The sequence below is a fragment of the Acinetobacter sp. UBA1297 genome, from assembly GCF_002307755.1.
Lineage (GTDB): Bacteria > Pseudomonadota > Gammaproteobacteria > Pseudomonadales > Moraxellaceae > Acinetobacter > Acinetobacter radioresistens.
Genome location: NZ_DBUF01000014.1, coordinates 1 through 57,671, shown reverse-complemented (window position 1 = coordinate 57,671; position 57,671 = coordinate 1). Strand labels below are relative to the sequence as shown.

Genomic DNA, 57,671 nt, shown 5'->3' with positions numbered 1-57,671 from the left:
CGCCCGGACTGGTGTATCTCACGTCAGCGTACCTGGGGTGTGCCAATTCCGTTTTTTGTACATAAAGATACCAATGAGCTGCATCCGCGTACTCCGGAACTGATCGAAGAAGTTGCCAAGCTGATTGAACAGGAAGGTATTGATGCCTGGTTTAACCGTGAAGCGAAAGACTTTATTGGTGATGATGCTGAGCACTATAATGCCGTGCGTGACACGCTGGATGTCTGGTTCGATTCAGGTACAACCCACTATGCTGTACTTGACCAGCGTGAAGATCTGGAAAGCCCGGCTGACCTTTATCTAGAGGGCTCAGACCAGCATCGTGGCTGGTTCCAGTCATCCCTGCTGACGTCTATAGCGATTCATAACCGTGCGCCTTACAAAGCCTTACTGACCCATGGCTTTACAGTAGATGAAAACGGACGCAAGCTATCAAAATCGCTAGGGAATTATATCCCGCTAGATGACATCATCAAGCAGCTGGGAGCTGATGGTCTACGCCTGTATGTTGCTTCAAGCGACTACCGCTATGAAATTGCAGCAAGTAAAGAAGTCTTTAACCGTGTTAGCGACAGTTATCGCCGTATCCGTAATACTCTACGCTTCCTGCTGGCCAATCTAAATGGCTTTAAGCCAAGTACTGATGCACTGCCAGTAGACCAGCTGATTGCATTGGATCAGTATATCTTGCAACGTGCGCATGAGATTCAGCAGAGCATCCTTACTGCTTATGATGAAATGAACTTTCATGTCGTCTGTAGCTCACTAACCAATTTCTGTATTAATGATCTGGGCGGTTTTTATCTGGACATTATTAAAGACCGTCAGTACACCACCAAAACCGACTCTCAGGCACGTCGCTCTGCGCAGACTGCGTTATATCATATCGTACAGGCCTTTATCCGCTGGATGAGCCCAATCCTGAGCTTTACTGCACAAGAGGCTTGGCCACTGATTCCTGAGCAGTCAGAAAAATATGTATTTATGAGTGAGTGGTATCAGATTCCGGTGGCCTCAACAGCCAATCTGATTTCTGAAGAAAACTGGCAAACACTAATTACAGTAAAATCTGCAGTAAATAAACAGATTGAAGCTGCACGTAACGCTAAACTGGTCGGCTCTAACCTCTCTGCCAAGGTTGAACTCTGGGCCAAACCAGCGTTAAAAAGCATTCTGGACCAGCTAGGCAACGAGCTACGCTTTGTCCTGATCACCTCTCAGGTTATTGTTCATGACTTTGAGGAAGCAGGTGAAAGTACCGAGCTCGAAGGTCTGCGTGTCAAAGTTTCAGCGGCAGAAGGTGAAAAATGTGCTCGCTGCTGGCATGTACTGCCTGATGTTAATACACATGCAGGTCATCCAGGTATTTGCGGACGCTGCCTAATTAACCTTCCTTCTGGTCAGGGCGAAGAGAGAAAATATGCCTAATACACCGCAAAGAAAAGGCTGGTTCCGGTTCTATCCACATAATCTGGTGTGGATCGGGCTGGCAATTGTTGCCATTATTCTGGATCAATGGACCAAATGGATTGCAACAAACCATTTGAACTATGCCGATCCGGTAGCCGTACTGCCCTTTTTAAACTGGACGCTGCTACATAATTATGGTGCAGCATTCAGTTTTCTGTCTGATGCCGGTGGCTGGCAGCGTTATTTATTTACCGGACTGGCGGCTGGAGTTTCCTTGCTGTTTGTTTTCTGGCTAATGCGTATGCCAAAACATCTGGTCATTTTACCAATGGCTATTGCCCTGATTCTAGGGGGCGCCATCGGTAACCTGATAGACCGGGTCAGTCTGGGATATGTAGTAGATTTTATTCATATCTACTATCAGAATAGTCACTTTCCTGCATTTAATATTGCTGATAGTGCCATCACTCTTGGAACAATCCTGTTATTAATCGATACTTTCTTTCTGGAAAAACACCGGATTCAACGTGCAGAGGCAACAAAATGACAGAGTTACTCAACCCGAATGAAGATACTCGAATTGAAGAAGGTTCTCAGGTAGAGCTGCACTTTTCAGTTGCCATTGAAGATGGTGTTGAAATAGATAATACCCGCAGCCGTGAGGAGCCGGTGAGTCTGGTGATTGGTGACGGTAATTTACTGCCAGGCTTTGAACAGGCTCTTTTTGGTTTAAGGGCAGGTGACCGCCGTACTGTACATTTACCGGCAGAAGATGCCTTTGGACCGTGGAATCCGGAAAATATTCAACGATTTGATACGGTCAAATTTGAACAACGCCCTGTGGTTGGCCAAATGATCGAGTTTGAAGATAAAGCCAAAAGCAGCCTGTACGGTGTGGTCAGATCAGTGAATGATGATATGACCGAGATAGACTTTAACCATCCGCTAGCAGGTAAAAATATCAGTTTTGAGGTTGAAATCTTCAAGGTTACACCAGCAGGTCAGCAAGGTATTAAACTCATCTAGATGCTGCCTAAAATCAATCATTCTGAAGCCGGTCTGTGTATGTCCGGCTTTTTTTATTATAAGTAAAATATAAACTAAATATTTAAATGTCTAGCCAGTTTACTGATCATTTAAATGATCAGCAGGCAATTTTTCTAAAGGTCTATATAATAAAAAGCGATGAATGCAGCTTCACGCCTGGCTATATATCAGGCTAAAATTCAATCAGCCATAAAGACTGGCAGATATCTAAAAATACACTTTATCCCAGTTTTAATTATAAAAATTATTACTCAGCTTAAGTGCTGTATGATTAAAAACAATGAGTTGTTATGCTGACACTAACTGTTTTATTACGTTGTCTTTCTAGCGCAATACGCGAAGCATTGTTACAAGCCCTGAATGAATGTGCCCAGCACCAGATTGCCCAAGTCCAAATATCTCATCTTTTTTTACAGCTCTTAAAGCAACCCGAACCAAATGAATTAATCTTTTTATTAGACCGTTATGATATTTCTGTCTTGGAGCTCAGCCGGCAGCTGAATACAGCTTTACTTTCAGCACATATTCAAAAAAACAGTACATTGGTGTTAAGTGAAGCTTTAATTATTTTATTGCAACAGGCCTGGCAGTTTTCCCGGACAGAGCAATGTCCGCAGATTAATATATTTCACCTTCTACAGGCATTCATGGATACAGACATTTTATTATGTCAAAAAGCTTATTCTCCAGTCATAGATCAGTTCGAACGACCTGAAATATTGAATAGCCATCTAACGATCATACCTGCTTAAAAATTAAACTGGTTCATAAGTTTTGATGTTTTAAAATAGAGATACAAATTCTGTCTAGGCGCTTTCCAAAAAAATAATTAGTTTAATAAAGATCATGCCCAACCGGAAAATATCATGAAAATCTATATTATTGTAGGCAGCATACGTGAAGGTCGTACTGCTATTAAGGTTGCCAAATGGGTTCTCGAGGCAATTGAGAGTTTTGACTATAACACCCTGGAAACTGAAATCGTTGATTTAAAAGAATGGGATTTGCCTGTTTTTGCCGGAAGCCATCCGCCCATTACAGGTATCTATGACCAGCCAAAACAACAGCAATGGGCAGAAAAAATTTCCGAAGGTGATGGCTTTATTTTTATTAGTCCTGAATATAATCATGGTTATAGTCCAGCCCTGAAAAATGCTCTGGATTACTTAGGTAAAGAATGGCAAGGCAAACCTGCTGCCTATGTGGGTTATGGGGCAACCAATGGTTCACGTTCAATTGACCAGTTACGCCAGGTCGGGACCTATCTGGGTTTAATCGACTCTAACGCTACTCTAGAAATTCGTGATATTTTCAAGCGTAACCAAACTGAGCAGTTTGAAGGTAATGAAGCCGAGATTAAGATCCTAAGATCAGTGATAGAAAAACTGATCAATCACGCTATTTAGCAATATATCCTATAGTTCAAATGATTCTGTCAAATAAAAGTGATAAAAAAGCAGGTCCAGAGACCTGCTTTTTTATTCATCTATTTAGTCAGTAAAGGTAACTTTAGCAATCGCCTTTTTACCTGCCTGAATAATATAAGTTTTATTTTCTTTTACTGAAAAGTCTGCATCTACTACTTCCCAGTCAACTTTAACGGCGCCCCGCGCTACAGCATCCTTAGCCTGCGCTGCATTTTTAGTTAAACCCGCAGTACGCAAAATGGACGCAATAAAGATTTCACCACCAAATTCGGCACGAGAAATAGTTACTTCAGGTGTGCCTTCTGGCAATTCACCTTCAGTAATAATATTTCCTGCACCTTTATGCGCATTGGCCGCTGCTTCACTGCCATGGAAACGCTCAACCAGTTCCAGTGCCAGAATACGCTTGATTTCCTGCGGATTACGGCCTTCTACCATCTCTTTGAGCAGATCTTGAATTTCAGGCATCGATTTAAAGCTGAGCAGTTCAAAGTAACGTTCGATCAGGCTGTCTGGCATCGACAGTACCTTTTGGTACATTGCGCCTGGTGCATCAAATACACCGATGTAATTGCCCAGAGACTTCGACATTTTCTGTACACCATCCAAGCCTTCTAGAATTGGTACGGTAATACAGACTTGAGGCTCTTGATGATAACGGCCTTGCAGGGTACGGCCCATTAACAGGTTAAATGTCTGGTCTGTACCGCCAAGCTCAACATCCGCTTCCAGAGCAATCGAGTCATAACCCTGCACCAGCGGATATAAAAATTCATGAATCGCAATCGGCTGCTGACTACTATAGCGCTTGGTAAAATCATCACGTTCCAGCATACGTGCAACGGTCTGCTGGGAAGCCAGTTGAATCAGATCAGCCGCAGTCTTGCTGGCAAACCATTCTGAGTTGAATACCACCTTGGTTTTATTTGGGTCAAGAATTTTAAAGACCTGTTCCTGATAGGTTTTGGCATTTTCCAAAACCTGCTCACGCGATAATGGCGGACGTGTTGCACTCTTGCCGGTCGGATCACCGATCATGGCAGTATAGTCACCAATCAGGAAATATACATCATGGCCTAAATCCTGAAATACTTTAAGCTTATTAATTAAAACCGTATGACCCAGATGCAGGTCAGGGGCAGTTGGATCAAAACCCGCTTTAACTTTAAGGGGACGGTTTTCTTTTAATTTCTTCAGAAGATCTTCTTCAGAGATAATTTCATGAGTGCCTCGTTGAATGAGGGCAAGTTGTTCTTCAGCCGGCAGGAAATTTGACATCACAAAACCCAAACACATCAGTTATACAATTTGTGAGATATACTAACACTTTTTCAGCACATTGCAGGCTTAAGAATCATCATGACAGCGATCTATATCGGGGTAATGACCGGCACCAGCATGGATGGTGTCGATATCGTTGCTGCTTCTTTTGATCCTCTCCGGCTCCACGCTACCCTGACATTACCATTCGATCCGGAATTACGTGACGAGCTGATGGCATTAACCCTGCCAGATGATAATGAAATTGACCGGATGGGAGCTGCTGATGTTGCTCTGGGCCAAATGATCGGTCATGGTATTAACCAGATGATTGAAAAAAATGCTCTTGACCGTAGCCAGATCAGGGCCATCGGTTCACATGGCCAAACTATTCGTCATCGTCCTGAACATCATTTTACCCTACAGATTGGTGACCCTCATATTATTGCCGAACTGACTGGTATTGCAGTGGTATCTGATTTTCGTCGTCGTGATATGGCAGCCGGTGGCCAAGGTGCACCGCTCGTGCCGGCTTTTCATCAGGCCCTATTTCAGCATCCTGAAATTCACCGGGTGATTTTAAATCTGGGAGGTATTGCCAATGTCAGCCTGTTACCCGCTGGTCAGCCCGAGAAAGTCTATGGGTTTGATACCGGTCCGGCCAATATCCTGATGGATGGCTGGTGTCAGCGTTATACAGGCCATCCTTATGATGAAAATGGCAGTTGGGCTGCTTATGGCCAGCCAATTCGTGCTTTACTGGAACGCCTGCAAGCGCATGAGTATTTCTCGAAAGAACCTCCAAAAAGTACCGGACGTGAAGACTTTAATCTGGACTGGCTGGATGAGCAGATACAGGACTGGCGTAATGACGATCTGGGGTATGATGAGCTGGAAGATACACCCGAAAATGTACAGGCTACTTTATTAAAGCTGACCACAAGGGCAATTAAAAAAGCCATTTACCGTTCAGGACTGGATACAGGTGAAGTATATGTATGTGGCGGCGGTGCTTACAATGCACATTTATTAGACCAGTTACGCTGGCGCCTGCGCAAGCATCAGTGGAGTGTGCAGACTACTGACAGTCTGGGCCTTAGTCCAACCTGGGTAGAAGCAACAGCATTTGCTTGGCTTGCTATGCGGTTTGTACAGCAGCAAAGTGGTAACCTGCCTGCTGTTACCGGTGCACAAGGCTTTCGCATTTTAGGCAGTATGACTGCAGCCTGATTAGACTGGCTATAAGTGAGCTACAGCATACTTTCTGGTGAAGATACACCGCAGTAATTTTTACTAAAATATATGACTAAACAAAAATTCAAAGTAACAATAAGAGAAAAAAGATGATTGATTTAAGTAAACAGCGCCTTGAGCGTTATCATCGTGGTGAACTGAGCTTTGACCTGATCGATAGCGGTCCGCTAGAAGGTGAAGCTGTGGTACTGCTCCATGGCTTTCCCGAAACGGCACAGTGCTGGGATCAGGTCCGGGTTCAGCTCAATGCAGCAGGTTTTCGTACCTTTGCACCGAACCAGCGTGGCTATAGCCTTGATGCACGCCCTGAAGGACGTCAGGCTTATCGGATGCAGGAGCTACTTCAAGATCTGGATCTGCTGATTGACCAGATTAACCAGCCAGTCCATTTGGTTGGCCATGACTGGGGAGCAATTGTGGCATGGGAATACGCTATGCATTACCCTAAAAAATTAAAAAATCTGGTGGTATTATCTGTACCTCATCCAGGCGCTTTCCTGCGTGCCCTGCTTGCCTCGGACCAGCTATTTAAATCTTATTATATCGGGTTATTTCAGCTGCCTAAATTGCCAGAATTATTATTTGAAAAATTTCCAAAAATAGGTCTGGGTTTACTTAAAAATTCAGGGATGACCAAGCAGCAACTGGAAATTTTCAAAACAGAAATGCTGGAACAGGGCCGTTTAAGTTATAGCCTGAACTGGTATCGGGCACTACCTTTCAATGCCCGTTTCCAGCGATTCGATCCGGTCACTGTCCCTACTCTGTTTATCGGCGGTACCCAGGATGTGGCTATTAGTGATGCTGGCGTTAAACTAAACCAGCGTTATGTACAGGCGCCATACCGTGAAGTCATGTTAGAGGCCAATCACTGGCTTCCTGTGCAGCAAGCTGCTGTAGTCAGCCAGCTTATCCTGGAGCAGATTCAGGCTTAACTAAAGTGATAAAAAAACCCATCTCAGGATGGGTTTTTTAAACAGTTATCTTCTAGATTGAAAATGAAGATCCGCAACCGCAGGTCGTAGTAGCATTCGGATTCTCAACGATAAAACGTGATCCTTCCAGTCCCTGAATATAATCAACCACTGAACCTACCAAATACTGGTAACTTAGTGAATCTACCAGCATGGTCACATCGCCATTGGTAAATTCAGCATCATCTTCATTCATGCTTTCAGCAAAGTTAAAACCGTAAGAGAATCCTGAGCAGCCGCCTCCTGTTACATAGACACGTAACATTAAATCCTGATTCCCTTCGCTTTCACGGAGTTGGCGTACTTTATTTGCAGCATTATCTGACAACACAAGAGCTGGGGCATTCATACTGGGCGTTCCTCAACAAATTCATCTGCCTTAAAAGGCAAAGGCCATATATTTAAAGTATAACATACTCAATATATGGCCAGCGCCTGAACTTTAAAGTTTATCCTGAGTTATTTTATCAGGTTTATTTATAGTTCTCATCCTGTAGGCTGCATTCAAAATTACTGCGGTCTTCTTTACAGCGGAATTGCCATAACAGCTTCATCATGCGCTTGTCATAAATACCACGTCTGGTCAGGTCAATCCGTGATTCACGCATCAGTTTCTGGTAACCCGGCTTATCTGCTGCTGGTATATTCATCCAGTATTTCTGTGGAATATCCGCCTTCATTTTTCCAAGAATGCTAAATGCACGTGGTAACTGGGTTTTGACCCATTCCCGCGATTTTTGTCCATAGCCTGCGGGGAACTTGTCTGGGCGAATAATCAGGTTTCCTGTTACCTGCAGAATTGGATAATTAACAATAGCGCCTTTGGTACCGAGACCTTTATGTAATTCCAGCGGTTTAAACACGGCTGCCGGCGCGCCGATAATATCTACCTGGCGGTTATTGAACTTGCTGCCAAAATTAGTTACATCGGCACTAACTGCCTGCGCCCCGATTTGCTGAACCATAATCTTCTGGGCTTCATCATAATCAAGAACTGCAATTTTTTTGCCAGCTGCTTTAGCAACTGTATTAATACTACGGTCATTTACCATCAAGAATGCATCGCCGATCGGAATCACTCCTGCAACTTCATATTTACTATTGGTCATATATTTGGCAAAAGTCGGGCTGGCTAAGCCCTGCATGACCTTAACAGCCAACTTAAGGTCCGGAATAGCTCCGATTGCATCCAGGGAACCGGTAAATTTATTAAACTGTCGGCCACGCATACCGGTAACACTAATTCCGTCACATTTCCCGGCTTTAAAATCTTCAGCAATCACTGCCTCATTCTGGCCTACACGCAGTTCGATATCTGCTCCCCAGTTTTTAGCAGCAAGCTGATAGTCTTTCATTAAAGCATATACATCGCCATTTTTACCGACCAGATCAAAAACACAAAAAACCTGTTTTGCCTGAGCTGCTTCTGCTGCCATTAATATTCCTGCACCCAGCACAAGTGCTTTAGTCCATTGCATAATTTTATCCTTTTAATTTTATTTTTTCTTATTTTCTGTTTTCTATCCGGCAGCTGAGTACTGACCTTACATACCTATAAAAATACAGACAAAAAAGCCCGGTTTATAGCCAGGCTTTTTAACTTCCATAATTTATTCGCCTGCCATAGAGCATTCGAAGTTGGCTTTATCGACTGCACAGCGAGCTTTCTTCAATACTGCCATCATATTTTTGTCATAAATACCCTGTCTGGTTAAATCCATACGGCCATCACGTAACATCTTCTGGTATTTAAGCTTGTCTTCAGCACTTAGATTCATTTTATATTTGCCCGGAATACCGGCTTCTAAACGCTGAATCATTGAAAAGCTTTTTGGCAGCTGTTTGGCAAACCAGGTACGTGATTGCTGACCAAAACCAGCCGGGAATTTATCGGCTCGCAAGACCAAGTCAGCGGTTACCTGTAATACCGGGAAATTCATCATCGCGCCATTACTGCCCAGACCTTTATAAATTTCCAAAGGTTTATAGGCATAAGCCGGCGCACCGACCATATCGACCTGGCCATTATTAAATTTGGCCACAAAGTTAGATACATCAGACAGGACTGCCTGTGCTCCAATACGCTGTACCATAATTTTCTGGGCATTGTCATAGCCCAGTACTGCAAACTTCTTACCTGCTGCTTTCTCAACAGAATTAATATTTTTATCACGTACAAAGATATAAGCTGAACCTAAAGGTGATACACCGGCAACTTCATATTTATTGCCACCCAGAGTTGTAGTCATTTTGCCGGCATTACGGGCATCCAGTACATAAGAGATTGCACGTTGGGCCACAGCATTACTTGGCACAGCACCCAAGGCATCAATAGAACCCACGAATTTGTTATACGGACGGGCGCGCATTGAAGTCATAAAAACTGCATCACATTTACCTGCCTTGAAATCACTGTCCGCTACAGCTTCATCCTGACGTGGAACCAGGTTAATATCTGCTTTCCAGGATTTTGCAGCCAATGCCCACTCTTCCATCATTTTGTAGGATTCACCAGATTTACCCAGTAAATCGAAGACACAAACATCTACTTTGGCCTGAGCAGTGCCTGCTAGACCTAAAAGTGCAGTGGTAACAGCAGTCAGTACTATTCTTTTCATTGTTTTCTTCCTTTTTTGAGACTTTATTCTCGAACTTCCCTTACATTGCAAGATATTACCCAGCTTTATTTAAAAAAAATAGAGTATTTGCTCCATTTTTTTAAATTGTGATCTATCTCTGCATTTTTTAAGTAATTAAAATTTTCTATCTATACTTATATTCAGGAAATCAATAGCTATAAAACTGTCATTTTGTATTATTCGCCCGAAAGTGAACACTCAAAGTTAGTCCGCTCTACTGTGCAGCGCGCCCTTTTTAACACACGCATCATGGTCTCATCATAAATGCCCTGACGGGTCAAATCGATACGGCCTTCACGTAATAAACGTTGATAAGCAGTACGGTCTTCACTGGACAGCTGAATTCGTAATTTTGCAGGAATGCCTGCTTCAAGGCGTTGTACCATAGCTATGCTGCGAGGCAACTGTTTTAAAAACCATTGACGTGACTTGGCAGCAAAGTCCTGTGGAAATTTATCTGGCCGGATAATTAGGTCTGCAGTAACATTGACTACCGGGAAATTGATCATGGCGCCATTTGGACCCATACCTTTATAAATTTCCAGAGGCCGGTAAGCATACGCAGGCGCTGCAACAATATCCGCCTGTCCATTATTGAATTTACTGACAAAATTCGAAATTTCCGAGGCCACTGGCTTGGCATTAATACGCTGTACCATGATCCGTTGAGCAGCATCATGCCCAAGAACTGCAAATTTTTTCTTGGCGATTTTTTCAACTGTATTAATATTACGGTCTTTTACAAAAATATAAGCTGCGCCGAGCTGACCGATTCCGGCAACTTCATATACCTGTCCCTCCAGTCTGCTCACCAGACGTTTACTATTACGCTGATCCAGAGCATAGCTGATGGCCTTTTGGGCTATTGCATTACTAGGTACCCCACCTAGGGCATCAATTGAACCAGCAAATTTGTTAAAAGCACGAGCACGAATAGAAGTCATATACACACCATCACAATTTCCAGCTCGAAACTCACGCTCTGCCTGTGCCTCATCTGCTACAATTTTTAGTCCGATATCAGCATTCCAGTTCTTGGAAGCCAGCAGCCAGTCTTCCATCAGTTTATAGGACTCGCCAGCTTTGCCCAGCAAATCAAAAACACAGATATCTATTTTGGCTTGGGCTGAATGAGCAAATAAAAAAAGTGAAGCAGCAGCTAACAGAATTTTTCCCTTATTCATCCTGAGTCTTATTGTTTAAATGAGGGCTCTATCACTATAAACAGCTTAACTGTACAAAAATAGAGCATTCACTCTAATTTCCGATAAAGTGTTTTTGTGTTGAGTCAAATTATTAGATGAAATTCACATTCTTTTGCAGAGGCAGGTGATTTTTTGTTTTTCCTGGCAGATATCCTTTAAAATGGCCTACCTCTGATAATAGATTTGCGTATTCATGATTCAGCTTGACCAACTTTCGATTCGCCGCGGTGGCCGTATACTCTTTAAAAAAGCGAGCATGCAACTGCATCCAGGCTGGAAGATTGGTCTGACCGGAGTTAACGGCGCCGGTAAATCCACTCTGTTTTCGGCATTGCTCGGCAATATGTCGGCCGATGAAGGTTCTCTAAGCCGTCCTGCAGTATGGACAGTTGCCCATATGGCACAGGAAGTCGAAGCACTGGATATGGCAGCACTGGATTTTGTATTATCAGGTGATGAAGAATATTGGGAAATTCAGGCAAAACTGGAACAGTCCGACCAGCTATCTGATCATGATATTGCCCATTTACATGGCCGCTTTGACGAGATTAATGGTTATTCGGCTCCTGCCAAGGCAGCACAGCTTATGGCAGGTCTGGGCTTTTTCGAATATCAGCTAAAACTAGCAGTATCCAGTTTTTCTGGAGGATGGCGTATGCGTCTGAATCTGGCCCGTACCCTGATGAGCCGCTCAGACCTGCTTTTGCTGGATGAACCGACTAACCACTTGGACCTTGATGCCATTTTATGGCTGGAAGACTGGTTAAATGCCTATGAAGGCACTTTGGTTCTAATCTCACACGACCGTGATTTTCTTGATGCTGTCACTGATCATATCCTGCATATTGAAAATCAGGAGCTTACTTTATATACCGGAAATTATTCCACTTTTGAACGGACCCGTAGTGAACGTCTGGCCCAGCAGCAGCAGGCTTATGAAAAACAGCTAGAAACCCGCGCACACCTGCAAAAATACATTGACCGTTTTAAGGCACAGGCCACCAAAGCACGTCAGGCACAGAGTCGAATCAAGCAACTGGAGCGAATGCAGGAACTTTCGGCTGCCCATGTTGATACTCCCTTTACGTTCAGTTTCCGTGAACCTAGCAAAATGAGTTCACCCCTACTGACATTAGAACATGCGGATATTGGTTATGGGGAAAAACTGATTGCCACCAATATCCAGATTCAGATTACGCCTTCAAGCCGTATTGGCCTGCTGGGAATGAACGGAGCAGGTAAATCTACTCTGATTAAATCACTCGTAGGTGATCTGCCCCTGCTTAAAGGTTTACGTCATCCTTCAGAACTGCTCAATATTGGCTATTTTGCCCAGCACCAGATGGATGCCCTAGATGGTCAGGCCAGCCCTATGCTGCAACTGGCACGAATTGCCGACAAGAAAGTCAGTGAGGCCAGCCTGCGCTCTTTTTTAGGTAGCTTTGGTTTTAGTGGCGAACGCATGGATACACCCAGTGAAAGTTTTTCGGGTGGAGAACGGGCCCGCTTGGCTCTGGCCCTGATTGTCTGGCAGCGTCCAAATGTCCTGATCCTTGACGAACCAACCAACCATCTAGACCTAGATATGCGTCACGCATTAACTATGGCTTTACAGGACTTTCAGGGTGCGGTAGTTCTGGTATCACATGAGCGACAGCTGATTGCCAGTGTTTGTGACGAGTTATTACTGGTACATGACGGTCGTATGACCGAGTTTGAAGGAGACCTTCAGGATTATGCTAACTGGCTACGTCAGGCCCGTACACAAATCATGAAACAGGGCCAGCAGCCTGCTGCGCCAATCCAATCTGTAGTTGTTGATGTACCTGCTATTTCCAAAGTTGATAAAGAAGCACAGCGTAAAGAAGCTGCACGCCGTCGTGATATAACTCGCCCGGTCCGCAAGAAAATCGAACAATGCGAAGCCCGTATTGAAAAATTACAGCCGCGTCTTGAGACACTTGAAACCGAACTAGGTGATTCATCGCTCTATGATAATGACCGCAAGAATGACCTGCTTAAACTGATGAATGAACAGACAGAACTCAAGCTCGCTTTAGCCGAGGCAGAAGAACAGCTTCTGGAACTAATGATGGAGCTTGAAGAGTTGGAACAATCATTTCAGTAATCTAATTCCATATAACCTGATTTTAATTAAAATCAGGTTATATGCTTAAAAAATAATTTCAAAATCATTTTTGCTACAGTTTTATAATAATTTTATATTTTATTAATAAACCTTACATAAGTATTACCTAAAAAGATTTCTTTATTATTTTTAATTCTCTAAATTATTTAAATTAATTATTCATATCTGAATAATACTAGAGATAGAGATTATTCATAAATATTTTTTATTTTTGAATGATCTAAATGACTTAAACTATATAAGTAAAGGAGAAAGAAGCATGGCAACAGGTATCGATCTCAGTCAAATTACTCAACATGCAGAAGTTTTGGGTTCAGATAACGAACATGTAGGCCGTGTTGACCACCTAGAAGATGAAGATCAACTAAAACTTATCAAGAATGATGAAGACAGTGATGGAAAACATCATTTAATTCCTCTGACTTGGGTACAGGAAGTCAGCAATAATCAGGTAATTTTAAACCTGACAGCCAGTGAAGCAAAACAGCAATGGCAAGCTGTATAATATAATTTAAAATTATATTAATAAAAGGATTACCCTATTTAAAGGTAATCCTTTTATTTCATTTAAAAATATATTTTTTAAAATAAAAATAATTAATTTTAAAATGTAAAGAATCATTTCAGTTAGTTGCTACTTTAAATCAACATTATTTTACCTAAGCCTTGTATATGTACATTTTTTCAACAGGCTAAATTGTTTTTTTATACATAAGCTTACCTCATGACGCTGCATTATGAATGGCAGGTCAGTTTTCTTACTCAACAAAATTTTTACATGATTCTGCTGACTCTAAAAATAAACCAGAGAGGAAATAAGAATGCGCGCTCTTACATATCATGGTGCTCGGGATGTCCGGGTAGAATCTGTTCCTGATCCGATTATTCAAGAACCGGATGATGTTATTTTGCGAGTTACTGCAACTGCAATTTGTGGTTCTGACCTGCATTTATATCGAGGTAAAATTCCGGCCACTAAAGATGGTGATATCTTTGGCCACGAGTTTATGGGTGTAGTAGAGGAAGTTGGTCCGGCAGTCACTGAAGTAAAAAAAGGCGACCGGGTAATTATTCCTTTTGTAATTGCCTGTGGTAGCTGCTTCTTTTGTGAGCATGATCTGACTGCAGCCTGTGAGAATACCAATACGGGTCGGGGTGCTATCTTAAATAAAAAGCAGATTCCGCCAGGTGCTGCACTGTTCGGCTATAGCCATTTATATGGTGGAGTTCCAGGTGGACAAGCTGAATATGTACGTATTCCTAAAGGAAACGTAGGACCATTTAAAGTACCAGGTTCTTTATCTGATGAAAAAGTTTTATTCCTGACTGATATTTTGCCTACTGCCTGGCAAGCAGTCACCAATGCCAAGATTGGTAAGGGATCAAGTGTTGCAATTTATGGTGCAGGACCGGTAGGCCTGCTCTCGGCCGCCTGTGCACGTATGCTGGGTGCCGAACTTATCTTTATGGTAGACCACCATAATTATCGTCTACAGTATGCACGAGACACCTATGGTGCCATTCCGGTTAATTTTGATGAAGTCGATGCAGCTGAATTTATTATTAGCAATACGCCGGGCTACCGTGGTGTAGATGGAGTAATTGATGCTATCGGTTTTGAAGCCAAGGGCAGCATGCTAGAAACCGTCATGACCAACTTGAAGCTTGAAGGTTCGAGTGGCGCTGCATTACGTCAATGTATTGCAGCTGTACGTCGTGGCGGCGTAGTAAGCGTACCGGGTGTTTATGCAGGACCAATTCATGGCTTCCTGTTCGGTGATGCATTCGATAAAGGCTTAACCTTTAAGATGGGACAAACCCATGTACATAAGTTCCTGCCACAATTACTGGAATTTATTGAAAATGGTGACCTTTCCCCAGAGGTAATTATTACCCACCGTATGAACCTGTCTGAAGCCGCTGAAGGCTATCGTATCTTTGATAAACGTGAAGAAGACTGTCGTAAGGTAATCCTTACCCCTTAATAATAAGATATAAAAAAGCGCCTTCTGGCGCTTTTTTATTGAGCAGTGATGAGATTAAGCATCAATATCAGCATTCAATGCATTTTCTTCAATAAATGCACGACGTGGCTCAACATCGTCTCCCATCAGGCAAGAGAACATACGGTCTGCTTCAATTGCATCATCAATAGTTACTTGCAGCATATTGCGATTTTCCGGGTCCATCGTGGTTTCCCAGAGCTGCTCGGCATTCATCTCACCCAGACCTTTATAACGCTGAATCATCATACCACGGCGTGAGTCCTGCAAGATGAACTGCCAGACCTGATGGAAATTACTGACCTGTACACGACGCTCACCTTTTTCAAGATAAGCACCCTCTTCAATCAGGCTGAACCAGCTTCTTGAATTCTTGAGCAATCGGGCATATTCGGCAGAGCCCAGCAATCCGGCATCAAGCAGATAATGATGTGGCAAGTTATGCACATAAACAGTGATCCGTGGCCAGTAAAGCGCCGAGGACTGACCATCTGTATCAATGCGTTCAAATTTTTCAAGACTCAATTCAGGACGCAAGCTAGACTGCATGTCTGCAATACGTGAACGTAACTGTTCACCCCATTGCTGGACATAACTTTCATCATGGTTCTGGTCCATTTTAAAAGCTTCTAGCGCCAAGAGACCATCAAGCAGGGTCGCAGGATAACGCAAGGTTAATCGGTGCAGACTTTTTTGTGAAACCTGGTAATCCTGAATCACCTGAGCCAATGCCTGTCCATTAATTGCTGGCGCATCGGCACTGACATGCAGAGACAGATCATCAATTGCATTGGAAATCAGATAGGTTTCCAGAGCATCATTATCTTTAATATACTGTTCCTGCTTGCCTTTTTTCAGTTTATATAAAGGCGGCTGAGCAATATAAATATGACCCCGTTCTACCAGTTCAGGCATTTGACGGAAGAAGAATGTCAACAGTAACGTACGAATATGTGAACCGTCGACATCAGCATCTGTCATGATCACAATCTTATGATAACGCAGCTTGTCCGGATTATATTCCTCACGTCCAATACCACAGCCTAATGCCGTAATCAGTGTACCGACCTCAGCAGAAGAAATCATCCGGTCAAAACGGGCCCGTTCTACATTTAGAATTTTACCCTTTAACGGTAAAATCGCCTGCATTTTACGGTTACGGCCTTGCTTGGCAGAACCGCCTGCCGAATCACCCTCGACTAGAAACAGCTCAGACAAGGCGGGATCTTTTTCCTGACAATCAGCCAGTTTTCCAGGTAAGCCGGCAATATCCAGTGCACTTTTACGGCGTGTCATTTCACGGGCTTTACGTGCTGCATCACGGGCACGTGCTGCATCAATAATTTTACCTGCAATAGACTTGGCCGCTGCCGGGTTCTCAAGCAGATATTCAGAGAATGCCTTATTCATCGCCTGTTCGACTGCCGGTTTAACTTCACTGGACACCAGTTTTTCTTTGGTTTGCGAAGAAAACTTAGGATCTGGAACTTTAACTGACACGATAGCAGTCAGTCCCTCACGTGCATCATCCCCTGTTACTGCAACTTTTTCTTTCTTAAGAATATTCTCATTCTCAAGATAGCTGTTCAGGCCACGGGTTAATGCTGCGCGGAAACCGGCCAGATGGGTACCACCATCTTTTTGCGGAATATTATTGGTAAAGCAGCGTACATTTTCCTGATAAGAATCATTCCACTGCAATGCCACTTCAACACCTATTCCATTTTCAGCCTGAGTGGTGAAATGGAAAATTTCATTCAGGTGATTTTTACCTTCATTGATATATTTAACAAATTCGGACAGACCACCTTCATAGTCAAATACATGTTCAAGGTTAATGCGCTCATCGCGCAGAACAATACGGACACCGGCATTTAGAAAGGACAGCTCACGCAGACGGCGTGCCAGAATATCGACGTTAAAAATAGTCTGGCTAAAGGTTTCAGCACTTGGCCAGAAACGGACTTTAGTACCTGTACGTTCAGTTTGTCCCACGACACGTAACGGGTACTGGGGTACACCGTGCTGGTATTCCTGCTCATGTATCTGTCCTGCACGCTGTACAGTCAGCTCAAGCTTGCTCGATAAAGCATTAACAACCGATACACCTACACCGTGCAGGCCACCAGAGACTTTGTAACTGTTATCATCAAACTTGCCGCCCGCATGCAAAATTGTCAGGATTACCTCTGCAGCAGAGACACCCTCTTCCGGATGGATATCGGTTGGAATACCCCGGCCATTGTCAGATACGCTCACAGATTCATCTTCATGAATGGTCACCAGGATTTCATCACAGTGTCCAGCCAGTGCTTCATCAATCGAGTTATCGACCACCTCGAATACCATATGGTGCAGACCTGTCCCATCGTCTGTATCACCAATATACATACCAGGACGTTTACGCACTGCGTCTAGGCCACGTAATACCTTGATACTAGAGGAATCATAAGCCTTTTCTTGGGTGTGTTCTGTTGGAGAGGCAGATTGAGATTCTGAACTCATGGTTTCTCCCTAGTGTAAAATGGATCAATCCAAAGATGGGTTAAATCATTGCTGAACGACACTGACTTGACCGTGTTCAACGTGGAATAATTGATAGGAAATAGACAAATCATGCAAATGTTGCTGTACCGATTCATGCTCTAGAGTGGTAATAAAAACTTGACTACCAAGTTGGCTCAATCGCTCAATTAAACGTTGTTGTGCGGTTAAATCTAATTCTGCCGTCAGATCATCTAATAATACCACAGTTTCCTTATTGCTCGCATGCAACATTGCAATCTGAGAGAGTTTTAAGGCCATAATTAATAGTTTTTTTTGTCCTCTTGAAAGAATGTTATCCGCATCTCCAAGTGGTGTTTTCAAGCGTAGGTCTGCCCGGTGTGGTCCATACTCGGTATAGCGTCTATCCAGGTCTTTCTGATGATATAACGTCAGGTCCTGATAAAGCCCCTGCTCACTATGAAAACCGGATACATAGTCTAGCTCAATCTCCAGATCAGGTAAAAGCTGGCTTAAATCCTGTTTAAAATAAATCTTCCATTGCTCCATCACCTGTGAACGTTGAGCATGGAGCAATTCACCATAACTGGCCAACATCTTGTTCCATGGATCAAGCTCATCCACACTTAGATTTTGGCGGGATTTAAGCAGACTGTTACGCTGCTTGAGTGCGCGAGAATAATATTGCCATGTCTGATAAAATTCAGGTTCCACGTGGAACATCAGCCAGTCCAGTAACTGTCGCCGCGGTTTGGCTCCATGGTCAATGATATCCGTACTGAGTGGGTCGATATATTGTAATGCCAGCATTTTAGCAAGCTGACCCTGAGTTGCGACCGTATCGCCATTCACTTTAATTATCTGCTCACCCGAGAGCATTTTTTGCATGCCAATTTTCTCGGTAGCAGACTGTGCAAATACAATCGCGTCTGAAGCACCACTCTGAATGTAGTGTTTGGGAATATAAGTTCGAAAAGAGCGGCCTGTGGCCAGCAAATGAATCGCCTCAAGAATCGAGGTTTTGCCTGAACCATTGGCGCCATAAAAAACATTAAACGGCTGCAACTCAGAGAGTGCAACCGCTGAAAGGTTCCGGACACGTTCGATATTTAAACGCGTAATATACATAAAATAGCTTTAAGTCTAGACACGCATTGGCATGACAACATAAGTCTGGTCCTGCTGGGCAGGGTCTTGCACCAGCACTGACTGATTGGCTTCAGTCATAGTCATAACAACATCGTCACCATCCAGCACGTTTAGCACTTCAAGCAGATATTGTGCATTAAAAGACATTTCTAGCGGAGAGTTATTATATTGAATAGCCAGATCCTCAATCGCTTCATCCTGCTCCGGGTTATTGGCTCGAAGCTGTAATGAATCTGCATTAAAATTGAGGAATACACCACGCAATTTTTCATTACTAAGAATCGCCACCCGTTGCAATGACTGTTTAAATACATCATGCGCGATCTGGACAGTTTTATCACCACCACGTGGAATAACGCGACGATAATCAGGGAATTTCCCGTCAATCAGTTTAGTCGTGAAACGTACTGTAATCTCGCCCTGTTCCTTGTCACGGCTTGGGGTTTGAATTGTAACATTTAACAGTTCACGGCCAATCAGTAACGTAAGCTGTTCATCTTCAATGCTGAGCAGGCGTTGCAGTTCTGCTACTGCCTTACGTGGAACAATTGCCTGCACTGGCTGGGAAGCGGTAGAAGATGCCAAGGTTTCACACAATGCCAGACGGTGACCATCGGTAGTTACAGCACGCAATTGAGTTTCATCAATTTCCAGTAAGGTGCCGGTTAGGTAAAAACGGACATCCTGCACTGCCATTGCAAAAGCAGTTTTTTCAAACAGACGCTTGAGTTCACGCTGGGTGACTTGAACCTGAGTACCTTGACTATTGTCATGATTAAGTAAAGGATAATCTTCAGCAGGTAAGGTTCCCAGTACAAAACGGCTATTTCCAGACTTTAAAATGCAGCGCTGGTCTTCAGTGATTTGTAAATCGATCAAAGCAGCACTCGGTAGTGACTTACAGATATCCATGAGTTTACGCGCAGGCACAGTAGTTTCACCCGGCTGTAAACAGGCTCCCTCACTTAGGCCGGTACTGGCCACCAGCTCAACTTCCAGGTCAGACCCAGTAATCGTCAGAGCCTGCGGACTCGCCTGAATTTTAACGTTTGAAAGAATGTTCAGGGTATGACGACGTTCGACCGCCCCTACCACATGTGATAGAACATTGAGTAAGCTCTCTTTAGCGATTTTCAAACGCACGATTCATTCCTCTAACAACTGAAGACAGATAAAAAATAATTTTTAGCAGTGTACTATGCGGCAGTTTCAAGCACTTTGCAAGAATCCGGATTGATCAACTCTGCAACAGGCGCAGCAGGTTTTTATAATCCTCATTAAAGATCGGATCTTCAGCACGGAGGCTCTGGACTTTTTCGCAGGCATGCATGACTGTACTATGATCTCGCCCGCCAAAAGCCATGCCAATTTCTGGAAAACTGTCACCAGTTAATTCACGCGCCAAACCCATTGCCAATTGACGAGGACGTGCATAAATTCGGGTTCTTTTAGGCCCGACCAGCTCTTTGAGGGGAATACGAAAATACTCACTCACCACACGCTGAATATTTTCTACACTAATAGTTCGAGCCCTAATCGCCAAAACATCTTTTAAGGATTCTCGTACCACGTCCAGATCAATTGCGGTTCCCTTAAACCGGGAAATAGCGACAACCTTGTTTAACGCGCCTTCAAGTTCACGAACATTGGCAACCACCTGCTGTGCAATAAATAAAGCACAGTTACGGGGCAAATCAATCTCATTGCTTTCAGCTTTTTTCAGCAGGATTTCTATCCGTGTTTCAATGTCTGGTGGCTCGACTCCAACAGATAAGCCCCAGGAAAAACGAGAAACCAAACGTGGATCCAGTTCAGTCAATTCTTTCGGATAGCGGTCTGAAGTTAAAATAATCTGCTTGGATTCATCCAATAAAGCATTAAAGGTATAGAAAAACTCGACCAGACTTGCCTCTTTACCCGCTAAAAGATGAATGTCATCGACCAATAATAAATCCAAGGAACGACAATTTTTTTTGAATTCTTCAACCTTGCCACGCTGTAAAGAACTGACAAAATCCTGTACAAAACTTTCCGCAGTCATATACATGACACGTGCATTAGGTTTGGCCTGTAATAGCGCATTACCGACAGCCTGCATCAGGTGTGTTTTACCCAAACCGGTAGGTCCATACAGAAATAAGGGATTATGCTGGGATGCACCAAGCTGTGTCAGTACTTTGCGGCACGTTTCTGCTGCCATCTGGTTAGAGCGCCCTTCTACAAAAAGTGCGAAAGTGAAAAGTGGATTTAAAAGACGTTTCTTATTCTGTTTAGCCGGTTCAGCTTCTTTTTCCTTTTTAGGTCGCGATACCGGCATAGAAGCCGGGTGCTCTAATGCAGCCGTGGTGGTGGCTGGCTGCTCCGCTGCTGATAAAATAGCGCCGGGCCGGGAATCTACTAAAATCTCAACCTTACGTACACGGCCTTCCGACATTTGTTCAGCCAGAATTGTGATTAATTCCAGATGATGCTCTTGAATATATCGGGTCCAATAAGGATTAGGCGCATATAAACGTAAAGTATCCTCCAGTTCTTCAGCCACCAGAGGACGAATCCACATCGCAAAGATATTATCAGAGAGCTCTTGTCGCAAGCGAGTTAAGCAGTCCGTCCAAAGCATGTGAATCCCCTATCTTCATGTTTTAAATTTAAATTGAACTACAGCACCCCTTGCGAGGGGTGGCCATTCTAACCAAGTTATCCACATCTGTCATGGGTCATTTCTAAAGTTTTGGCCAAAAAAGAAACTTTCTGTTTTAAATTTGAATTTAAACCACATGTGGATAAAGTTTTCCATAACCTGTGGATAAAATATATCATAAAGTTATCCACAATTCATATAAATTATAAAAACATAGTTATCCACAATTTAATCATCTGATATTAGAATATAAAAGTATCATTTCCACAGAAAAAAGCCGCTCTAATAATAATAAATTTAAATTTTAAAATTTGAATTTAATAATAACGATGCAATCTGGTGTGGATAACTTAACTTACAATGAATTTAAATTCAAAACCAGAAGCCTAACTCAGAAATACAATATATTGTTTATAAAACTGTGGATATTTTTGGTTTTTACATAAATATATTTTAAAATAAAAGGTTTATATTGTGTATAAGTTTCAAATTTTATCTCTCTCCTTTTTATATTTGTATATTTCTCTCTTCTTGGAATTACAATCAAAATTGAACAAAAGACGGGTTTTCATTGACAGCGTAAAGATTGCACAATACAATCGCGAACCTTTATAGAAAGATCATTTTGGAGTTTCGACATGAAACGTACATTCCAACCATCTGAATTAAAGCGTAAGCGCGTTCATGGTTTCCGTGCTCGTATGGCTACTAAAGCTGGTCGTCAAGTATTAGCTCGCCGTCGTGCCAAAGGTCGTCACAGCTTAACTGTTTAATTTCAGTTTAAGTTTAAACGACTTGGGTGTCATGACACTTTATAGCTTCAGCACAGCTGTACGTATCCGCTGTGCTGCAGATTACAAAAGTGTGTTTGATGGTGCGCTTTTTAAAGTGCATCAACCCCACTTCTTATTTCTTGCCAGACCGACCGAATTGCATTATAGCCGTTTGGGTATTGTTGTGGCCAAGAAAAAAGTGCGTCGTGCACATGAAAGAAATCGAATAAAACGACTTGCTCGCGAAAGTTTTCGCCTGCATCAGCAGCAACTGGAATTATTAGATATCGTAGTAATGCCTAAAATAGGTATAGAAGATATTTCTAATGCCGAGTTGCACCAGCAATTACAGATAGCTTGGCAAAAGTTACAACGCCAGGTTAAAAAACACCGAAAAATAGCTGTTTCTTCCTCACAAAACTAGAGATACCAATGAGACGTTTATTGCATTGGTTGATACGTTTCTATCAAATTGCGATTAGTCCGCTGCTTGGACCTCGTTGTCGTTATATTCCAACTTGTTCTCAATATTCGTTAGAAGCCATTCATGCGCATGGCGCGATGCGTGGCGTGTGGTTGGCCGGTAAACGTATCTGTCGCTGTCATCCGTGGGGTGGTTCTGGCTATGATCCTGTTCCCCCAAAAGCAATTCGTTTTATTTCATTTCAGCAAATAGATTCTCAAACCTTTCACGTTGCTGTACCCTTTCGTGATCGTTTTTTGAATCAAAATCACTCTAACCACTTGGGGTAATAGATATGCAACAATGGGCCAGGTTTGCAATTCTCGGGGCCATGTTTGTCGTCGCATATTTGCTCATTTTGGCGTGGCAAAAAGATTATGGTCATGCAGAGACAGCGCCGCAGCAACAGGCAGTCGTTTCGCATGAAGTATCTGCAGATTTGCCAAATAGCCAAGCGGCATCAGCTTCTTCTGATGTACCGCAAGCAAATATTGCAACGCCACAAGCAACAGATGTAACTGCACCTGTAAATCAGCAGCTGATTTCAGTACAGACTGACCTCTATCATCTTTTGATCAATCCAAAAGGTGGGGATATTGTACGAATTGAATTACTGAATCATGACAAGAATAAAGACAGCGATCAGCCGTTTGTCATGCTGGAAAGTGATGCCAAGCGTACCTATGTCGCACAATCTGGTCTGATTGGACTCAATGGTCCAGACAGTAACCGTAGCGGCCGCCCGGTATATGAGGTTGAAAAAACTTCTTATGACTTGCTTAAAGATGCTCAGACTGTCAGTAAAGATAATGGTAAAGCAGTAAAAGTACTGACTATACCAATGGTATACAAGACTGCCGATGGTGTAGAGATCATTAAGACCTTTACCTTTAAGCAGGGCGAATACCCGATCGTGGTCAACCATAAAGTGGTGAACCGTAGTCAGCAAAACTGGCAGGGTCAGATGTTTGGCCAGATCAAACGTGATAATTCTGAAGATCCTGGTAAGTCTGATCAGGGGATCTTTACGCTGGGTACCTTCCTGGGCGGTGCCTGGGGCACACCAGAAGAGCATTACAACAAGCTCAAGTTTGATAATTTTAATGATGAAAAACTGAATGTTGATGCAAAGGGTGGCTGGATTGCTGTAGTACAGCATTATTTTGTGAGTGCCTGGATTCCGGGTCAGCTTAAACTGACTCAAGCTAATGGACAGCCATATGCTGCCAAGCTCGAATCACGCAAATCAGCTGATGATATGAATATCATTAGTTTTACTTCGCCAACTATCAATGTGCCAGCCGGTACGGTTGCTGAAGTAGATGCAACCTTCTACTCAGGTCCAAAGATTCAGTCCGAGCTTAAAGATCTGGCAGTAGGTTTGAACCAGACTGTAGATTATGGCTGGTTATGGCCAATTGCTAAATTATTGTTCCTGGGTCTGCAATTCTTCCATAACATTGTCGGTAACTGGGGTTGGTCAATTATCCTGCTGACTATACTGGTTAAACTTATTCTTTGGCCACTGTCGTCCAAGAGCTATCGCTCTATGGCGAAAATGCGGGTAATTGCGCCAGAAATGCAGCGCATGAAAGAAGAGTTTGGTGAAGACCGTATGCGTTTCTCTCAGGAAATGATGGCACTCTACAAGCGTGAGCAGGTTAATCCTCTCTCAGGCTGTTTGCCGCTCTTGCTGCAAATGCCGATTTTCCTTGCCCTATACTGGGTATTGATGGAAAGTGTAGAACTGCGTCATGCGCCATGGTTCGGCTGGATTCAGGATTTGTCGGCGATGGATCCGTGGTTTATTCTGCCGTTAGTCATGGGTCTGACCATGTTTACTCAGCAATCACTGAATCCGCAGCCAGCTGATCCAATGCAGGCAAAAGTCTTTAAGATCATGCCGATCATTTTTACTGTATTTATGTTGTTCTTCCCAGCAGGACTAGTACTGTACTGGATTGTCAATAACAGTATTACTATCTTGCAGCAATGGTTTATTAACCGGAGCGTGAAGAAAGAACGCGAAAATGGTGTTGAAGTGATTTAATAATCCATTCAGCTCACTTGATCGATGCTGAATAAATCCGTCCAAGATGATAATCTTGGACGGATTTTCTTTTGCTGTTTTTAAAATTTTTAGGTGATCAATATGCTCAACTCCACCACAATTGCTGCGATAGCGACTCCACCTGGCCGTGGTGGTGTTGGGGTAATTCGCCTCTCAGGTCCGAAAGCCTATATGATTGCCGAACAGTTAACCCAGCGGTCTTTACCAAAAGCCCGCATGGCAGCTTTTCGGCAGTTTTATGATGCGGAGCAGCAGGTAATGGATGAGGGATTGGTTATCTGTTTTCCAAATCCCTATTCATTTACGGGAGAAGATGTTGTTGAGCTACAGGGTCATGGTGGACCGGTAATTCAAAATGCCCTGCTCTCCCGACTATTCGAGCTGGGTGCCATAGCGGCCAAGGCTGGCGAATTTTCTATGCGTGCCTTTGAAAATGGCAAACTTGATCTGGTACAGGCCGAAGCCATTGCTGATCTGATTGATGCCACGTCACAGGCAGCTGCACGCTCGGCAGTACGTTCTTTACAAGGTGCTTTTTCTGTTAAGGTGAATTCTGTATTAGAGAAGCTTATTCATTTACGTTTACATGTAGAAGCGGCGATTGATTTTCCTGAAGAAGAAATTAATTTTCTCGCTGACGGAAAAATTCTCAAGCTGCTGGATGATGTTGCCAGTTCAGTCACGCTAGTACAACAATCTGCACGTCAGGGCCAGTTACTGCGAGAAGGATTACAGGTGGTCATTGCCGGAAAACCAAATGCTGGTAAGTCTTCGCTCTTAAATGCATTGGCAGGCAATGACCGCGCTATTGTTACTGATATTGCTGGAACAACCCGTGATGTACTGCATGAAAAGATTAGTCTGAACGGTCTACCCATTACGCTCACAGATACAGCAGGTTTACGTGAAACCGGTGATATTGTAGAACAAGAAGGGATACGTCGCGCAATTAAGGAAATTGAACAGGCTGATTTACTGTTACTGGTCTATGATTTGAGCCAAGGTGAAGATCCTTTAAAATTAGCCCAGAATTATTTTGCTGAACATCTGGAGCCTAAGCGGCTTATGTTAATTGGAAATAAGTGTGACCTCATTGGGGTCCAGCCAGAAGCAGGACAATATCAGGGTTTTCGTCATATCAGTATATCTGCAAAAATGGAAACCGGTGTCCAGACACTCATAGAAGCGATTACAGACCATGCCGGCTTCCAGCCAGAAGAAGATACCTTTATTGCCCGAACACGGCATCTGGACGCAATGAAGCGTACCCAGGCATATCTGGCTGAGGCACGTGAGCAGCTTACAGATTTTCATGCAGGTGAGCTGGTAGCCGAATCATTACGGCTGGCCCAAAATGCTTTAAGTGAAATTACTGGTGAATTTAGCGCCGATGACCTGCTTGGGAAAATTTTCGGGTCTTTCTGTATCGGGAAATAGTTCAAAAGCAAGTGAACTCATTATCAATAAATTGATAAGTTATTTAAGCCGGTCTTAGGACTCTTTATAGAGAATTAAAACCCTACCTTCATCAGAGTTGGCCGGCTTTTAATCTCTATTAATAATTTGCCAGAATTTTTATAAAAAGTATAAGCAATGAGCTAAATTTTAATATTAGTAACTCCAAGACTTAATAGAAAATTTTACCTGAATCAGGTTTAGATAAAATTTATGGAATTCCAAATATCTAAATAATATTTCCAGTGAAAATGATTAAAATATAATAAATTAAGCTGATTTAGGATTTGATGACTGCTCCATTCTGCTAAGCCATAAAGTTCAGGTAATTATGATGAAACTATTTTTTTAGGCCAGAGTAATAAGGCCAGACAGAGCAGCGCTATGCTTGCACAGAAACTCAGTACCCCGAATGTTAATCCAAAATGATCAGCCAGATAGCCTACGGCAATAATTGGTACAATTGTGCCTAGATAACCGATAAAAAGATAAGTTGACATAACCGCAGCACGATTACGTTCATGAGTCATGCTGTGAATCAGACCAAATGCACCCATTAACCCTAACCCATGTCCTGCGCCGACCAGAAGGTCACTGATGAAAAATAGCGGGCTCCATTGCGAAATCATACACAAGGCCAGTAAGATCAGACTGAACATTAATGTACCCACACCCAGATTCAGGCTTTTAATGGGTGACAGTGAGCGTGCAAAAAACTGTACAACAGCAGAGGTAAGTAAAATACTGGCAATTGCACTGCCACTTACCAGCGGGCCATGCCATGGAATTAAATCTTTCACAAAAGAAGGTGACAGTGAAGCAAATAAACTGAAAGCACCAAAAGCAATAAAGGCAGTCAGACCGGCAATAAAAAACAGGGTCTTGTAATGTGACTCAGGAATTTCCAGATGTGGCGCTATAGAAAAATTCTGCCGTTCGAATTGAGGTGATTCAAGGCGGGCCAAACCTAACAGGCAAAGGAAAGCTACCGCAATCACTGGCAAATAAGGACTTATAAGAGGCTGATCAGAAAACTGGGCAATCAGTCCTCCAATAAAGGGTCCAAGCCCGAAACCAATCACAGTAATCACTGAACTGAGTTGCGGTGCATAAAGTTTATGTTGATCAGGAATCGTCGTAATCAGGCCAAGCATGGCTGAGGTACTAATCAGTCCAGAAGCAATCCCGATCACAAATCGTCCTGCCATCAACCAGTAAATATCAATGGCAACCGCAGAAAGTGTTAATCCACAAATCACGATGACTAAACCGATTTGCAGTGTACGGAGAAAACCCAAACTGTTACTGGTACGACCAAAGAACAGTAAAGTAGCAAGACAGCCAAACATATAGGCGACAAAAATATAAGTAATGTGACTTGGCAGTAAATACCATAATTGCTGGTAAATCGGATAGAGCGGGCTAGCGAGCGCTGTTCCGATAGTACCAGTACATAAGGCAAGGCTTACCATAAGAAATGGATGCCAAGATTGTTGTTTCATAAATGAAAAGATCAGGTCGTAAGCAGGAATAAAGCTGATAGTAGCCTGAAGCCTTCGAAAAATCGAAAGTAAATAAGTAACCTGAATTAGTGCCTGTCATAAATCTAGAACCTTACTAGTTAGGTAGCCAGGATCTATGGCCAAATCAGGTATAACGCTTAAGCAACTTGAGAAACTCGGCCAGTTCCTTTTCATTATCATCATTTTGTTTGATTACATGTTCACGTAGATGAGATTCAATCAGCTCATTCATCAGGCCATTTACTGCACCTTTTATAGCTGCCACTTGCTGTAATACTTCAATGCAGCTTTTATCTTCTTGCTGCAACGCAGTTTCTACAGCTTGTAGCTGTCCTTGAAGCCGCTTGACCCGATTTAAAATTTTCTTGTCCTGATGTAAATGACCCATGCATGACCTCTAAAAATAATTATACTAGGGGGGAGTATATGGAATAAACTGTTATGCAAAATTTTAACCTATCCCGACACCATAAACACCAGTTTGATCAGGGGAATCCACTCGCCCAGAAACGAATCCTGTGGGCTACACTGTTAACCGGTTTCATGATGCTACTCGAAATAAGTGGTGGCTGGTTATTTAACTCTATGGCTTTACTGGCTGATGGCTGGCATATGAGTTCACATATGTTGGCTTTGGGGCTCGCTTATCTGGCTTACCGCGCGGCGCGCCACTATGCAAATGACCAGCGTTTCAGTTTTGGAACCTGGAAAATCGAAATTCTGGCAGGCTACAGTAGCGCCATTTTATTGATTGTTGTAGCTTTATATATGGCGGTTCATTCAGTTGAACGTCTGATTTTTCCGGTTGCTATTCACTATAATGAAGCAATTCCGATCGCAGTACTCGGCCTGTTGGTAAATCTGCTTTGTGCCTGGCTCTTGCATGATCATACTGACTATCACCATCACCATCACCATCANNACATGAACATGAACATGAACATCGTAAGCATAGTCATGATTTAAATCAAAAAGCTGCTTTCTTGCATGTGGTTGCTGATGCGGTGACATCGGTTTTCGCTATTATTGCGCTTCTGGCTGGAAAATATTTCGGCTGGGCCTTTCTGGATGCCGTCTTGGGAGTTGCTGGTGCTGTATTGGTAGCGCGCTGGGCCTGGGGACTTATAAGAGATACAGGCCGAACCTTGCTGGATGCAGAAATGGATCATCCGGTAGTCGCTGAGATTCGTGAGGTTATTGTCGGTTTACCAGTACAAGTAGAAATTACTGATCTGCATGTGTGGAAAGTAGGCCGTGGAAAATTTGCCTGTATTTTGGCTTTGGAAACCCAAGATGACTTGAATGCTGATCAGGTTCGTGATGCATTAAGTATTCATGAGGAAGTGGTGCATATTTCGGTTGAAATCAATATGCCATTGTAGATGTTCCACGTGAAACCTTCCTTAGTTAGTTAAAATATTTTGTTAAAAATATGTTTAAAAAGAGCCAAAAGATTAGAATCAGGCAGGATTAACCTAAAATGAGCCATCCACGCATGAAAAAGTTATTAATGCTAGCGCTAGCTGGAATACTCAGTAGTAGCTGCTTTGCCAATGTAGAGTCAGTACAGAATAATTTAAAGCAGCATTATCCTAACCTGAAATTTGAGCAGATTCAGTCTACTGAGATGAATGGAATCTATAGTGCAGTGCTAGATGGCCAAGTAGTTTACGTGGGTGAAGAAGCCAATCATATTCTGGTTGGTTCCATGATACGTCTTAAGGATCAGCAGAATCTAACCAAAGATCTGGTGCTTAAGCAAAATAGTATTGACTGGAAACAGCTGCCTTTACAGGATGCGATTAAAACAGTGCGAGGCAGCGGCAAGCGTCAACTTGCTGTTTTTTCTGACCCAAATTGTCCATATTGCAAAAAGCTTGAGACTGAGCTTGCCAAACTTAATAATGTGACGATTTATAGTTTTATTTATCCGATCAAACCACAGTCGGTAAAACCGGCTAAACAGGTATGGTGTTCGGATAGTCGTACAGTGGCTTGGCAAAACCTGTTAGTTAAAGGAATACAGCCCACTGCCAATACCAATTGCACTAATCCGATTGAGCGGAATTTGAGTCTGGGAAAATCACTGGGCTTGCAAGGTACTCCGGCAATCATTTTCTCAAACGGTTTTAAACTGATGGGGGCTTATCCGGCGGAACAGATTGAACAGGCTTGGCAGGAATTTGGCTTATAAGCTATAGCCATAAAAAAGCACCGGAAACGGTGCTTTTTTATTTTAATTTTTAAATTATTTAAGGATGATGATTTACACGTGAACGCTTGGTAATCATGTTATAAATAAACAGGATGATCAATGCACCCACGACTGATGCAATAAAGCCTGCAGCCGAGTTTTCATCATAAAGGCCGAGCATACGGCCACCATAGGTAGCCACTAGTGCACCAGCGATCCCTAATAAAGTGGTAACGATAAAGCCTGCCTTGTCATTACCTGGGTGAATTGCCCGTGCAATTAGCCCTGCAATGAAACCGACGATAATAGCAACGATAAGTGACCACATACGCGTTCTCCTTCTTATCTTTTCTGATGTGATGTCTGGAACATGTACGCTTATTATCATTGAGCACGTATCAAATTTTAAAAAGTGCCATAATGCTACTTCCTGTTGAGTTTTTGTGCCGCTAGGGCATCAATACGATAAAACTGCTAAAGAACGTATAAAAAAAGTGGCCATAGGCCACTTTTAAGTATCAGGAATTTAGAAAACTAAAGACCAATTTCCCCAATAAAAGGAATGTGTCGATACTTCTGGTCATAATCCAGACCATAGCCAACAATAAATTTATCTTCTACTTCAAAGCCTAAAAATTTAACTTCAAGTTCAATTTCACGGCGTGATGGTTTGCTTACCAGGGTGCAGAGTTCGATTGAATTAGGATTACGGGTTTGCAGAATTTCCAGAACTTTACTTAGGGTATTGCCTGAGTCGATGATATCCTCGACTACCAGAACATCTTTACCCCGGATTTCCCCGTCCAGATCTTTCAGGATTTTTACATCACGACTTGAAGTAGTGCCTCCCCCATAACTGGAGACGGTCATAAAGTCCAGTTCATGTGGTTTATGAATGGCACGGCATAAATCTGCCATGAAAATGACCGAGCCACGTAACAGTCCGATCAGAACCAGTTCCCGGTCACTTTGTGCATAGTGAGCATCAATTTTTGCACCAAGCTCTTTGACTTTTGCCTGAATCTCTTCAGCAGAAATCAATACGCTCATTTCAATGGTCATGGGCAGATCCCTAAAAACGAGTAAAATGAAAAAATAAAAAAGGTGTTGACCTGCAACACCTCGAATAGGGAAATTTTAATGCAATTTTTCATTCTGTGCATCCTTTTCAGAAGCCAGAATGTGAATTATCTGTTAGTTGAGGGACGATCAGACTTGAGCAGAACTGCACAGGCTAAAGCCAATACTCCCCATTTAAAAAGACTGCTACCAGGAACTCTAGACTGGTTCTGCTTTGCTGTAGGCCTTTTGTCCATAGATATAGGTTGCTTCAACATTACGATCATCTCCTAATGTAAACAGGGCAAATAGGCTGTCTTCTAGTCCCTTGCTATGTTCCTGACGCAGTTTCTGTAAAGCTGTTGCCTTCAGGTCGAGTACTATAAAGTCAGCTTCTTTACCTAAATCGAAATTGCCCAGCTTGTCCTCTAGGTTCAATGCACGTGCGCCCCCCAGTGTAGCGTGGTAGAAGGCCTCAAGCGCAGAGAGCTTGTTGCCCTGTAACTGCTGGACTTTATATGCTTCATTGGCTGTCTGTAACAGGCTGAATGATGTACCTGCACCAATATCAGTCCCGAGGCCAACCTTTACCTGTTTTTGCCAGGTTTTAGACAATGGAAACAGCCCGCTTCCTAAAAACAGGTTCGATGTTGGGCAGAATGCGATTGCAGATTTACTCTGGTGCAGACAGTCCCATTCCTGCTCCTGCAGATGAACACAATGTGCAAATACACTGCGTTCTCCAGTCAGCCCGTAATGGTGATAAACCTCCAGGTAACCCTGCTGCTCAGGGAACAATTCTTTTACCCAGGCAATTTCATCCAGATTTTCACTCAAATGGGTATGTATATAGACATCCGGAAATTCTGTTTTTAATTTTCCCGCCAGCTGCAATTGTTCCGGTGTAGAGGTAGGCGCAAAACGTGGTGTAATAGCATAGAGTGCCCGGCCCTTGCCATGCCATTTTTCAATGAGTGCCCTGCTATCTTCATAGCTGCTCTGGGCCGTGTCACAAAGTGCCTCGGGCGCATTACGGTCCATCATGACCTTACCTGCAATGAGCCGCATCTGGTACTGTGCTGCCTGCTCAAATAATGCATCTACTGATTGTGGATGCACCGTACAGAAAACCAATGCAGTGGTGGTTCCATTTCTAAGCAGTTCTTCTACAAAAAAATGAGCAATCTTGCTGGCATGTTCAGGATTTTCAAACTGCATTTCAGTCGGAAACGTATAAGTATTAAGCCAGCTCAGCAGTTGCTCGCCATATGCACCGACCATTTCACTTTGTGGATAATGTATATGCGTGTCAATAAAACCAGGAACAATCAACTGCTCAGGATAATGTTCTACCAGAATACCGGCAGGTAATTGGGTCTGGCCCTCCTGCCACGGGCCAAACCAGACTATTTTCCCCTGTTCTGTAATCAGCAGGCCATCTTCTAAATAACGGACCTGATGAGCCAGATCAGTAGGCTGAGCAACAATCTGCCGAATATCTAGAAAACGCCCGCGAATGGCTGTGGAAATGGGAAGTGAAGACATGGTTAAAACCTGCAAGTTATACTTTTTTCAACCGATTTTAACCGTAACTTTCAGCGACTGTATACCGTTATAATGCGTAAAACGGTTAAGTCAGAGCCTTAACCGTTTAAGCTATCTGTGGACTATTGTGGTAGCTGCTTTTGGTTATAACGGTATGACATCCAGCCGGTAATGGTGAGCACAACTGCAATAAAGCCTAGAGAAATCCAGATTGGCATATGGAATACGTCAAGCAGAAGCATTTTTGCGCCAATAAACAGCAGGATTACACCTAAACCATAAGGAAGGTAATGCATTTTTACTGCAGCACCAGATAGCAGAAAGAACATGGCACGTAAACCGAGAATCGCCATCAGGTTTGCTGTAAGAACAATAAACGGATCACTGGTGACTGCGAAGATTGCCGGAATAGAATCTACTGCAAAAATTACATCAGAGAATTCAACCAGAATCAGTACTATGAAGAGCGGCGTTAACCATAACTGGCCCTGTTTACGTACCCAGAATTTATGACCTTCGAGCTGCGGGGTAATACGAAAATGCTTACGCAGCCATTTCAGTAAGGCCATCTCTTCAATATTGGGGTTATCATCTTGCCCTTTCAGGAATTTATAGCCGGTATATACCAGGAAGGCACCGAAGATATAAAGTACCCAGGAAAACTCCTGTACCATCCATGCCCCAATAAAGATAAAAATGGTCCGCAGGATAATTGCACCCAGAACCCCGTAAAGCAGAACCTGTTTCTGCAAAGCAGGTGGAATGGCAAATGCCGAGAAAATCATCAGCCAGACAAACACATTATCAATAGCCAATGATTTTTCCAGTAGATAACCGGTAAAGTATTCCATGGTTTTCTGGTTGGCAATTTCAATTCCGCTGTTCTGTTGCAGATAAAACCAGAGACCTGCACCAAAAATCACTGAAACGGTTACCCAGGCTGCACTCCACCACGCAGCCTGCTTCATAGGAACAGGCTGATCCTGATGCTGTCTGAAACCTAAAAAATCTACCAAAAGCATGACTGCAATTATGGCAAAAAATACCAGATACAATCCCATACTGCCGATTGATTCCATCACTATCTCCTCATCCGGCATACGGGCACAAAAAAACCTTGACCTGCTGCCAGATGTGTTTATTCATCTGTGTCAACATGATCAAGGTCTTGCCTACACCAGGGTTAGAACATCCTGATGCTCAGATACCGACTTTTTGCAAAGTGTATTGACGATATCTGACACGCAACCGAACGCGATAAAAAACTATCGGCTACGCTTGGAGGAGGCTACTCCCCTTGTCAAACTAAAATTCTGTCTCAAATAGAATGCTCTATTTGAATATGTGTAGAGTTGCACATTTTTTAACAAAGTGCAATTTAAAAAAATAACTCAAATCAACGGTAATTGTTGTCTGGATGTGGCATGTTAAAACAAATTGACAAGATTCATGAAGGAGAAAAGTATGGAAGTTCAGCATCATGAAAATGACCAGCGCGGTGCCTTTATTATTCCTGAAAATGGTGAACGCTTGGGCGAGCTGACTTATGTGTGGCAGGGTGAGGACAAATTTGCTATTGACCATACCTGGGTCAGTCCGGCAGCACGTGGCCGAGGCGTGGCACGCGAACTGCTTGATGCCGCAGTTGCTTATGCACGTGAGAAACAGGTCAAGATTATTCCAGTCTGCTCTTACGTGGCCACCATGTTTCAGCGTGAGAAAAGTTTTGCTGATGTGGCTGTCTGAGTCTTGTATCTGAACAGGTACTGCTGCTACAAGCAGTACCTGAGAGACTTTAAAGGATTATACAGTCGTGACCAATGGCAGTTTTAACTGAACACGACGGCGTAACCATGCACTCGGACGATAACGTGGATCACGGCTAATTGCAGACATACGGTCCAGAATAAGCAGAATTTTATCTGCTCCCAACTTGTCACCCCATTCAATCGGGCCATAAGGATAGCCCAGACCCAGACGTACTGCAGCGTTAATATCCTCAACACTGGCCACACCCTGCTGGGCAATGTCACAGCCCAGATTGACGATCATGGCCAGTACACGCTGTGCTACGAAGCCGGTACTTTCCTGAATCATGCTAAGTGAAGTGCCATCCAGATTAAAAATGGAATGTGCTGCTGTCTTATGTTTTGAGTCAGTGATGAGGGTTGGCATAAGACTACGATGTTTATTAAAACCGTATAGCAGGTCAATACACACTACCTGTTTCGGATTTACCTGATAGCGTAAGGCCGCAGTCGTTGCGTCTTCACCATAGCTGGCAATGAGCACTAAAGCCTGTTCAGAAGGCTCTGGACCTGTTTCTAGCGTTATGCCCTGCTGTTCCAGATAATCTTTTAAAATACTCTGGTCTTTTTCAAGGTCTGCTGCAATCCAGACGGTTGGATAATGATCCAGCTTTTCTACAAAAACTGCCGAGTCTTCACCCTGCTTTTCACCAGTCGTATAGTCATAAAAACCTTTACCGGTCTTTCTGCCCAGCTGTTTGGCTATATATCGCTGCCGGGTAATAACACTTGGACGATAACGGGCTTCTTCATAGTACTGATGATAAATTGACTCACTCACCGGATGGGAGACATCCATCCCGGTCAGGTCTACCAGTTCAAATGGACCCATTTTAAAACCGATACTATCACGGTAAATCCGGTCAAGCTCGGACACTGAAGCCACATTTTCAATCAGCATGGCATAGGCCTCACTGCCAAAGGCTCGGCCCGCATGATTAATGATAAAACCCGGGGTATCCTGTGCTTTAACCGGATGATGACCCATTTTGACAGAAAGCTGCATGAGTGCATCTACAATATCCTCACGGGTATTGAAGCCCTGAATGACTTCGACAACTTTCATCAGCGGTACAGGGTTGAAGAAATGGTAACCCACGATCTGTTCAGGACGCTTACAGCCAGCAGCAATTGCAGTAATAGATAAAGAAGAGGTGTTGGAAGCCAGAATAGTTTGTGTACCCACCAGGCTTTCCAGCTGCTGCATGAGCTGCTGCTTGACCTCAAGATTTTCAACAATTGCTTCAACAATCAGGTCACAGTTTTTGAGCTGTTCCAATTCGGTCGCTATACTAAGATGGCTCAAATCCTGATCGGCTTTTTCCTGACTGAATTTTCCTTTACTGGCCAGTGTATTTAAAGTCTTGCCGAGTTTTTCTCTGGCTTGCTCTGCAGCCCCCGCCTTGGCATCAAACAGTATTACATCGTGTCCAGATTGGATTGCAATCTGGGCAATACCTGCGCCCATAGTGCCTGTGCCAATAATTCCGATCTGCTGAATCTGAATACTCATGTTTCTATCCCTGAATTATTTACCCTGATAATTTGGTTTTCGTTTTTCAATAAAAGCCTGCATGCCTTCTTTCTGGTCTTCGGTATCAAAGAGTAACTGGAAGGATTTACGCTCTAGCGCCAGGCCCGCATGAAGAGGTACATCTTCGGCCATCAGCGCAACTTCTTTAATCTGTTCCAGCGCGACAGGAGGCAATTTAGCTATGGATTCAGCCATTTTGAGGGCAGCTGGAATCGCATTGTCTTCTTCAACTAACTGGGACACCAAGCCCATTTGTAAGGCTTCTTGAGCTGGAACCAGACAGCCAGTCAATATCATGCGCATGGCTTGGAATTTGCCTACCGCACGGAACAGACGCTGGGTACCACCTGCCCCTGGCATTACACCAACTTTTACCTCTGGTTGTCCAAATACCGCTGTCTGGCTGGCAATAATAATATCTGCATGCATGGCCAGCTCACAGCCTCCACCCAAAGCATAGCCATTGACTGCAGCAATGACCGGTTTTGGACAGCTGGCAATTGCATGCCAGTAACGCTCACTGCGACGTTGCATCATCTGAACTGCATGAGCATTTGCCAACTCTTTTAAATCTGCGCCTGCTGCAAAGTCCTGTTCTCCGCCTGTCAATACAATGGCACGAATTTCCGGGTCATCGCTGAGTTGATTAAAGATTTGTGCCAGCTGAATCCTCACTTGGGTATTTAAGGCATTTTTTGCTTCTGGACGGTGAATTTTAACTACAGCTACATAGGATTTTAAATATTCAACCTGAACGACCTGTTCCATTTTATCTCCATTGTTTCGTTATGCGGAAATATGTTTTATTAAAAATAAGTTTATTCTATAGCCAATGCAATGCTTTTTTAATAAAAACTTAGCTTAATAGGCATTCTTGGCTTCTTTGTAGTGTTTTAGGAAAAACACTTGAGCAGTTTATGGGAATATGATTTTATATTTCGTATTATGAAATAAAATTTTGGATTCATCTGAAGCTGGTTTATTTCATTAATATCCGACTCATATAAAAACTTAATTCAAGACAAAAGCTGCTGCAGTGACGCAATAGCAGAAACCATAAAGATAAGCCTCTACAGCCCAGGAGGAAAACTAGAAAAAATATTAGGAATTTGATGAGCCTGTTCTATCACCGGTATATCTAACTATATGACATCACTTCTAATCGCTGTTTAATACCCAAAACAATAATTTGCTGTAAGCAATAAAGATAATAAGGAAAATTTAATATGGAAAAGGTTTCACCTTTAATAATAGAAGAGGTTTCAGTACCACCTGCTAAAAAGGTCTGGATGACCGCATTTATATTTTCATTTCTGGTTTTACTGGTCGATGGCGCTGATATTGCATTTTTAGCCTATAGCCTGACCAGTCTTAAAGCCGAATTCGGATTGACCTCGATTCAGGTAGGTGCCTTGGGCAGCTGGTCATTGATTGGCAGTGCAGTAGGTGGCCTGATTGGCGGCTGGGCCTGTGACCGTTTTGGCCGGGTACGTATTATTGTGATTTATCTGGTAATTTCATCTGTTCTATCCTGTGCATTAGGTTTTGCAGACTCCTATTATCAGTTTGTTATTTTAAGAACGCTGGCTGCGGTCGGACTGGGTTCATTATACATTGCCTGTAATACCTTAATGTCAGAATATGTGCCTACCAAATACCGGACTACGGTACTTGCGGCGCTAATGACCGGTTTCACTATGGGATCTCTGGTGGCCACACTGTTAGCCGGCTGGATTATTCCGGCTTATGGCTGGCGAATGCTGTACTGGATTACTATCGTTCCCATCTTTCTCTCGGTTCTGATTCATTTTATGGTACCAGAGCCGGAATCCTGGAAAAAATCCATTGCCTTAAAGCTGAAGAAAGCCGAACAGCTGGCACAAACTATAAAAACCACCAATCCATATAAAGATATATTTAAAGAGAGAAAACACCGCAAGATGTTTTTACTCTGGTCATTAAGCGCGGGTGCATTACAGTTTGGTTATTACGGTATGAGTAACTGGTTACCATCTTATCTTGAGGCCGAAGTCGGCATCAAGTTTAAAGAGATGACCATGTATATGATCGGTACATTCCTGATCATGATCTTTGCCAAGGTTGTAGCAGGGATGGTCGCCGACCGTTGGGGACGCCGTGCAGTTTTTGCTTTTGGAACCATGGGTACGGCGCTGTTTATTCCTGTTCTGGTCTACCTTAATACACCTGCCAATATTTTATGGCTGATGTTGCTGTTCGGTTTTCTGTACGGTATGCCATTTGCTATTAATGCTACTTACATGACCGAAAGTTTTCCAACATCTATTCGTGGAACAGCGGTTGGCGGTGCATTTAATGTCGGGCGAATTGGAGCAATTTTTGCGCCTGTTACAATTGGTATTTTTGCTCAGAATGGCTCTATTGGAACCGGCCTTCTGGTAATGGGGGCTGCTTATTTTCTATGTGGCCTGATTCCGCTGTTATTTATTAAAGACCGCTTATATGATCCGCAAAAAGCTGATTAAAAAAGAATTCACAAAGCAAAAATCTACTTTTAATTAGATTTTTTATTAAAAATGCAAGACAAATTAACAGATTAAAAAGAATTTTTATAAATAAAAAACCATGATCAATAACCGATCAGATTCCATATAAGAAAAGGATCACAAGAATGAGAAAGACAGTAATCGCTACAGTAATTGGAACATTATTTAGTCCAACACTTCATGCGGCAGCATTTGACCGTACTGGCCAATCAATCTCCAGTTTTTTACAGCCGGGCAATTACTTTGAAGCCACTTTAACAGTCAGTGATACTACACTCAAGGGCCAGGAGGCTGGCACGACAAATACTGACCGTATGATTGATGATATTGCCAATACTGACTATCGGCCGGCGGCTGCATTCAAATTGCAGCTTGCACCACAATTTTCATTTGGCCTGATTTATGATCAGCCTTTTGCTTCAGACAGTGAATACTCAGGAAATAACAGTTTCACTGCTACTCCGCAGGATCAGGTGGTACTACCAGGAATTACAACTGGCAGTCTGGCTGAGGCTACAGATGGTCAGATACCTGAGGGGCAAACCCTGTCACAGGTAGATACACAGAATTTGAGCTGGATCATGGGCTATCAGCCCAATAAAAACTGGAATATTTATGCAGGGCCGGTTTATCAGACTTTTAAAAGCGATATTCAACTGCGGGGAGCCACTTACAGCTTATATAACGGTTATAACTTTCAGGCCAAGGAAACAGGAGATTGGGGCTGGCTTGCCGGCTTCGCCTACCAGATTCCTGAAAAGGCTATCAGGACTTCCTTAACTTACCGTTCTGCAATCACCCACAAGATTAATGCCAGCGAAGAAGCACCATTGATTGATATGCTGAGTACCCGGTCCGGACGAGATTATGTGGGCAATTATCTGCAACAGCTGGTAGCTCTTGGCCAGATTTCTCCAGAGCAGCAGGCTGCTATTAATGGTATCGTTGCCCGTTTACCTTCTGCAGGGAAATCTGGAACCACCAAATTTGAATCACCGGCTTCGCTTAATCTTGAGTTCCAGACTGGTTTACGGCCGGGCACTCTTCTGTTTGGTAATGTGCGCTGGGTAAACTGGGATGACTTCGCATTTCAACCTTACCGCTTTGGCGCAATATCTGAAATAGTTGGTGTGCTTTCTACGCCGAGCCGGCCGGAGGGATTTAATCTGGTGCGCTATTTTCATGACCAGTGGTCAGCGAATTTAGGTATTGGACAGCGTTTTAGCTCCAAATGGAATGGTTCTGCTTCTATAGGGTGGGATTCCGGTGCTGGAGAATATGTATCTACGGGCGGTCCAATAAAAGGTTATTACAATATTGGACTGGGCTTTCAATATAGCCCTGCCACGTCATATTTTATTTCTGGAGGAATGAAATATACCTGGCTTGGAGACGCCAAGGGGCAAGTCGGTGCACAGGCAGGAAGTCAATACTATGTCAGCGAATTTAAAGATAACCATTCTATCGGCTATGGATTGAAGATTGGTTATCGTTTCTAGTCAGCTAATGGCACAGCCGGTCTCATCCAATAGAACCAATAAGATGTACAGCTTATTTAAAGTAAATCCTAAGCCACTTGATTAGTAAAAATAAGACGACTGCTTTTCTGGGTATATTTAAAAATTTTAGCTAAAATTTAATTTCTTGATATGAAATTTTTTGTAATAGCTATTCTTATGCTTCACTGGATTTTCAAGATTTCTTAAATTATGATGGAATAAAACATAACTGAATTTCACAGTGCGAAATATTATTTACAAATAGATTGAGCCGTACAGATAGAAATTCAGACTACAAACCCGATAAGGATATGGCCGATGCCGAATTATATTGCACCGCTACGCGACATGAAATTTGTTCTCAATGATTTTTTAAACTTTGAACAGAGCTATCAACAATATCCGGCTGCCCAAGATAACTTTAGTGCAGAGATATTAGAGCAGTACTTGGAAGCTGCAGCAGATTTTTGCCAGAACGAACTTTTACCACTTAACCGTATTGGTGACCAGCAGGGCTGCAAGCTGGAAAATGGTGTAGTAACCACGCCAGACGGTTTTAAAGATGCCTATAAAAAATATGTCGAGCTGGGTTTTACTTCACTCACTGGCGATGAGCAGTATGGTGGGCAGGGCTTTCCTACCCTATTCCGTATTGCAATTTCAGAAATCATTACTTCAACCAACTGGGCTTGGGGCATGTACCCTGGACTCTCACATGGAGCCATGCGCACTATTGAACATCATGGTTCCGAACAGCAGAAGCAGCACTACCTTACCCGGCTGATTTCGGGGGAATGGACAGGTACTATGTGCCTGACCGAATCCCATGCGGGTTCTGATCTGGGTCTGATCCGGACCAAAGCAGTGCCCAATGCGGATGGCAGTTATGCTATCAGTGGTGAAAAAATCTTTATTTCTGCTGGGGAACATGACCTGGCTGAAAATATTATTCATATTGTACTGGCACGTTTACCAGATGCTCCTGCGGGTACCAAAGGAATCTCCCTGTTTATCGTACCTAAGTTTAATTTGGATTCGGACGGGAATATTGCCGAACGTAATGGCGTGGTGTGTAGTGCACTTGAACATAAAATGGGTATTCATGGAAATGCGACTTGTGTACTGAATTTTGATCAGGCTAAAGGCTTTCTGATTGGTCCGGAAAACCGGGGCCTAAACTGCATGTTTACCTTTATGAATTCGGCACGGATCGGCACTGCAATTCAGGGACTGGCTGCTTCTGAAGCTTCTTATCAGGGCGCACTGGCATATGCCAGAGAACGCCTGGCAATGCGCTCTCTGGCTGGACCCCAGCACCCAGAACTGCCGGCTGACCCGATAATTGTGCACCCGGCAGTACGCCAAATGCTATTAACTCAAAAAGTCTTTGCAGAAGGCTCGCGTGCCCTTGCCTATTACTTATCTACTTATGTCGATATGGCCGAGTTTTCAAATGATGAAGATGAAAAGAAACAGGCAGAAAACAAACTTGCCCTTTTAACCCCAATCGCCAAAGCATTCATGACCGAAATGGGGGTAGAGTCGGCCAAGTATGGGATGCAGATTTTTGGCGGACATGGTTATATCGCTGAACATGGAATGGAACAAATTGCTCGTGATGCACGGATCGCCTGTCTTTATGAAGGAACAACCGAAATTCAGGCAATTGACCTGCTGGCACGTAAGGTAATTGGTTCTAAAGGTAACCTGCTCAAAGCCCTGACCGATGAAATTCAGGAGTTTACTGCGCAGCATCAGCAGCACGATAAGTTCTCTGCTCAGGTGCAGCAGCTTGAGCAGCTAGTCAAGGAATGGTTAGAACTGACCAGAGACGTGGTGGATAAAATGCAGCAGAGACCAGAAGAAATTGGTGCCGCAGCAGTCGATTATCTTTATTTCTCCGGATACACCGTATTTGCCTATTTGTGGGCAAAAATGGCGATTGTAGCGGAAGATAAAATTGCTCAGGGCGATACAGATCCTTACTATCCGGCCAAGGTAGCTACGGCGCAGTTTTATTATAGCCGCATTCTAAACCGTACCTTAACCCATGCGGCAATGATCCGTTCTGGAATGGATACCCTATTTAAACTTAATCCGGAACAGTTCAAGTTTGATTAATGACTTTGACTCGACAGGTGTGTAATTCACACCTGTTTTTAAAATTCAAATATAAAGATCATTTTGAAGCTGCTCGCAATGAGCAGTAACCAGCTCCATGATAAGAGAGTGATTTAAAAATAATAATTCTGAATAGAAAACTGCTTTGATCTAAAGCGCACAATAAAGGATAGAGCAATGACAGAGAATGTCTGGTCAAATGAATATAAACAATGGAATATTGCCCCAACTATTCAACTACCTGCACGACATGTGACTTTACTGGATTTCTGGGAAAATAGTTTTCAAAAATTTAGCTCGCGTACTGCATTTATTTTTAAAGATAAAAAATTCTCTTTCGACGAGATTGAGCAATATAGCCGTAAATTTGCCAGCTTTTTACAACATCTTCAACTACCTCAAGGTAGCCGCATAGCAGTGATGATGCCGAATATCATTCAGTATCCGATTGTGTCACTGGCTGTCATCCGGGCCGGTTATATACTGGTCAATATCAATCCACTTTATACCGCACGTGAACTACAGCATCAGCTTCATGACGCAGGTGCCTCTGTACTGGTACTGCTCGACCAGTTTATGCCTGTCTACCAGCAGGTCAAAGATCAGCTTGCTATACAGCATGTAGTTATTACAGCTGCGCCAGATTTGCTGATTGATCCTACTGAAAAACCTGAAAGCCAGCAGGAAGCACAAATATTCAGTTTAAAAGATATTCTCTCTGAAACTTTACCGGAGGCCTATCTTCGTCCCAAGCTTGATCAAGAGGATACTGTAGTACTGCAATATACAGGTGGAACGACTGGAGTTTCTAAAGGTGCAGAGCTGACACATCGTAATATTATTGCCAATCTACTGCAAAATAATGCAGTATTTTGCAGTTATTTCGGTGACCGGGATGCCTATGCAGATGAAGTCACGATCTGTGCCCTTCCGCTGTATCATATTTTTGCCTTTACCGTGTGTTTATTGCACAGTACATTAAATAAAGGCTATGCCACGGTGCTGGTAGCCAATCCGCGCGATCTGTCTGATCTGGTGCATTGTTTTAAAACATATCAGCCTGCAGTTTTTCCAGCAGTAAATACCCTGTTCAATGCGCTTATTAATCATCAGGAGTTTAAAACACTCGACCATAGCCAGCTGCGCATCACTACAGGTGGCGGCATGACTGTACTCAAATCTACTGCGGATGCCTGGCAGAGAATTACCGGCTGCATGATCCGTGAAGGCTATGGTCTGTCTGAAACATCACCAGTGGCTACATTTAACCCTCCAGCATCCACTACATTCAGTGGTTCAATTGGCATTCCACTCCCGGCAACAGAAATCAAAATTCTGGATGATAGAGGCCAGGAAGTGGTACAAGGTGAAAAAGGCGAGATCGCTATACGGGGACCGCAAGTAATGAAAGGTTACTGGAATCTACCTGAAGAAACAGCAAAAGTTATGACAGTAGACGGGTTTTTCCGCAGTGGCGATATTGGCGTCATGGATGCAAAAGGCTATGTACGAATTATTGACCGTAAAAAAGATATGATTCTGGTTTCAGGTTTTAATGTCTTTCCCAATGAAATCGAGGCTGTATTATCACAGCATCCCAAAGTGCTGGAAGTTGCAGTGATTGGGGTAGCAGATGAAAAATCTGGGGAAGTACCAAAAGCTTTTATTGTCAAAAAAGAACAGTCTTTAACAGCAGAGGAAATCCAGTCTTATGCCCGAGAAAATTTAACCGGCTACAAACAGCCACGCTATATCGAATTTCTGCATGAACTGCCTAAATCAACGGTGGGCAAAATTCTGCGTAAGGCACTCAGGCAGGATACATCACTACAGTAGAGAGTCATAAAAAAGCGGGCGTTAACCCGCTTTTTCGATTTAGCTTTGTAATGCTGCCAGCAGTTTCTGATGCAGTCCGCCAAACCCGCCATTCGACATAATCACCACAGCATCACCCTCACCTGCTTCCTGAACTATACGCTGGATAATTTCATCCAGAGAGTGGCTCACCTGTGACTTATTCGGAGCAGCCTCGACTACAGGTTGCAGATCCCAGTCTAGGCCTTCTGGCTGATACCAGATTACCTCATCTGCCAGGCGGGCCGAGTGGGCCAGTCCGTCTTTATGGCTACCCATACGCATAGTATTTGAACGCGGTTCAATAACCGCCCAAAGGCGCCGTTCACCCAGACGTTTACGGGCACCATCCAGTGTCGTTTCAATTGCAGTGGGATGATGTGCAAAGTCATCATAAACTTCGATACCCCTGAGCGTACCCAGCAGCTCCATACGGCGTTTGACACCCCCAAAACTGGACAGTGCTTCACATGCCTGAACAATACTGACACCCACATGCTGTGCAGCAGCAATGGTAGCCAAAGCATTGGCAACACTATGCTGGCCTGTCATGGACCATTGAACTTCAGCAATAACCTTACCCTGCTCCAGCACCTTAAAATGGCTGCCATCTGCTTGAATTAGTTCTGCATAGAGTTCGGCTTGGGTATCGGTATCCAAACCGGTACGTATAACAGGTGTCCAGCAGCCCATTTCCAGTACTTCATCAATATGGGTTTCAGTAATAGGCGCAATAATCCGGCCAGTGCTTGGAATGGTGCGCACCAGATGATGAAACTGTTTTTGAATGGCAGCCAGATCATCAAAAATATCGGCATGGTCAAATTCGAGGTTATTCAGGATTGCTGTTTTAGGATGATAATGAACGAACTTGGAGCGTTTATCGAAGAAAGCTGAATCATATTCATCTGCCTCGACTACAAAGTACTTGCCCCCGCCCAGCCGTGCGCTCTGGCTAAATCCAAGGGGCACACCGCCAATTAGAAAACCGGGATTTAAACCGGCCTGATCCAGTACCCAGGCCAGCATGGTGGTGGTGGTGGTTTTACCATGAGTACCCGCGACACCGAGTACATGTTTACCCTGTAATACATGATCAGCCAGAAACTGTGGTCCCGAAATATAAGGAAGACCGGCATCTAGCATATATTCAACAGCATCAATTCCACGCTTCATGGCGTTGCCCACAATGACCAGATCAGGATGTGGCTGTAAATGGCTACGATCATAGCCCTGCATTAAGGTAATGCCCGCATTCTCAAGCTGTGTAGACATTGGCGGGTAGACACTCTGGTCTGAACCGGTCACAGTATGCCCAAGATCACGTGCCAGAAGTGCCAGTGATCCCATAAATGTGCCGCAAATACCTAAAATATGCAGATGCATAACTCACCCTCTCTACTACTTTTGACACATCACTTGATCTTATCGTGTTGTTGTCGTGATCGATTAAAATTGTCAGCAACGATAGCAAGGCTATTCATGAAAAGATAGTTGTTCTTGTAGTCGTTATAAGGCTTTCAGGGATTTTTTATCAGATCTGATTACTGTTGCCCCGCTATTAAATTATTACGATAAAAAATCTGGTTAAAATATTTGTCGAATTTTTCAAATAGATTAAAGTCTTTACTCTCCTGTACCGTCTTGTATAAATACCCATGAACCCAAACCTGTACCTGCCCTTGCTGTTATTGATTATTTCGAACTGCTTTATGACTCTGGCCTGGTATGGGCATTTAAAATTTTTACATGGTGTACCGTTATGGCAGGCTATTTTATTTGGCTGGCTGATTGCACTGCTTGAATACAGTTTTATGATTCCAGCAACCCGTCTTTTATCCCAGTGTGGATGGAGCCTGGGCCAAATGAAGATTACCCAAGAAGTGGTCACCTTACTGGTATTTGTTCCTTTCATGATTTTTCTGTTTAAGCAGCCGTTTAAGCTGGACTATTTATGGGCAGGTTTATGTCTGTTGGGCTGTGCTTATTTTGTCTTTCGCAGCCAGTAAGAATTTTTTAACTATTTTAATAAAGTTTCTCGGTTGCTTCCTGAAAAATCATAAAAAACAGCCAGCAGCTATAAGCTTAAATGGTCGTGAGCGCAAAAATCAGTCTATAATAGAGGGCTACTTATTCATTTAAAGCTTGGCTCTGGTCGAGATCTCTTTTTACCTAGTCTCTGGAACATTAGCAATGAATGCGGTCGCAACTGACGCTCAACCCCTAGTCGGAATTATCATGGGCTCCCAATCGGATTGGGCTACCCTCGAACATACTGCCAATATGCTCAAGCAGCTTGGTGTCCCTTTTGAAGCTGAAGTCGTCTCTGCACACCGTACTCCAGACCGTCTGTTTGAATACGCTGAAACAGCTCGCGATCGTGGGATTCAGGTCATTATTGCAGGAGCTGGTGGAGCTGCACATTTACCTGGAATGTGTGCAGCCAAAACCGATCTGCCTGTACTGGGTGTTCCGGTTAAGTCCTCAATTCTAAATGGTGTAGATTCCCTGTTGTCTATTGTACAAATGCCGGCAGGTATTGCAGTCGGTACCTTGGCCATTGGCCCTGCAGGTGCTGCCAATGCCGCTATTATGGCCGCCCAGATTCTGGGTTTGACCCGTCCCGAAATTGCAAAAAATGTAGCAGGCTTCCGTGAAGCGCAGACTGCAAAAGTTGCGGGTAATAATATTCCAGGTCAGGGTTAAGACAGGATCGATATCATGAATAAGACTATCGGTATTTTTGGTGGCGGCCAGCTCGGCCGCATGATGGCCCAAGCTGCCTTACCACTCAACATTCAATGTACGTTTTTTGAAGCCAACCATAACTGCCCTTCAGCAATATTGGGTCAGGTCTTTTCTGAGCATGACGCGCAGGGTCTGGAAAAATTTATTGAAAGTGCAGATGTATTTTCCCTCGAATTTGAAAATACGCCTCTCGCGGATGTTGATACTCTTTTGCAGAGCAAACAGCTTTATCCACCACGTCAAGCATTGGCTACTGCTCAGAACCGTCTGCTGGAGAAGGCACTGTTTGACCAGCTGGATATACCAGTAGCGCCGTATCGTGCAGTAGATTCTTTGTCGAGCCTACAGCAGGCTGTAACCGAGTTGGGTCTACCGATTGTACTGAAAACGGCAACTGGAGGTTATGATGGTAAAGGGCAATTTATACTGCGCGAGCAAGATCAGATTGAACAGGCTTGGGCTGAACTGGGTCCGGCCACATCTCTAATTGCAGAAAGCTTTGTAAAATTTTCCCGTGAAGTTTCAATTATTGCGGTACGTGGACAGAATGGTGAAGTTAAGAGCTGGCCATTAGCTGAAAATCATCATCATCATGGTATTTTGTCACATTCGATTATACCTGCACCGAATAGTGAGCAGTTACAGCCGGTTGCTCAGGATTATATTACCCGGCTGCTGAATCATCTGAACTATGTAGGTGTACTGACACTTGAGTTATTTGTGACAGAAGCCGGTCTGTATGCCAATGAAATGGCGCCAAGGGTACATAACTCGGGGCATTGGTCAATTGAAGGTGCAGTCTGTTCACAGTTTGAAAACCATATACGTGCTGTTGCAGGCCTACCGCTCGGTTCTACAGAAGTGCTTCGCCCTACGGTGATGGTCAATATTATTGGGCGATATCCTGATGCCGCACAGGTACTGGCTTTAAATGGTGCGCATCTGCATATGTATAACAAGGAAGAACGGCCGGGGCGTAAACTCGGTCATATTACCTTAATGCCAGTTAATCATGCAGAGCTGACAGAGCTATGCCGTCAGCTGACGAAAATATTGCCAGAGCCATTAGCCTTGACTCAAGATATGAACATTTAAACCTTAAACTGTTGCTAAAAAAAGCGGTCATTTTAGTGACCGCTTTTTTTATAGCTGTCATTACGGCATGATTGCGCCTCTTTTTTATTAGCTATGAATATCTTTAATTTTTTAAGTTTTATTTAATATCTGAATCGCGTCAGATTCTTCAATAGTTACTGAATTTATCAACTCAATATTCGACTGAAAAAAGTAGCTTCACATATAGAGTTTATGAAATTGGGAAATAATATTTAAATTTAGATTTATGAATTCATTTTATTGAATTTAAATTTTCTATTTTAAGTTTGAATTTAAAGTTTCATGCCGGTTGGCTTGTGGACAAATTTAAAATTAGAAAATAAATTTTGAATTTAAAACTAAAAAAATAGATTCAAAATTCATCTTGTTGAGCGTAACCATTCTTTAGCCAGTGCATTCGTATTGATAATTATCTATAAATTTAAAAGAGATTATTTGAATTCAAATTAATTTAAGATGGATTTTTAATTTGAATTTAAAACTATCTTTATAAATTTAAATGCTGAAGGGTTGTGGATAAAATTTTTAAATTTAAAATGAATTTAAAACAGGAAATTTTGAATTTAAATTTACGTTTCAAAACTTCCATTTTGACTTCAGAATGCTATGGTAAAAACAATAATTTAAATTCAAAGTGATAAGGATCTTATGCGCCACTTTGCTCTAATTTTTTCTACCGCTTTTTTGAGCGTGTCTCAGGTTAATGCTGAATTAATTATTAATGGTCAATCGAGTTCTACTTCGGTAACAGCAACATCTGCTATTTCAAATGCCTATAGTCCACAAAATAATTTTCAGGCATGTCTGGGCAACTTGCGTTCACAGGCTATATCTGCTGGAGTAAACGGAAGTACTTATGACCGTTATACCCAATCTTTAACACCTGATTATTCAGTAATCGACAAGCTAAATTATCAGCCAGAGTTTTCTACACCAATCTGGGATTATCTGTCGGGTCTGGTGGATGAAGAGCGAGTACAGGCAGGCCGAACAAAACTGGCACAGCATGCAGAGGTACTCAAGCGTGTTGAGGCAGCTTATGGTGTACCAGCCGAAACAGTAGTGGCAGTATGGGGGGTAGAGAGCAACTTCGGTGATATTTCAGGAAGTTATCCCTTGTTACAAGCGCTTGGAACATTAAGCTGTGAAGGCCGGCGCCAAAGTTATTTTCGTGGCGAGTTTTTTGCAGCCATGCGAATTTTACAACGTGGAGATTTACGTGAAGAGCAGTTAAAAGGTTCATGGGCAGGCGCTTTTGGCCATACCCAATTTATGCCTTCGACCTATGAGGAACTGGCGGTCGATTTCGATGGAGATGGCCGGCGTGATTTAGTCTCAAGTACTACAGATGCCTTAGCTTCTACAGCAAACTTTCTAAAAAAACGCGGCTGGCAAACCGGTATGCCTTGGGGATTTGAAGTCAAACTTCCTTCAGGTTTTTCTGCACAGGGAGAAGGGCGGCGTAATAAAAAAGCTTTAAACAGCTGGGTAAATCGCGGATTAACTCGTGCTGATGGTACTGCACTGGTTCAGGGAAATCTTTCAGGTTCTACACCAGCAGGTTTAATGATGCCGGCAGGTGAAAATGGACCGGCTTTTCTAGTATTTAAAAATTTTGATGCGATTTATAGTTATAACGCGGCAGAAAGTTATGGGTTGGCGATTGCCCATTTGTCGGACCGTTTACAAGGACAGGGACCTTTTTTGACGGCCTGGCCAACCGATGATGCCGGGACATCACGTGCGGAGCGGCGTGAAATTCAACAGTTTTTATTAAAAAAGGGTTATGACATCGGGGCAGTAGATGGACTGATCGGTGATAAAACCCGGCAGGCCATTCGTCAGGAACAGCAGCGTTTAGGATTAAATCCAACCGGACGGGCAGGGCAGCAAATTTTACGCGCTCTTCGTGCTGAATATATTATGCAGTAAAATCTAAAATTAAAGCAGCGAAGTATTTCGCTGCTTTTCATGAATATAAAAGTCGGAAAGTAATTTAAATTATTTCATCATCTTCGTCTGGTGTAATCATCGCCTCTAGCAAGTCCATAATAACGGCGGTAACATCTTGGCAAACTTCATGGTCATTTAAAATTTCAGATGCAGTGATGGTAATTTCAGTATCACTTGGTAAAAGTTTTTGTTCTTCTTCAATGAGCTGTTCAATAGGTAACAAGGTCTGCTTGATAGAGAAATGTAAAATATCATTAAATTCAATATTTTCATCTTCAAGTTCAATCGCACAATCATTTAAGTAGGGGAGCAGTACTGAATAAAGATAGGGCTTTAAGTCTGTAATATTAAATAGCTCAATATCGCGTGATTGCTCAATAGTGCTGATATGATCATTTGCTTCAATCAGAATATGATAGTAACTCACCTGAATATCCATCTTTGTTCCCCTCTAGCTGTCTTAACCATATCATGAAAATGATCTGTAACTAGACAGGGTAATATCCATACATAATATTGCAAGGCTTTTTACCGGAAAACCCTAAAACTATAAACAAGAAAAAACCGCGCCTGAGCGCGGTTTTTTTGAAAGTTAAAGTGAAAAATTATTTTTTATCATCTTTAACTTCAGTAAATTCAGCATCAACGACACCGTCATCAGCTTTTTGTTGCTGACCAGCATCACCACCCTGGAAAGCATTCGGATCAAAGCCTTGCGCACCACCCTGAGCACCTTGAGCGGCTTCATAAGCACGCTGGGTGATTGGCATAATGGTGTTTTGTAATGCTTCAGTTTTTGCCTTAATAGCGTCAACATCATTTTCTTTAGTTGCAGCTTCAAGTTCAGAAACTGCTGTTTCAACGGCAGTTTTTTCATCAGCAGTTACTTGCTCGCCCAGATCTTTTACTGCTTTTTGTGCAGAAGAGATCAGTGCATCCGCTTCATTACGTGCTTTCGCCAGTTCTTCAAACTTGCGATCTTCTTCCGCATTCGCTTCCGCATCTTTAATCATTGCTTCAATTTCAGCATCAGACAAACCTGAGTTTGCTTTAATCTGGATCGATTGCTCTTTACCAGTACTCTTGTCTTTTGCAGAAACTTTCAGGATACCGTCAGCGTTAATGTCAAATGACACTTCAATTTGCGGTACGCCACGTGGAGCAGGTGGGATATCGCCTAACTGGAAGTTACCCAACAATTTATTTTGTTGAGCCATTTTTCGTTCACCTTGGTAAACCGAAATATCTACTGCAGGCTGGTTATCTGCCGCTGTAGAGAACACTTGTGATTTCTTCGCAGGAATCGTCGTGTTTTTCTCGATAATTGGAGTCAACACGCCGCCCATAGTTTCAATACCCAGTGTTAACGGGGTTACATCCAGCAGTAGTACGTCGTTCTTGTCACCAGACAATACAGCACCTTGAATCGCAGCACCAATTGCAACTGCTTCATCCGGGTTTACGTCTTTACGTGGCTCTTTACCAAAGAATTCTTGTACCTTTTGTTGTACAAGCGGCATACGAGACTGACCACCAACCAAAATGACGTCAGAGATGTCAGAAGTTGAAAGCCCAGCATCTTTAAGCGCAATACGGCAAGGCTCAATGGTACGCGCCACTAAATCAGCAACCAAACCTTCAAGTTTCGCACGTGTTACATTGATCACTAAGTGTTTAGGACCAGTTGCATCAGCGGTGATATATGGAAGGTTGATTTCAGTTGCATTTGATGAAGAAAGCTCGATTTTTGCTTTTTCAGCAGCTTCTTTCAAACGTTGTAACGCAAGTGGATCATTTTTCAAGTTCACACTTTGTTCTTTCTTGAATTCTTCAACCAGAAATTCAATTAACGCGTTATCAAAGTCTTCACCACCAAGGAAAGTATCACCATTGGTTGATAACACTTCGATTTGCTGGTCGCCATCAAGGTCTGCGATTTCAATGATTGATACGTCAAAAGTACCACCACCTAAGTCATAAACTGCAACTTTACGGTCGCCTTCTTTTTTATCCATACCGAACGCAAGTGCAGCAGCAGTAGGTTCGTTAATGATACGTTTAACGTCTAGACCAGCGATTTTACCCGCATCTTTAGTTGCCTGACGCTGTGCATCGTTAAAATAAGCAGGCACAGTAATAACCGCTTCAGTTACGGTTTCACCTAAATAGTCTTCTGCAGTTTTCTTCATCTTTTTCAAGATTTCAGCAGAGATCTGTTGAGGTGCCAATTTTTTATCGTTAACTTCAACCCAAGCATCGCCATTGTCTGCTTTGATGATTTTGTAAGGTACAAGACCGATGTCTTTTTGTACCGCTTGATCTTCATAACGACGACCGATCAAACGCTTGATTGCGAATAATGTATTTTTCGGGTTGGTTACTGCTTGGCGTTTCGCGCTTTGACCAACCAGAATTTCGCCATCTTTATAGGCAATAATGGATGGGGTAGTGCGTGCGCCTTCCGCATTTTCGATTACTTTAACTTTATCGCCTTCAAGTACAGCAACACATGAGTTGGTTGTACCCAAGTCAATACCAATAATTTTAGCCATCTGACATATTCCTCAGTAATTTTTACAATCTTATGTTTGTTATCCGATATGAGAGTCTTTCAAAAATTTTCAAGTAAATTAGCTAAAAATTTTTAAAAACTCCCGCATTTAGAAGGCTTATTGCCCTACCATGACCATTGCAGGCCGTAACAGACGACCGGATAGGGTATAGCCTTTTTGCAAAACTGTACCTATTTCACCAGACTTGGCATTTGGATCAATACCCACCGCCTGATGCAGATCAGCATTAAAACCATTTGCCGTATCCACAACTACCACGCCCGCTTTTTCAAGCGTAGTCAGTAACCCTTTTAATGTGAGTTCTACACCTTCCGATAAAGGAGTTTGTTCTTCACCAGTGGCTTGCAGCGCACGTTCAAGGTTATCTACTGTCTCAAGCAGGTTTTTCGCAAATTTCTCTAGAGCAAATTTTTTCGCAGTCTCAGCTTCACGCTCAAGACGCTCTTTTACTTTTTCACTCTCATAAATGGCATTCGCCGCACGAGCTTTTTCAAGTTTCAGGCTTTCTTCAAGCTTGGTAACTTGTGCTTTTAAATCTTCAGAATCTGTTTCTAAATGCCCTGAACCGCTTTCAGCCTGAGTCTGTTGGTCATGTGCTTCTAATTGCTCTTCTTGAGGATTTTGAGCCTGCTCATTTTGCTCATTCGCCATTGCTGATCTCCGTTTAAATGGGTTTTTAAACATGTACAGTCCTTATTTGGCCTCAGTACTAACTGCGTTACTTCTGAACTGCCATGATTGCTCATTCATTAATACTGTTGAAGTCGGGGCTAGATGAAAAAAATCAAGCAGAAACCCATATAAATATAAGGTTTTTTATTCCTTCTATATATAAAAGGTCATTTTTCTAAAAATTATCGGAAAATAAAATCGCTAAACCCCCTATAACAGGATGCTATAGAGGTATTTTTTCTTAAAACGGGCATAATTCTTAAATCATCTTCTTCAATTACAATGTAAAGCTTTTATAACGGTGTATAAGAGTTGTATAGCTGAATTATTATTAAAAATGAAAATTCCATCCTTTATGTAAACTAAAATCTTTATAAACTGAATAATTTAAATAATTCTCATTTGCTAATCCTAAAGATGTGCTTATTTATTTTACTCTGTAACAGTTTAATAAAAGATTTCAGAAGCTGTACCTGTCTTATTCAAAACACCAACCAATTGTATGCAGGACAATGAAAAGCTTTTGTTCATTATGATTTTCGCAAAGCAGTGTCTAGGCTTTGTGTATTTGATGTTTTTTTAAGGAAGGAAATGATGAAAAAATTAGGTTTAATTTCACTGGTGCTGGCAGGTGTTTCTTTTGCAGCTGTAGGCTGTGCGACCAATGATGGTATGACTCATCCTGAAACTGCACAAAGCCAGTCTGCTGTACAGTCTGAGACTGACACTTCATTAGTAAGTGCTCAAGCGTCTACAGATATTAGCGCACAAGGTGAAGTTGCGGCTCAAGCTGATCCTGCAGCTCAACAAATCGAAGCAGCACAGGCAGCTCCTGCTGAGCAGCCAGCAGCTATGACTGATGCTACAGCACAGTAAGAACTAATCCTCCAGGAAAGGATACAATGAAGAGGAGCCATCTCTTGATTGTTTAATTGTTGAGGAAACAATTGGAAATAGATAATAGACCTGAGATCTGTTATCTATTTTTGTCTAAACAGTCATTATTAATAAAAATGTAAAAACTCAATAAGAAAGATGAACTGTTGATTTAGAATTATAGATAAGAAAGTAATCCAGGTGTTTAGCTTAATATTTTAAGTTAACTATAGAGATATTGTTGTTAAGCTGACGGCTGACTTGTTTGGTAGAAATATCTGGCATGATATAAATAGAAAAGACAGTTAAAGTCTTAGACTGCTCTATAATTTTGAGTTTATTTTAAAGAATAACTGCTATGTCAAACTATGTAGGTTATAGCTAGAGTAAAAGATAAAAGAAAGCCCGGTTAAAACCAGGCTTAGTCTAGAGGGGGTAAGAAAAAGAGATTAGTCTCTATCCCATTTCCGATATTCACGCTCGCGTTCACGCTGACGTTTTTCCCATTCCTTGTGATCTTTCTTCCATTCTTTACTATTTTCTCTGCGCTGTTCATACAGTTTTTTACGCTGCTCCATACGCTTACGTTCCCATTCACGCTGATCATAACGCTGCTGGTCATAGCGTTGATCTCGGTCATACCGGTGATCACGATCATAACGCCGGTCCTGATCATAGCGGCCATCATATTGATAGTCATCCGGATAAACCGCACAACCACTTGCTAATACTGCTGTCGCAAGCGAAAGTCCTAATAATTTATTTAACATGCTGCTGTTCCTTTCTACTCTTGCCGTCCAGTGGTAAAAAACATCCTGAAAACTATTGCTTAATGTCAATGACAGTTTATAGAAATAAGAATAGCGTATTCAGCTTGTTGGATTTGTATACACACTAGTTGTTTTATATACCAGTATAGTCAAATGACAGTTAATCATGTAGAAAGTATGAAGAAATAAATAAGGAGAAAATGGCATGGCAGTTTCTAACTTGGCAATACAACAATTATTAAAAAAAACTCAAGGTCCCGCAGCACGTGCACTCGATAAATTGCCTGATCTTGCCAAAGAATCAATTGCCAAGGCATTGGGTTATAGCTATATCTATCCGCAGCTCGATCCTCTGGTCAAATGTTTGATGGCCATACAGCATAAGCAGGGTAAGTTTGGTTTAATTACAGATCAGCCCTTAAAAGATCGAGAAGGCTTTGAAAAACAGATTGCAGAGCTAACCGCAAAGAAAACTCCTATCAAACATGTAGAGGACATCCGGCTACCTTTACAAAGTGGCACGATTACAGCCCGGCATTATCATCCTGATCCACAGAAAAAATTACCTTTAATCATGTTTTATCATGGAGGAGGGTTTGTGATTGGTAGCTTGAATACACATGATGAAGTTTGTCGTCTGATTGCCAAATATGCCAATACTCAGGTGATCAGTATAGATTATCCACTTGCACCTGAGGTTGGTCCAAAACAGATAATTCAGTGCTGTGAGGATGCGCTCGCATGGGCCTATCAGAACCGTAAGCAGCTTAAGATTTATAAAAACCGTATTGCAGTCGCAGGGGACAGTGCCGGTGCCAATATCAGTGCAGTAGTTGCACAGCGTACAGTGAATAAGGCTTATAAACCTTCTGCGCAGTTATTAATTTACCCGGTAGTAGACTTCAAGAGCCGTCACCCTTCTTTTTATAACTATAATGAAGGATTAGTACTGACCAAAGATGACGTGGACCGCGTTACAGAGTTTTATGCTATTCGTCATCATATCGAATTGGATGACCCGATGATTTCGCCTACTTATGGTGAGTTAAAACATCTGCCGCCAACTTTTATTTTAACTGCCGGGCATGATGTTCTACACGATGAAGGAAAGATTTATAGCCATAAGCTGCGTCAGCAGGGCGTAAAGGTCCGCTATCAGGAATTTGAAGACCAGGCTCATGGTTTTGTTAATCTGACTTTGGTATCTGGAAAAGCCAAAAAATATACAATTCAAATTGCCAAGGATTTCCGTAAATTCTGGAATAAAGCAGCATAACTGCTATCAAGGTTTCTTATATTTCTAAAGCTCATTTAGATGAAGTATTTTAGGTTCCACGTGAAACAAAAAATATCAAGTGATCTGAGCTTTAGGAAATATTAAGTCAAACGCAGGTACGTATAGACCTTTTAGAAAAATTGCCTGGGAAAAGTCCGGAAACAGGCAGCCAGTATTTTTCCAGTGTGCCTGATATATTACATTTAAGGAACCTTTAAATTCAGGACGGAAACGGTAATGCCGTTGTCCATCAAACTGATCAATCTGCATCAACTGTTTAGGTAGATATTTAGAGTTGACTGGTACACTTTTAAAGTAAGGTGAAAAACCAATATGCAGAGACATTTCATGTTCAGAAGATGCAATATGGCAAAAGAGTTGATTCTGCTGTCGTCGCCATTCAAAACGTGCCAGTTCTTTAGGAATGCCCCATAACTTACGGCCGTGTATTACAGACTCTGTAGTTGAGACATAAATTTTTGGAATAGTAGAAAGTATACGTTGTGTCATTAAAGGATGATCAAGAATCAATAATTCATCATAAGGTTGTATAGGAGTATCCTGATAGCGTACCAATATGACTTGGACGAAGCGCCCTGTAGAAGAGTAGGACAAACCAAAATGGCGAAATTTTTTCAGAAACTGCGGAGTAAGCCAGTAATTTAAAATAAAGCCTTCTCCTTGCAAGTTCCAAGGCGGTAACTGTAAGTTATGCGGATCAGTATGATTTATTCTTGTCATAACACATACTCAAAATAATTACTTTTCTGCTGATTAATAAATTATGAAAGCTTAATATAGCTAAATCTAAAAGCTCTAGAAAATAGTGTGGGTAAATAAATGTTAAAACAGATAATCGTGGGTATGAGCGCAGGTTTTTTGAGTATCTCGGTATGGGCTGCCAACAGTGCCATGCAAATAAAAACATCTTTGGGTAATATCGAAATAGAATTATTTAACGATAAAGCGCCTGTGTCAGTTAAAAATTTTGAAAGCTATGTAAAGAGTAATTTCTACAATGGTACCATTTTCCATCGGGTCATTCCTGGCTTCATGATTCAGGGTGGAGGGTTTGATGCACATATGAAACAGAAACCTACAAATGCCCCTATACGTAATGAAGCAGGTAATGGTTTAAAAAATACCCGGGGTACTTTAGCAATGGCACGTACCAATGATCCAAACTCAGCTACCAGTCAATTTTTTATAAATATTGCTAATAATGACTTTTTAAATAGAAATATAATGAATGACGGATACGCAGTATTTGGCCGGGTTACTCAAGGAATGGAAATAGTCGATAAAATCGGTGCTGTACCGACAGGTAACAATGGCCCATACCAAAATGTTCCAGTTCAACCAGTTAAAATTTTAGAGATAAAAACAAAAGTAAACAAGACTGATAAATAAATACTCATTTAAGTGGGAATATTTAACTTATATTTCTATTTTAAAATTAATAAGTTATAGGGTAGCTATACTAATAAAAAGTTAAATAAAATGTATATTTTTAGAACACTTGTAAAAACAGCAGCTTAAAAGTGCTTGCCATAGCTCATTTTTGCCCTATAATGAGCTCATCCCGACGCGATTAAGACAA

51 protein-coding genes and 1 pseudogene (1 of these 52 running past the window's edge) are annotated in these 57,671 nt (G+C 42.5%); 29 read left to right on the top strand and 23 right to left on the bottom strand.

What is annotated here, in order from left to right:
* The 5 genes from ileS to B3R63_RS06490 all read left to right on the top strand — a co-directional run.
* Positions 1–1,428, top strand: part of the annotated coding region (ileS, locus tag B3R63_RS06510; RefSeq protein ID WP_286729231.1) for an isoleucine--tRNA ligase (this coding region is incomplete at its 5' end). The annotated region extends 1,113 nt beyond the left edge of the window; 1,428 of its 2,541 annotated nt are in view.
* Entirely contained in the window at positions 1,421–1,957 is a 537-nt protein-coding gene (lspA, locus tag B3R63_RS06505) for a signal peptidase II (protein ID WP_286729229.1), read from the top strand. The genes ileS and lspA, both read left to right, overlap by 8 nt.
* Complete coding sequence (locus B3R63_RS06500; protein WP_005017480.1) at positions 1,954–2,436, top strand: FKBP-type peptidyl-prolyl cis-trans isomerase; 483 nt, start codon at positions 1,954–1,956, stop codon at positions 2,434–2,436. Before lspA ends, B3R63_RS06500 begins: the two co-directional genes overlap by 4 nt.
* A gap of 311 nt (positions 2,437–2,747) precedes the next feature.
* On the top strand, positions 2,748–3,209 hold the full coding sequence (locus tag B3R63_RS06495; protein ID WP_286729227.1) for a citrate:sodium symporter: 462 nt from the start codon (positions 2,748–2,750) through the stop codon (positions 3,207–3,209).
* Between the two features lie 114 nt (positions 3,210–3,323).
* Positions 3,324–3,863, top strand: a complete 540-nt coding sequence (locus B3R63_RS06490; protein ID WP_005017485.1) for an NADPH-dependent FMN reductase — start codon at positions 3,324–3,326, stop codon at positions 3,861–3,863.
* Between the two features lie 84 nt (positions 3,864–3,947).
* On the opposite strand, the gene tyrS is transcribed toward B3R63_RS06490, so the two are convergent.
* Positions 3,948–5,180, bottom strand: a complete 1,233-nt coding sequence (tyrS, locus tag B3R63_RS06485) for a tyrosine--tRNA ligase (protein ID WP_005023807.1) — start codon at positions 5,178–5,180, stop codon at positions 3,948–3,950.
* A 63-nt stretch (positions 5,181–5,243) separates the two neighbouring features.
* Here tyrS and B3R63_RS06480 point away from each other — a divergent pair, with 63 nt between their 5' ends.
* Together B3R63_RS06480 and B3R63_RS06475 are read left to right on the top strand one after the other, a co-directional pair.
* Positions 5,244–6,374, top strand: coding sequence for an anhydro-N-acetylmuramic acid kinase (locus tag B3R63_RS06480; protein ID WP_005017492.1), 1,131 nt, complete (start codon positions 5,244–5,246; stop codon positions 6,372–6,374).
* A 113-nt stretch (positions 6,375–6,487) separates the two neighbouring features.
* Positions 6,488–7,333 (top strand): alpha/beta fold hydrolase, encoded by an 846-nt coding sequence (locus B3R63_RS06475; RefSeq protein ID WP_034683466.1) that lies wholly within the window; start codon positions 6,488–6,490, stop codon positions 7,331–7,333.
* A 52-nt stretch (positions 7,334–7,385) separates the two neighbouring features.
* On the opposite strand, the gene erpA is transcribed toward B3R63_RS06475, so the two are convergent.
* From erpA to B3R63_RS06455, 4 genes are all read right to left on the bottom strand, one after another.
* On the bottom strand, positions 7,386–7,721 hold the full coding sequence (gene erpA, locus B3R63_RS06470) for an iron-sulfur cluster insertion protein ErpA (protein WP_005017496.1): 336 nt from the start codon (positions 7,719–7,721) through the stop codon (positions 7,386–7,388).
* 124 nt (positions 7,722–7,845) lie between these two features.
* On the bottom strand, positions 7,846–8,850 hold the full coding sequence (locus B3R63_RS06465; protein WP_286729224.1) for a putative solute-binding protein: 1,005 nt from the start codon (positions 8,848–8,850) through the stop codon (positions 7,846–7,848).
* A 132-nt stretch (positions 8,851–8,982) separates the two neighbouring features.
* Positions 8,983–9,990 (bottom strand): putative solute-binding protein, encoded by a 1,008-nt coding sequence (locus tag B3R63_RS06460; RefSeq protein ID WP_005017500.1) that lies wholly within the window; start codon positions 9,988–9,990, stop codon positions 8,983–8,985.
* A 197-nt stretch (positions 9,991–10,187) separates the two neighbouring features.
* Complete coding sequence (locus B3R63_RS06455) at positions 10,188–11,195, bottom strand: putative solute-binding protein (protein ID WP_286729221.1); 1,008 nt, start codon at positions 11,193–11,195, stop codon at positions 10,188–10,190.
* A gap of 214 nt (positions 11,196–11,409) precedes the next feature.
* Between B3R63_RS06455 and B3R63_RS06450 the strand changes: the two genes are divergently transcribed.
* The 3 genes from B3R63_RS06450 to B3R63_RS06440 all read left to right on the top strand — a co-directional run bounded on the left by B3R63_RS06450 (position 11,410) and on the right by B3R63_RS06440 (position 15,350).
* Entirely contained in the window at positions 11,410–13,344 is a 1,935-nt protein-coding gene (locus B3R63_RS06450; RefSeq protein ID WP_286729219.1) for an ATP-binding cassette domain-containing protein, read from the top strand.
* Positions 13,345–13,624: 280 nt separating this feature from the next.
* Positions 13,625–13,870, top strand: a complete 246-nt coding sequence (locus tag B3R63_RS06445; RefSeq protein WP_286729217.1) for a DUF2171 domain-containing protein — start codon at positions 13,625–13,627, stop codon at positions 13,868–13,870.
* A 316-nt stretch (positions 13,871–14,186) separates the two neighbouring features.
* Positions 14,187–15,350 (top strand): zinc-dependent alcohol dehydrogenase, encoded by a 1,164-nt coding sequence (locus B3R63_RS06440; protein WP_005017515.1) that lies wholly within the window; start codon positions 14,187–14,189, stop codon positions 15,348–15,350.
* 54 nt (positions 15,351–15,404) lie between these two features.
* Here B3R63_RS06440 and gyrB read toward each other — a convergent pair whose 3' ends face one another.
* The 4 genes from gyrB to dnaA form a co-directional block, all read right to left on the bottom strand.
* The gene (gyrB, locus tag B3R63_RS06435; RefSeq protein ID WP_286729215.1) at positions 15,405–17,873 is read right to left on the bottom strand and encodes a DNA topoisomerase (ATP-hydrolyzing) subunit B; all 2,469 of its coding nucleotides are present in this window, start codon (positions 17,871–17,873) and stop codon (positions 15,405–15,407) included.
* Between the two features lie 45 nt (positions 17,874–17,918).
* Positions 17,919–19,001, bottom strand: a complete 1,083-nt coding sequence (gene recF, locus B3R63_RS06430) for a DNA replication/repair protein RecF (protein WP_005405730.1) — start codon at positions 18,999–19,001, stop codon at positions 17,919–17,921.
* A gap of 15 nt (positions 19,002–19,016) precedes the next feature.
* Positions 19,017–20,165, bottom strand: coding sequence for a DNA polymerase III subunit beta (dnaN, locus tag B3R63_RS06425; RefSeq protein WP_005017521.1), 1,149 nt, complete (start codon positions 20,163–20,165; stop codon positions 19,017–19,019).
* 94 nt (positions 20,166–20,259) lie between these two features.
* Complete coding sequence (dnaA, locus tag B3R63_RS06420; protein WP_005017523.1) at positions 20,260–21,642, bottom strand: chromosomal replication initiator protein DnaA; 1,383 nt, start codon at positions 21,640–21,642, stop codon at positions 20,260–20,262.
* A gap of 659 nt (positions 21,643–22,301) precedes the next feature.
* Between dnaA and rpmH the strand changes: the two genes are divergently transcribed.
* The 5 genes from rpmH (at position 22,302) to mnmE (ending at position 26,407) form a co-directional block, all read left to right on the top strand.
* Entirely contained in the window at positions 22,302–22,436 is a 135-nt protein-coding gene (gene rpmH, locus B3R63_RS06415; protein ID WP_000831329.1) for a 50S ribosomal protein L34, read from the top strand.
* 31 nt (positions 22,437–22,467) lie between these two features.
* Positions 22,468–22,860: a ribonuclease P protein component gene (gene rnpA / locus B3R63_RS06410; RefSeq protein WP_111282741.1), complete on the top strand. Its 393-nt coding sequence runs from the start codon at positions 22,468–22,470 to the stop codon at positions 22,858–22,860.
* Between the two features lie 8 nt (positions 22,861–22,868).
* The gene (gene yidD / locus B3R63_RS06405; RefSeq protein ID WP_017401114.1) at positions 22,869–23,189 is read left to right on the top strand and encodes a membrane protein insertion efficiency factor YidD; all 321 of its coding nucleotides are present in this window, start codon (positions 22,869–22,871) and stop codon (positions 23,187–23,189) included.
* A 5-nt stretch (positions 23,190–23,194) separates the two neighbouring features.
* Positions 23,195–24,949: a membrane protein insertase YidC gene (gene yidC / locus B3R63_RS06400; protein ID WP_005023828.1), complete on the top strand. Its 1,755-nt coding sequence runs from the start codon at positions 23,195–23,197 to the stop codon at positions 24,947–24,949.
* A 102-nt stretch (positions 24,950–25,051) separates the two neighbouring features.
* Positions 25,052–26,407, top strand: coding sequence for a tRNA uridine-5-carboxymethylaminomethyl(34) synthesis GTPase MnmE (mnmE, locus tag B3R63_RS06395; RefSeq protein ID WP_286729213.1), 1,356 nt, complete (start codon positions 25,052–25,054; stop codon positions 26,405–26,407).
* Positions 26,408–26,754: 347 nt separating this feature from the next.
* Here mnmE and B3R63_RS06390 read toward each other — a convergent pair whose 3' ends face one another.
* Both B3R63_RS06390 and B3R63_RS06385 read right to left on the bottom strand, forming a co-directional pair.
* Positions 26,755–27,927, bottom strand: coding sequence for an MFS transporter (locus B3R63_RS06390; protein ID WP_286729211.1), 1,173 nt, complete (start codon positions 27,925–27,927; stop codon positions 26,755–26,757).
* Between the two features lie 145 nt (positions 27,928–28,072).
* Positions 28,073–28,336 carry a metal/formaldehyde-sensitive transcriptional repressor gene (locus B3R63_RS06385; RefSeq protein WP_005017539.1) on the bottom strand — a complete coding sequence of 88 codons (264 nt, stop codon included), beginning with the start codon at positions 28,334–28,336 and terminating at the stop codon, positions 28,073–28,075.
* A gap of 53 nt (positions 28,337–28,389) precedes the next feature.
* Here B3R63_RS06385 and dmeF point away from each other — a divergent pair.
* Positions 28,390–29,330 (top strand): annotated as a pseudogene (gene dmeF / locus B3R63_RS06380) (CDF family Co(II)/Ni(II) efflux transporter DmeF).
* 98 nt (positions 29,331–29,428) lie between these two features.
* Positions 29,429–30,142 (top strand): DsbC family protein, encoded by a 714-nt coding sequence (locus tag B3R63_RS06375; RefSeq protein ID WP_151725636.1) that lies wholly within the window; start codon positions 29,429–29,431, stop codon positions 30,140–30,142.
* Positions 30,143–30,200: 58 nt separating this feature from the next.
* Here B3R63_RS06375 and B3R63_RS06370 read toward each other — a convergent pair whose 3' ends face one another.
* The 4 genes from B3R63_RS06370 to B3R63_RS06355 all read right to left on the bottom strand — a co-directional run bounded on the left by B3R63_RS06370 (position 30,201) and on the right by B3R63_RS06355 (position 33,825).
* Positions 30,201–30,470, bottom strand: a complete 270-nt coding sequence (locus B3R63_RS06370) for a GlsB/YeaQ/YmgE family stress response membrane protein (protein ID WP_005017546.1) — start codon at positions 30,468–30,470, stop codon at positions 30,201–30,203.
* A 206-nt stretch (positions 30,471–30,676) separates the two neighbouring features.
* Positions 30,677–31,204, bottom strand: coding sequence for a hypoxanthine phosphoribosyltransferase (gene hpt, locus B3R63_RS06365; RefSeq protein ID WP_005017552.1), 528 nt, complete (start codon positions 31,202–31,204; stop codon positions 30,677–30,679).
* A gap of 216 nt (positions 31,205–31,420) precedes the next feature.
* Positions 31,421–32,746: a guanine deaminase gene (gene guaD / locus B3R63_RS06360; RefSeq protein ID WP_265761277.1), complete on the bottom strand. Its 1,326-nt coding sequence runs from the start codon at positions 32,744–32,746 to the stop codon at positions 31,421–31,423.
* A gap of 122 nt (positions 32,747–32,868) precedes the next feature.
* Entirely contained in the window at positions 32,869–33,825 is a 957-nt protein-coding gene (locus tag B3R63_RS06355; protein ID WP_286729207.1) for a TerC family protein, read from the bottom strand.
* Positions 33,826–34,195: 370 nt separating this feature from the next.
* Here B3R63_RS06355 and B3R63_RS06350 point away from each other — a divergent pair, with 370 nt between their 5' ends.
* Positions 34,196–34,492 carry a GNAT family N-acetyltransferase gene (locus B3R63_RS06350; protein ID WP_005404701.1) on the top strand — a complete coding sequence of 99 codons (297 nt, stop codon included), beginning with the start codon at positions 34,196–34,198 and terminating at the stop codon, positions 34,490–34,492.
* Positions 34,493–34,549: 57 nt separating this feature from the next.
* Here the strand turns inward: B3R63_RS06350 and B3R63_RS06345 are convergent, their stop codons facing one another.
* Together B3R63_RS06345 and B3R63_RS06340 are read right to left on the bottom strand one after the other, a co-directional pair.
* Positions 34,550–36,067, bottom strand: coding sequence for a 3-hydroxyacyl-CoA dehydrogenase (locus B3R63_RS06345; protein WP_286729206.1), 1,518 nt, complete (start codon positions 36,065–36,067; stop codon positions 34,550–34,552).
* A gap of 15 nt (positions 36,068–36,082) precedes the next feature.
* The gene (locus B3R63_RS06340) at positions 36,083–36,856 is read right to left on the bottom strand and encodes an enoyl-CoA hydratase (protein ID WP_101161085.1); all 774 of its coding nucleotides are present in this window, start codon (positions 36,854–36,856) and stop codon (positions 36,083–36,085) included.
* Between the two features lie 458 nt (positions 36,857–37,314).
* Between B3R63_RS06340 and B3R63_RS06335 the strand changes: the two genes are divergently transcribed.
* From B3R63_RS06335 to B3R63_RS06320, 4 genes are all read left to right on the top strand, one after another.
* Entirely contained in the window at positions 37,315–38,592 is a 1,278-nt protein-coding gene (locus B3R63_RS06335; RefSeq protein WP_286729205.1) for an MFS transporter, read from the top strand.
* Positions 38,593–38,738: 146 nt separating this feature from the next.
* Complete coding sequence (locus B3R63_RS06330; protein ID WP_248136753.1) at positions 38,739–40,112, top strand: long-chain fatty acid transporter; 1,374 nt, start codon at positions 38,739–38,741, stop codon at positions 40,110–40,112.
* Between the two features lie 318 nt (positions 40,113–40,430).
* Positions 40,431–42,233 carry an acyl-CoA dehydrogenase C-terminal domain-containing protein gene (locus B3R63_RS06325; RefSeq protein ID WP_286729203.1) on the top strand — a complete coding sequence of 601 codons (1,803 nt, stop codon included), beginning with the start codon at positions 40,431–40,433 and terminating at the stop codon, positions 42,231–42,233.
* A 177-nt stretch (positions 42,234–42,410) separates the two neighbouring features.
* The gene (locus B3R63_RS06320; RefSeq protein WP_286729201.1) at positions 42,411–44,069 is read left to right on the top strand and encodes an AMP-binding protein; all 1,659 of its coding nucleotides are present in this window, start codon (positions 42,411–42,413) and stop codon (positions 44,067–44,069) included.
* Positions 44,070–44,108: 39 nt separating this feature from the next.
* Here the strand turns inward: B3R63_RS06320 and mpl are convergent, their stop codons facing one another.
* Positions 44,109–45,473, bottom strand: a complete 1,365-nt coding sequence (gene mpl, locus B3R63_RS06315) for a UDP-N-acetylmuramate:L-alanyl-gamma-D-glutamyl-meso-diaminopimelate ligase (RefSeq protein WP_265761281.1) — start codon at positions 45,471–45,473, stop codon at positions 44,109–44,111.
* Between the two features lie 272 nt (positions 45,474–45,745).
* Here mpl and B3R63_RS06310 point away from each other — a divergent pair, with 272 nt between their 5' ends.
* The 4 genes from B3R63_RS06310 (at position 45,746) to B3R63_RS06295 (ending at position 49,883) form a co-directional block, all read left to right on the top strand.
* Complete coding sequence (locus tag B3R63_RS06310) at positions 45,746–46,096, top strand: DMT family protein (RefSeq protein ID WP_286729199.1); 351 nt, start codon at positions 45,746–45,748, stop codon at positions 46,094–46,096.
* 184 nt (positions 46,097–46,280) lie between these two features.
* Positions 46,281–46,793 (top strand): 5-(carboxyamino)imidazole ribonucleotide mutase, encoded by a 513-nt coding sequence (gene purE / locus B3R63_RS06305; RefSeq protein WP_005017582.1) that lies wholly within the window; start codon positions 46,281–46,283, stop codon positions 46,791–46,793.
* 15 nt (positions 46,794–46,808) lie between these two features.
* Complete coding sequence (locus B3R63_RS06300; RefSeq protein ID WP_286729197.1) at positions 46,809–47,930, top strand: 5-(carboxyamino)imidazole ribonucleotide synthase; 1,122 nt, start codon at positions 46,809–46,811, stop codon at positions 47,928–47,930.
* 669 nt (positions 47,931–48,599) lie between these two features.
* A complete protein-coding gene (locus B3R63_RS06295) occupies positions 48,600–49,883 on the top strand; it encodes a lytic murein transglycosylase (RefSeq protein WP_248122825.1) in 1,284 nt (427 codons plus the stop codon).
* A 64-nt stretch (positions 49,884–49,947) separates the two neighbouring features.
* Here B3R63_RS06295 and B3R63_RS06290 read toward each other — a convergent pair whose 3' ends face one another.
* The 3 genes from B3R63_RS06290 to grpE all read right to left on the bottom strand — a co-directional run bounded on the left by B3R63_RS06290 (position 49,948) and on the right by grpE (position 53,128).
* Positions 49,948–50,343, bottom strand: coding sequence for a hypothetical protein (locus tag B3R63_RS06290; protein ID WP_005023870.1), 396 nt, complete (start codon positions 50,341–50,343; stop codon positions 49,948–49,950).
* Between the two features lie 166 nt (positions 50,344–50,509).
* On the bottom strand, positions 50,510–52,456 hold the full coding sequence (dnaK, locus tag B3R63_RS06285; RefSeq protein ID WP_075041094.1) for a molecular chaperone DnaK: 1,947 nt from the start codon (positions 52,454–52,456) through the stop codon (positions 50,510–50,512).
* 117 nt (positions 52,457–52,573) lie between these two features.
* The gene (gene grpE / locus B3R63_RS06280) at positions 52,574–53,128 is read right to left on the bottom strand and encodes a nucleotide exchange factor GrpE (protein WP_248130398.1); all 555 of its coding nucleotides are present in this window, start codon (positions 53,126–53,128) and stop codon (positions 52,574–52,576) included.
* 612 nt (positions 53,129–53,740) lie between these two features.
* Here grpE and B3R63_RS06275 point away from each other — a divergent pair.
* On the top strand, positions 53,741–54,025 hold the full coding sequence (locus B3R63_RS06275; protein WP_005017595.1) for a hypothetical protein: 285 nt from the start codon (positions 53,741–53,743) through the stop codon (positions 54,023–54,025).
* A 449-nt stretch (positions 54,026–54,474) separates the two neighbouring features.
* On the opposite strand, the gene B3R63_RS06270 is transcribed toward B3R63_RS06275, so the two are convergent.
* On the bottom strand, positions 54,475–54,795 hold the full coding sequence (locus tag B3R63_RS06270) for a hypothetical protein (RefSeq protein WP_005017598.1): 321 nt from the start codon (positions 54,793–54,795) through the stop codon (positions 54,475–54,477).
* A gap of 205 nt (positions 54,796–55,000) precedes the next feature.
* Between B3R63_RS06270 and B3R63_RS06265 the strand changes: the two genes are divergently transcribed.
* Positions 55,001–56,071, top strand: coding sequence for an alpha/beta hydrolase (locus B3R63_RS06265; protein WP_005017599.1), 1,071 nt, complete (start codon positions 55,001–55,003; stop codon positions 56,069–56,071).
* A 75-nt stretch (positions 56,072–56,146) separates the two neighbouring features.
* Here B3R63_RS06265 and B3R63_RS06260 read toward each other — a convergent pair whose 3' ends face one another.
* A complete protein-coding gene (locus tag B3R63_RS06260; RefSeq protein ID WP_005017601.1) occupies positions 56,147–56,812 on the bottom strand; it encodes an acetoacetate decarboxylase family protein in 666 nt (221 codons plus the stop codon).
* Between the two features lie 99 nt (positions 56,813–56,911).
* On the opposite strand from B3R63_RS06260, the gene B3R63_RS06255 reads away from it, so the two are divergent.
* Positions 56,912–57,481, top strand: coding sequence for a peptidylprolyl isomerase A (locus tag B3R63_RS06255; protein ID WP_005023877.1), 570 nt, complete (start codon positions 56,912–56,914; stop codon positions 57,479–57,481).
* The last annotated feature ends 190 nt before the right edge of the window (positions 57,482–57,671 follow it).

Bases quoted from the DNA above. Each gene is read 5' to 3' on its own strand.
- dnaA (WP_005017523.1), bottom strand. From the start codon at position 21,642: ATGCTTTGGACGGACTGCTTAACTCGCTTGCGACAAGAGCTCTCTGAT.
- B3R63_RS06265 (WP_005017599.1), top strand. From the start codon at position 55,001: ATGGCAGTTTCTAACTTGGCAATACAACAATTATTAAAAAAAACTCAA.
- B3R63_RS06310 (WP_286729199.1), top strand. From the start codon at position 45,746: ATGAACCCAAACCTGTACCTGCCCTTGCTGTTATTGATTATTTCGAAC.
- B3R63_RS06445 (WP_286729217.1), top strand. From the start codon at position 13,625: ATGGCAACAGGTATCGATCTCAGTCAAATTACTCAACATGCAGAAGTT.
- purE (WP_005017582.1), top strand. From the start codon at position 46,281: ATGAATGCGGTCGCAACTGACGCTCAACCCCTAGTCGGAATTATCATG.
- B3R63_RS06475 (WP_034683466.1), top strand. From the start codon at position 6,488: ATGATTGATTTAAGTAAACAGCGCCTTGAGCGTTATCATCGTGGTGAA.
- B3R63_RS06255 (WP_005023877.1), top strand. From the start codon at position 56,912: ATGTTAAAACAGATAATCGTGGGTATGAGCGCAGGTTTTTTGAGTATC.
- B3R63_RS06335 (WP_286729205.1), top strand. From the start codon at position 37,315: ATGGAAAAGGTTTCACCTTTAATAATAGAAGAGGTTTCAGTACCACCT.
- rnpA (WP_111282741.1), top strand. From the start codon at position 22,468: ATGACACTTTATAGCTTCAGCACAGCTGTACGTATCCGCTGTGCTGCA.
- B3R63_RS06465 (WP_286729224.1), bottom strand. From the start codon at position 8,850: ATGCAATGGACTAAAGCACTTGTGCTGGGTGCAGGAATATTAATGGCA.
- B3R63_RS06440 (WP_005017515.1), top strand. From the start codon at position 14,187: ATGCGCGCTCTTACATATCATGGTGCTCGGGATGTCCGGGTAGAATCT.
- B3R63_RS06350 (WP_005404701.1), top strand. From the start codon at position 34,196: ATGAAGGAGAAAAGTATGGAAGTTCAGCATCATGAAAATGACCAGCGC.
- gyrB (WP_286729215.1), bottom strand. From the start codon at position 17,873: ATGAGTTCAGAATCTCAATCTGCCTCTCCAACAGAACACACCCAAGAA.
- B3R63_RS06460 (WP_005017500.1), bottom strand. From the start codon at position 9,990: ATGAAAAGAATAGTACTGACTGCTGTTACCACTGCACTTTTAGGTCTA.
- B3R63_RS06355 (WP_286729207.1), bottom strand. From the start codon at position 33,825: ATGGAATCAATCGGCAGTATGGGATTGTATCTGGTATTTTTTGCCATA.
- grpE (WP_248130398.1), bottom strand. From the start codon at position 53,128: ATGGCGAATGAGCAAAATGAGCAGGCTCAAAATCCTCAAGAAGAGCAA.
- B3R63_RS06390 (WP_286729211.1), bottom strand. From the start codon at position 27,927: ATGAAACAACAATCTTGGCATCCATTTCTTATGGTAAGCCTTGCCTTA.
- hpt (WP_005017552.1), bottom strand. From the start codon at position 31,204: ATGACCATTGAAATGAGCGTATTGATTTCTGCTGAAGAGATTCAGGCA.
- dnaK (WP_075041094.1), bottom strand. From the start codon at position 52,456: ATGGCTAAAATTATTGGTATTGACTTGGGTACAACCAACTCATGTGTT.
- yidC (WP_005023828.1), top strand. From the start codon at position 23,195: ATGCAACAATGGGCCAGGTTTGCAATTCTCGGGGCCATGTTTGTCGTC.
- tyrS (WP_005023807.1), bottom strand. From the start codon at position 5,180: ATGTGTTTGGGTTTTGTGATGTCAAATTTCCTGCCGGCTGAAGAACAA.
- mnmE (WP_286729213.1), top strand. From the start codon at position 25,052: ATGCTCAACTCCACCACAATTGCTGCGATAGCGACTCCACCTGGCCGT.
- B3R63_RS06320 (WP_286729201.1), top strand. From the start codon at position 42,411: ATGACAGAGAATGTCTGGTCAAATGAATATAAACAATGGAATATTGCC.
- rpmH (WP_000831329.1), top strand. From the start codon at position 22,302: ATGAAACGTACATTCCAACCATCTGAATTAAAGCGTAAGCGCGTTCAT.
- B3R63_RS06450 (WP_286729219.1), top strand. From the start codon at position 11,410: ATGATTCAGCTTGACCAACTTTCGATTCGCCGCGGTGGCCGTATACTC.
- B3R63_RS06455 (WP_286729221.1), bottom strand. From the start codon at position 11,195: ATGAATAAGGGAAAAATTCTGTTAGCTGCTGCTTCACTTTTTTTATTT.
- B3R63_RS06385 (WP_005017539.1), bottom strand. From the start codon at position 28,336: ATGGGTCATTTACATCAGGACAAGAAAATTTTAAATCGGGTCAAGCGG.
- mpl (WP_265761281.1), bottom strand. From the start codon at position 45,473: ATGCATCTGCATATTTTAGGTATTTGCGGCACATTTATGGGATCACTG.
- lspA (WP_286729229.1), top strand. From the start codon at position 1,421: ATGCCTAATACACCGCAAAGAAAAGGCTGGTTCCGGTTCTATCCACAT.
- B3R63_RS06370 (WP_005017546.1), bottom strand. From the start codon at position 30,470: ATGTGGTCACTTATCGTTGCTATTATCGTCGGTTTCATTGCAGGGCTA.
- B3R63_RS06345 (WP_286729206.1), bottom strand. From the start codon at position 36,067: ATGAGTATTCAGATTCAGCAGATCGGAATTATTGGCACAGGCACTATG.
- erpA (WP_005017496.1), bottom strand. From the start codon at position 7,721: ATGAATGCCCCAGCTCTTGTGTTGTCAGATAATGCTGCAAATAAAGTA.
- B3R63_RS06300 (WP_286729197.1), top strand. From the start codon at position 46,809: ATGAATAAGACTATCGGTATTTTTGGTGGCGGCCAGCTCGGCCGCATG.
- B3R63_RS06500 (WP_005017480.1), top strand. From the start codon at position 1,954: ATGACAGAGTTACTCAACCCGAATGAAGATACTCGAATTGAAGAAGGT.
- B3R63_RS06275 (WP_005017595.1), top strand. From the start codon at position 53,741: ATGATGAAAAAATTAGGTTTAATTTCACTGGTGCTGGCAGGTGTTTCT.
- B3R63_RS06375 (WP_151725636.1), top strand. From the start codon at position 29,429: ATGAGCCATCCACGCATGAAAAAGTTATTAATGCTAGCGCTAGCTGGA.
- recF (WP_005405730.1), bottom strand. From the start codon at position 19,001: ATGTATATTACGCGTTTAAATATCGAACGTGTCCGGAACCTTTCAGCG.
- guaD (WP_265761277.1), bottom strand. From the start codon at position 32,746: ATGTCTTCACTTCCCATTTCCACAGCCATTCGCGGGCGTTTTCTAGAT.
- yidD (WP_017401114.1), top strand. From the start codon at position 22,869: ATGAGACGTTTATTGCATTGGTTGATACGTTTCTATCAAATTGCGATT.
- B3R63_RS06490 (WP_005017485.1), top strand. From the start codon at position 3,324: ATGAAAATCTATATTATTGTAGGCAGCATACGTGAAGGTCGTACTGCT.
- B3R63_RS06295 (WP_248122825.1), top strand. From the start codon at position 48,600: ATGCGCCACTTTGCTCTAATTTTTTCTACCGCTTTTTTGAGCGTGTCT.
- B3R63_RS06480 (WP_005017492.1), top strand. From the start codon at position 5,244: ATGACAGCGATCTATATCGGGGTAATGACCGGCACCAGCATGGATGGT.
- B3R63_RS06330 (WP_248136753.1), top strand. From the start codon at position 38,739: ATGAGAAAGACAGTAATCGCTACAGTAATTGGAACATTATTTAGTCCA.
- B3R63_RS06290 (WP_005023870.1), bottom strand. From the start codon at position 50,343: ATGGATATTCAGGTGAGTTACTATCATATTCTGATTGAAGCAAATGAT.
- B3R63_RS06325 (WP_286729203.1), top strand. From the start codon at position 40,431: ATGCCGAATTATATTGCACCGCTACGCGACATGAAATTTGTTCTCAAT.
- B3R63_RS06495 (WP_286729227.1), top strand. From the start codon at position 2,748: ATGCTGACACTAACTGTTTTATTACGTTGTCTTTCTAGCGCAATACGC.
- B3R63_RS06340 (WP_101161085.1), bottom strand. From the start codon at position 36,856: ATGGAACAGGTCGTTCAGGTTGAATATTTAAAATCCTATGTAGCTGTA.
- B3R63_RS06270 (WP_005017598.1), bottom strand. From the start codon at position 54,795: ATGTTAAATAAATTATTAGGACTTTCGCTTGCGACAGCAGTATTAGCA.
- B3R63_RS06260 (WP_005017601.1), bottom strand. From the start codon at position 56,812: ATGACAAGAATAAATCATACTGATCCGCATAACTTACAGTTACCGCCT.